This is a genomic window from Longimicrobium sp., from assembly GCF_048594345.1.
Lineage (GTDB): Bacteria > Gemmatimonadota > Gemmatimonadetes > Longimicrobiales > Longimicrobiaceae > Longimicrobium.
Genome location: NZ_JBMDXM010000065.1, coordinates 1 through 53,524, shown reverse-complemented (window position 1 = coordinate 53,524; position 53,524 = coordinate 1). Strand labels below are relative to the sequence as shown.

General features: G+C 70.0%; 43 protein-coding genes. 14 read left to right on the top strand and 29 right to left on the bottom strand.

The window, feature by feature from the left end:
- The 3 genes from ACOJUJ_RS07885 to thiL form a co-directional block, all read right to left on the bottom strand.
- On the bottom strand, positions 1-651 hold a 651-nt coding region (locus ACOJUJ_RS07885), incomplete at its 3' end, for a hypothetical protein (RefSeq protein WP_420126315.1).
- A 539-nt stretch (positions 652-1,190) separates the two neighbouring features.
- Positions 1,191-1,952, bottom strand: a complete 762-nt coding sequence (locus tag ACOJUJ_RS07880; protein WP_420126314.1) for a lysophospholipid acyltransferase family protein — start codon at positions 1,950-1,952, stop codon at positions 1,191-1,193.
- Positions 1,949-2,980 (bottom strand): thiamine-phosphate kinase, encoded by a 1,032-nt coding sequence (gene thiL, locus ACOJUJ_RS07875; RefSeq protein WP_420126313.1) that lies wholly within the window; start codon positions 2,978-2,980, stop codon positions 1,949-1,951. The genes ACOJUJ_RS07880 and thiL overlap by 4 nt, the downstream gene beginning before the upstream one ends.
- A 482-nt stretch (positions 2,981-3,462) precedes the next feature.
- On the opposite strand from thiL, the gene ACOJUJ_RS07870 reads away from it, so the two are divergent.
- From ACOJUJ_RS07870 to ACOJUJ_RS07860, 3 genes are read left to right on the top strand one after another with little or no spacing between them, the layout of a single operon-like run.
- Complete coding sequence (locus tag ACOJUJ_RS07870; protein ID WP_420126312.1) at positions 3,463-3,855, top strand: GntR family transcriptional regulator; 393 nt, start codon at positions 3,463-3,465, stop codon at positions 3,853-3,855.
- Positions 3,852-4,787 (top strand): ABC transporter ATP-binding protein, encoded by a 936-nt coding sequence (locus tag ACOJUJ_RS07865; RefSeq protein WP_420126311.1) that lies wholly within the window; start codon positions 3,852-3,854, stop codon positions 4,785-4,787. The genes ACOJUJ_RS07870 and ACOJUJ_RS07865 overlap by 4 nt, the downstream gene beginning before the upstream one ends.
- On the top strand, positions 4,784-6,214 hold the full coding sequence (locus ACOJUJ_RS07860; RefSeq protein ID WP_420126310.1) for a hypothetical protein: 1,431 nt from the start codon (positions 4,784-4,786) through the stop codon (positions 6,212-6,214). Before ACOJUJ_RS07865 ends, ACOJUJ_RS07860 begins: the two co-directional genes overlap by 4 nt.
- A gap of 266 nt (positions 6,215-6,480) precedes the next feature.
- Here the strand turns inward: ACOJUJ_RS07860 and acnA are convergent, their stop codons facing one another.
- Positions 6,481-9,411 (bottom strand): aconitate hydratase AcnA, encoded by a 2,931-nt coding sequence (acnA, locus tag ACOJUJ_RS07855; RefSeq protein ID WP_420126309.1) that lies wholly within the window; start codon positions 9,409-9,411, stop codon positions 6,481-6,483.
- Between the two features lie 333 nt (positions 9,412-9,744).
- On the opposite strand from acnA, the gene ACOJUJ_RS07850 reads away from it, so the two are divergent.
- The gene (locus tag ACOJUJ_RS07850) at positions 9,745-10,107 is read left to right on the top strand and encodes a co-chaperone GroES (protein ID WP_420126308.1); all 363 of its coding nucleotides are present in this window, start codon (positions 9,745-9,747) and stop codon (positions 10,105-10,107) included.
- An 84-nt stretch (positions 10,108-10,191) separates the two neighbouring features.
- On the opposite strand, the gene ACOJUJ_RS07845 is transcribed toward ACOJUJ_RS07850, so the two are convergent.
- The 6 genes from ACOJUJ_RS07845 to ACOJUJ_RS07820 all read right to left on the bottom strand — a co-directional run bounded on the left by ACOJUJ_RS07845 (position 10,192) and on the right by ACOJUJ_RS07820 (position 14,277).
- Positions 10,192-10,446: a YidH family protein gene (locus ACOJUJ_RS07845; protein WP_420126307.1), complete on the bottom strand. Its 255-nt coding sequence runs from the start codon at positions 10,444-10,446 to the stop codon at positions 10,192-10,194.
- A 372-nt stretch (positions 10,447-10,818) separates the two neighbouring features.
- Positions 10,819-11,349 (bottom strand): IS200/IS605 family transposase, encoded by a 531-nt coding sequence (gene tnpA / locus ACOJUJ_RS07840; protein ID WP_420126306.1) that lies wholly within the window; start codon positions 11,347-11,349, stop codon positions 10,819-10,821.
- Between the two features lie 207 nt (positions 11,350-11,556).
- Entirely contained in the window at positions 11,557-13,002 is a 1,446-nt protein-coding gene (locus tag ACOJUJ_RS07835) for an MBL fold metallo-hydrolase (RefSeq protein WP_420126305.1), read from the bottom strand.
- 88 nt (positions 13,003-13,090) lie between these two features.
- Positions 13,091-13,621: a hypothetical protein gene (locus ACOJUJ_RS07830; RefSeq protein WP_420126304.1), complete on the bottom strand. Its 531-nt coding sequence runs from the start codon at positions 13,619-13,621 to the stop codon at positions 13,091-13,093.
- A gap of 7 nt (positions 13,622-13,628) precedes the next feature.
- Entirely contained in the window at positions 13,629-14,045 is a 417-nt protein-coding gene (locus ACOJUJ_RS07825; protein ID WP_420126303.1) for a hypothetical protein, read from the bottom strand.
- A gap of 7 nt (positions 14,046-14,052) precedes the next feature.
- Entirely contained in the window at positions 14,053-14,277 is a 225-nt protein-coding gene (locus ACOJUJ_RS07820; RefSeq protein WP_420126302.1) for a hypothetical protein, read from the bottom strand.
- A 164-nt stretch (positions 14,278-14,441) separates the two neighbouring features.
- Here ACOJUJ_RS07820 and ACOJUJ_RS07815 point away from each other — a divergent pair, with 164 nt between their 5' ends.
- Positions 14,442-18,458: a non-ribosomal peptide synthetase gene (locus tag ACOJUJ_RS07815; protein ID WP_420126301.1), complete on the top strand. Its 4,017-nt coding sequence runs from the start codon at positions 14,442-14,444 to the stop codon at positions 18,456-18,458.
- A gap of 393 nt (positions 18,459-18,851) precedes the next feature.
- Here ACOJUJ_RS07815 and ACOJUJ_RS07810 read toward each other — a convergent pair whose 3' ends face one another.
- Entirely contained in the window at positions 18,852-20,966 is a 2,115-nt protein-coding gene (locus ACOJUJ_RS07810; protein ID WP_420126300.1) for an ATP-binding protein, read from the bottom strand.
- Positions 20,967-21,188: 222 nt separating this feature from the next.
- Here ACOJUJ_RS07810 and ACOJUJ_RS07805 point away from each other — a divergent pair, with 222 nt between their 5' ends.
- Together ACOJUJ_RS07805 and ACOJUJ_RS07800 are read left to right on the top strand one after the other, a co-directional pair.
- Positions 21,189-22,613, top strand: a complete 1,425-nt coding sequence (locus tag ACOJUJ_RS07805; RefSeq protein WP_420126299.1) for a hypothetical protein — start codon at positions 21,189-21,191, stop codon at positions 22,611-22,613.
- 490 nt (positions 22,614-23,103) lie between these two features.
- Positions 23,104-23,493: a hypothetical protein gene (locus ACOJUJ_RS07800; RefSeq protein WP_420126298.1), complete on the top strand. Its 390-nt coding sequence runs from the start codon at positions 23,104-23,106 to the stop codon at positions 23,491-23,493.
- 750 nt (positions 23,494-24,243) lie between these two features.
- On the opposite strand, the gene ACOJUJ_RS07795 is transcribed toward ACOJUJ_RS07800, so the two are convergent.
- The 4 genes from ACOJUJ_RS07795 to ACOJUJ_RS07780 all read right to left on the bottom strand — a co-directional run bounded on the left by ACOJUJ_RS07795 (position 24,244) and on the right by ACOJUJ_RS07780 (position 29,896).
- On the bottom strand, positions 24,244-24,933 hold the full coding sequence (locus tag ACOJUJ_RS07795) for a response regulator transcription factor (protein WP_420126297.1): 690 nt from the start codon (positions 24,931-24,933) through the stop codon (positions 24,244-24,246).
- Complete coding sequence (locus tag ACOJUJ_RS07790) at positions 24,930-26,657, bottom strand: sensor histidine kinase (protein ID WP_420126296.1); 1,728 nt, start codon at positions 26,655-26,657, stop codon at positions 24,930-24,932. The genes ACOJUJ_RS07795 and ACOJUJ_RS07790 overlap by 4 nt, the downstream gene beginning before the upstream one ends.
- Positions 26,658-27,453: 796 nt before the next feature.
- Positions 27,454-29,058, bottom strand: a complete 1,605-nt coding sequence (locus tag ACOJUJ_RS07785; RefSeq protein ID WP_420126295.1) for a serine hydrolase — start codon at positions 29,056-29,058, stop codon at positions 27,454-27,456.
- Positions 29,059-29,125: 67 nt separating this feature from the next.
- Positions 29,126-29,896: a dimethylarginine dimethylaminohydrolase family protein gene (locus tag ACOJUJ_RS07780; protein ID WP_420126294.1), complete on the bottom strand. Its 771-nt coding sequence runs from the start codon at positions 29,894-29,896 to the stop codon at positions 29,126-29,128.
- A 114-nt stretch (positions 29,897-30,010) separates the two neighbouring features.
- On the opposite strand from ACOJUJ_RS07780, the gene ACOJUJ_RS07775 reads away from it, so the two are divergent.
- Positions 30,011-30,934 (top strand): 50S ribosomal protein L11 methyltransferase, encoded by a 924-nt coding sequence (locus ACOJUJ_RS07775; RefSeq protein ID WP_420126293.1) that lies wholly within the window; start codon positions 30,011-30,013, stop codon positions 30,932-30,934.
- 126 nt (positions 30,935-31,060) lie between these two features.
- Here ACOJUJ_RS07775 and ACOJUJ_RS07770 read toward each other — a convergent pair whose 3' ends face one another.
- From ACOJUJ_RS07770 to ACOJUJ_RS07755, 4 genes are all read right to left on the bottom strand, one after another.
- Positions 31,061-32,482 (bottom strand): AAA family ATPase, encoded by a 1,422-nt coding sequence (locus tag ACOJUJ_RS07770; protein WP_420126292.1) that lies wholly within the window; start codon positions 32,480-32,482, stop codon positions 31,061-31,063.
- A 90-nt stretch (positions 32,483-32,572) separates the two neighbouring features.
- Entirely contained in the window at positions 32,573-33,451 is an 879-nt protein-coding gene (bla, locus tag ACOJUJ_RS07765) for a subclass B3 metallo-beta-lactamase (protein ID WP_420126291.1), read from the bottom strand.
- A gap of 3 nt (positions 33,452-33,454) precedes the next feature.
- Positions 33,455-33,952, bottom strand: a complete 498-nt coding sequence (locus ACOJUJ_RS07760; RefSeq protein WP_420126290.1) for a hypothetical protein — start codon at positions 33,950-33,952, stop codon at positions 33,455-33,457.
- Positions 33,953-34,451: 499 nt separating this feature from the next.
- A complete protein-coding gene (locus ACOJUJ_RS07755) occupies positions 34,452-35,582 on the bottom strand; it encodes an NAD(P)/FAD-dependent oxidoreductase (protein WP_420126289.1) in 1,131 nt (376 codons plus the stop codon).
- A gap of 293 nt (positions 35,583-35,875) precedes the next feature.
- Between ACOJUJ_RS07755 and ACOJUJ_RS07750 the strand changes: the two genes are divergently transcribed.
- Positions 35,876-36,589, top strand: coding sequence for a hypothetical protein (locus tag ACOJUJ_RS07750; RefSeq protein WP_420126288.1), 714 nt, complete (start codon positions 35,876-35,878; stop codon positions 36,587-36,589).
- A gap of 198 nt (positions 36,590-36,787) precedes the next feature.
- Here the strand turns inward: ACOJUJ_RS07750 and ACOJUJ_RS07745 are convergent, their stop codons facing one another.
- The 4 genes from ACOJUJ_RS07745 to ACOJUJ_RS07730 form a co-directional block, all read right to left on the bottom strand.
- A complete protein-coding gene (locus tag ACOJUJ_RS07745; RefSeq protein WP_420126287.1) occupies positions 36,788-37,408 on the bottom strand; it encodes a hypothetical protein in 621 nt (206 codons plus the stop codon).
- Between the two features lie 326 nt (positions 37,409-37,734).
- Positions 37,735-38,070, bottom strand: coding sequence for a Dabb family protein (locus ACOJUJ_RS07740; protein WP_420126286.1), 336 nt, complete (start codon positions 38,068-38,070; stop codon positions 37,735-37,737).
- Positions 38,071-38,209: 139 nt separating this feature from the next.
- Positions 38,210-38,827 carry a nucleotidyltransferase domain-containing protein gene (locus ACOJUJ_RS07735; RefSeq protein ID WP_420126285.1) on the bottom strand — a complete coding sequence of 206 codons (618 nt, stop codon included), beginning with the start codon at positions 38,825-38,827 and terminating at the stop codon, positions 38,210-38,212.
- Positions 38,809-39,498: an alpha/beta hydrolase gene (locus tag ACOJUJ_RS07730; protein ID WP_420126284.1), complete on the bottom strand. Its 690-nt coding sequence runs from the start codon at positions 39,496-39,498 to the stop codon at positions 38,809-38,811. The genes ACOJUJ_RS07735 and ACOJUJ_RS07730 overlap by 19 nt, the downstream gene beginning before the upstream one ends.
- Before the next feature lie 239 nt (positions 39,499-39,737).
- On the opposite strand from ACOJUJ_RS07730, the gene ACOJUJ_RS07725 reads away from it, so the two are divergent.
- Complete coding sequence (locus tag ACOJUJ_RS07725; protein WP_420126283.1) at positions 39,738-41,264, top strand: serine hydrolase domain-containing protein; 1,527 nt, start codon at positions 39,738-39,740, stop codon at positions 41,262-41,264.
- A gap of 136 nt (positions 41,265-41,400) precedes the next feature.
- Here ACOJUJ_RS07725 and ACOJUJ_RS07720 read toward each other — a convergent pair whose 3' ends face one another.
- The 5 genes from ACOJUJ_RS07720 to ACOJUJ_RS07700 form a co-directional block, all read right to left on the bottom strand.
- Positions 41,401-41,958: a YqhA family protein gene (locus tag ACOJUJ_RS07720; RefSeq protein ID WP_420126282.1), complete on the bottom strand. Its 558-nt coding sequence runs from the start codon at positions 41,956-41,958 to the stop codon at positions 41,401-41,403.
- 298 nt (positions 41,959-42,256) lie between these two features.
- Positions 42,257-42,655 (bottom strand): type II toxin-antitoxin system VapC family toxin, encoded by a 399-nt coding sequence (locus ACOJUJ_RS07715; protein ID WP_420126281.1) that lies wholly within the window; start codon positions 42,653-42,655, stop codon positions 42,257-42,259.
- The gene (locus ACOJUJ_RS07710; protein WP_420126280.1) at positions 42,655-42,888 is read right to left on the bottom strand and encodes an antitoxin; all 234 of its coding nucleotides are present in this window, start codon (positions 42,886-42,888) and stop codon (positions 42,655-42,657) included. Before ACOJUJ_RS07710 ends, ACOJUJ_RS07715 begins: the two co-directional genes overlap by 1 nt.
- A 187-nt stretch (positions 42,889-43,075) precedes the next feature.
- Complete coding sequence (locus tag ACOJUJ_RS07705) at positions 43,076-46,654, bottom strand: M1 family aminopeptidase (RefSeq protein ID WP_420126279.1); 3,579 nt, start codon at positions 46,652-46,654, stop codon at positions 43,076-43,078.
- A 9-nt stretch (positions 46,655-46,663) separates the two neighbouring features.
- Positions 46,664-47,542 carry an ABC transporter ATP-binding protein gene (locus tag ACOJUJ_RS07700; RefSeq protein WP_420126278.1) on the bottom strand — a complete coding sequence of 293 codons (879 nt, stop codon included), beginning with the start codon at positions 47,540-47,542 and terminating at the stop codon, positions 46,664-46,666.
- 213 nt (positions 47,543-47,755) lie between these two features.
- On the opposite strand from ACOJUJ_RS07700, the gene ACOJUJ_RS07695 reads away from it, so the two are divergent.
- Positions 47,756-48,742, top strand: coding sequence for a sensor histidine kinase (locus tag ACOJUJ_RS07695; RefSeq protein ID WP_420126277.1), 987 nt, complete (start codon positions 47,756-47,758; stop codon positions 48,740-48,742).
- Positions 48,739-49,476, top strand: a complete 738-nt coding sequence (locus ACOJUJ_RS07690) for a LytR/AlgR family response regulator transcription factor (RefSeq protein WP_420126276.1) — start codon at positions 48,739-48,741, stop codon at positions 49,474-49,476. The genes ACOJUJ_RS07695 and ACOJUJ_RS07690 overlap by 4 nt, the downstream gene beginning before the upstream one ends.
- 556 nt (positions 49,477-50,032) lie before the next feature.
- Here ACOJUJ_RS07690 and ACOJUJ_RS07685 read toward each other — a convergent pair.
- On the bottom strand, positions 50,033-50,809 hold the full coding sequence (locus tag ACOJUJ_RS07685; protein ID WP_420126275.1) for a nucleotidyltransferase domain-containing protein: 777 nt from the start codon (positions 50,807-50,809) through the stop codon (positions 50,033-50,035).
- A gap of 685 nt (positions 50,810-51,494) precedes the next feature.
- Between ACOJUJ_RS07685 and ACOJUJ_RS07680 the strand changes: the two genes are divergently transcribed.
- Together ACOJUJ_RS07680 and ACOJUJ_RS07675 are read left to right on the top strand one after the other, a co-directional pair.
- Positions 51,495-52,265, top strand: coding sequence for a rhomboid family intramembrane serine protease (locus ACOJUJ_RS07680; protein WP_420126274.1), 771 nt, complete (start codon positions 51,495-51,497; stop codon positions 52,263-52,265).
- Positions 52,266-52,747: 482 nt separating this feature from the next.
- Complete coding sequence (locus ACOJUJ_RS07675; protein WP_420126273.1) at positions 52,748-53,284, top strand: hypothetical protein; 537 nt, start codon at positions 52,748-52,750, stop codon at positions 53,282-53,284.
- Positions 53,285-53,524: the final 240 nt, after the last annotated feature.

Below are 53,524 nucleotides of genomic sequence, written 5' to 3'. Positions count from 1 at the left end.
CCCGCCCGCCACCGCGGTGTGGTCGCCCTGGTACGACCCGGGCGCGGTGTCCAGCCCCTCTTTCAACCCCGCCAGCGCAATCTCCTCCGCCGCCGTGCGCCCGCCGCGGCCGCTGTACGCCGTGGCCGCCGCCATCAGGCTGACGGACGCGGCGGCGCCGCGCAACCCCAGTAAAAACGCCAGCAGGTCCGCCTTGGCCCCCACGCCGAACCCCGCCCGCAGCCGCGGCAGCAGCGCGGGCCCGGCCGTCAGCCGCACCGGGCCCAGCGGGTTGCCGCGCACCGGCGCGCGCTCCTCCGCGGCCGGGCCGGCGTGCGCGCGCCAGCGGCGGTCCCCCGCCTCGGCCGCGAACTCGCCCAGCGCGTCGCGCGTGGCCTGCGGAAACGCCTCCGCCAGCGACGTCATCCGCTGCACGCTCAGCAGCGCGGAGCTGCGCCGCGCCCAGGCGAACACCAGGTCGTCCAGCCGCGCGTCGCGGCCGCGCAGGGACAGCGAAAGCAGCACCAGCGCCTCGGGGTCCACGATGGCCCTGGGCCGCCGCCCGCCGTCGGGCGCGGCGACGGACGTAAGCGCGCTCCACTGCGCCCACGCCACCTGCACGCCCGTGGTGCGCGCCCGCTCCCCGATGCTACGAACGAGCGCGGGAGGCATCCGGGATCGGCTTCAATTCAGGGTTGGTTGACGCGGGAAGGAAGATAATGTTCACGATCCGCAAACATAATGTTCCTCCGCCGCACGGTCCAGCGCTCCACGCGAATCAACCAGCAACACGTTTTCCATAGGGCAGCGGGTGCACAACGTGCATTGCCGCGGGGAGGCGCTGTCGGACCCAAGGGTTCGGGGCGAGTTCAGCCTGATGACGCTGGCGTACAACCTGAGGCGGGTTTTTGAGCCTGCTTGGGGTGGAGTGTCTCTTGGAAGCACTCAGGCCGGGAAAAATGCCCATCCCGCAGCCCGTGTGAGCCGTTTCGGCGCGTTTTGGCGGTCCTGAGGAGGCCTGTATCGGCTCTGAGGCGCTTTTCAGAGGCTCATCGGCTGAAAAGGCCGTCCTCCTCGCGCGCGCGAGGCGCGGCGGCCGGTCGTCGGAGACTCGGAATGGAGTTCTGAAACGGCCTCTTCCTCAGAGTCAGAATGACAGGTGTTTTCCCGGATTCGTAGAACTACGAGGTTTTACGGGCGATCGTCACGCCCTACCCCTCGCCCGCCGGAACCGCCGGGGCGGAATCCTCGGGCGGCAGCGAATCCGTCTCTTCCAGGCGCTCGACGAAGACCTGGCGCACGCGCTCCATCAGCTCGTCGCCCTTGAGGCCGGCGGGATCGACGGGCGGCTCGAAGTACACGTGGATGGTGGCCGGGCGCACGAGAAAGGTGTCCGGCCGCATGATGTCGTAGCTGCCGGTGACCACCGTGGGAAGGATGGGGATCCCCGTCTCCTGCGCCAGCACGAACGCGCCCTTCTTGAACGGCTGAAGCCGTCCCGTCCGCGAGCGCGTACCCTCGGCGAAGATGACGACCACGCTCTTCTGCGCGCGCATCTGCTCGCCCGCCTTGCGCAGCGACTGCACGGCGCGCTCGCGGTTGCTGCGGTCGATGGAGATGTGCCCCGCCGCCCGCCACGCCAGCCCGAAAATGGGGACGCGCTCCAGCTCCTTCTTGGCGACGAAATGAAAGTCCACCGGCAGCATCCCCGCGATGGCGAAGATGTCGAACCAGGACACGTGATTGGCGACGACGATCAGCGGCTGCCCGGGGACGATACGCTCCAGCCCATGCCCCACCGCGCGCGAGCCGCTTACCCACAGCGACGCCCGCGCCCACTGCCGCGACATCACGGGAAAGATGTGCCCCCGCACGCCGAACAGCGCCAGGATCACCGCCGATCCGCCGATGAACAGGGTGATCCAGAACATCCAGAAGATCATCCAGACCGCCCGCAGCAGGCCCAGGATCACGGTGTACCTCCGCCAAAGTGTTGCCACCCCACGATGCCCGTGGGCCGCCGGTGCCCCTCCGCATCCACAAACCACACGCCGTCGCCCCCGCCCGCCCGCCCCACGCACGACAGCCGCACCTGAAAGGCCTGCTCGAACGCCGTGTGGAACGGCCCCACCGCCCCCACCGCCGCGGCAAAGCAGAGCTCGTAGTCCTCTCCCCCGCCCAGCGCGCGGCGCAGTGACCGGACCTTTGAACGTTCGCGCGCCGCGGGATGGATGGGGATCAGCTCCGGCGCCAGCAGCATCGCCACCCCGCTGGCGGCGGACAGGTGCGCCGCATCGCCCGCCAGCCCGTCGGACAGGTCCACCAGGGCCGTGGGGATGTTGCGCGCATGCAGCCACTGCGCCTCGCGCACCCGCGGCCGCGGCCGGGCGAAGCGCTCGCGGGCCGCGGGGTTCGGCTCCCGCCCGGCCAGCAGCGCCTCCACCGCCGCCGCCGATCCCCCCAGCTCGCCCGTGACCCACAGCTCCTGCCCCGGCCGCGCGCCGGAGCGCAACGCCGGCCGCGGTGCCTCGCCCACCACGGTGACGTCGATCACCAGCGGCCCGGGCGAGCGCGTCAGGTCGCCGCCCAGCAGCGCCCCGCCCACCGACTCCACGGCCTCGCGGCACCCCGCCATCACCCGCGCCGCGTAGTCGCCCGCGTCGTCCGGCGGCGCGGCCAGCGACACCAGGATGCCGATGGGCCGCGCCGCCACCGCCGCCAGGTCGCTGAGCGCCGCCGCCGCCGCCCGCCAGCCAATCTCCTCCGCCGCCAGCCAGTCGCGGCGAAAATGCACCCCCTCCACGCTCATGTCAGTGGAGAGCGCGATGCCGTCGCCCGCCACCACCGCGCAGTCGTCGCCCGGCCCCACGCGCACGTCCGGACGCTCCGCCGGCGCCGGCCCCGCCAGAAAGCGGCGGATCAGGTCGAACTCGCCGCCGGGGGCCAGGCGCACCGGCGCCGGATCGTGCGGGCGGGGATGGATGGAAGGGTCAGTGCGCATGATGGGATGAACATAGTGCGAAAGCGCGAAAGTGCGAGGGGAAGTGCGTGAGTGCGTGAGTGCGTGAGTGCGTGAGTGCGTGAGTGCGGGAGTGAACGGGTGAACGGGTGAACGGGTGAACGGGTGAAGGGGTGACAAGTCACAGCGGGACAAGGGTGGGGATGGATACGCGGCATTGGCCGGCCACCACGGGCTGGAGCCCGCGGCTGGAAATGCCATAAGCCCCGCCCCGGGCTCGCGGGGCTTGCCCGGCGGGGCTTCACCTGCTCGCGTGGACGGGGTCTGCGCGCGTGAGGCTGTGAGGCTCGTCGACGGGCTGCACAACCGCGGAAACGCACCGCGGGTTTGTGCGACGTTTATACCCTCTCCCGCTTGCGGGAGAGGGTGCGAGCCTAAGCGAGCGGGTGAGGGTCCTTGACACCTGCCCCCTTCCACGCTTAGTGTACTGGTGTGACTAATACACCAGTACAGATGACACACTCGTGCTGATCCGCCTCGACGTCGCCGATGAACGGCCCCTGTACCAGCAGATCGTGGACGAGGTGCGCCGCGGGCTGGTGATGGGCACGCTCTCGCCCGAAGACCCGCTCCCCTCGGTGCGCGCGCTCGCCGCCGACCTGCGGGTGAACCCCAACACCGTCCAGCAGGCGTACCGCGAGCTGGAGCGGGCCGGGATCATCTACTCGCGACGGGGGCAGGGCACCTTCGTCGCCTCACCGGGCGGCGGCGAGCGCCAGGTGCTGCTGCGCGACGTGGCGGAGCGCGCCCTGAAGGACGCGCGGCGCTACGGCATCGAACCCGGCGAGCTGGCGGAGGCCATCCTCCGCGCGGCCGGCCTGCATCCCTCCACCCCTTCCATCGGATCCGAATCATGAGCTTCCCCGCCCTTCCCACGCGCCTGGACGGCGCCGAGCTGGCCGTCCAGACCCGCGGCGTCGCCAAGCGCTATCCGCCGGACGTCGTCGCGCTGGAAAGGCTGGACCTGCAGGTGCCCACGGGCGCCATCTACGTCCTGATCGGCCCCAACGGCGCGGGAAAGAGCACGACGGTGCGTGTGCTGCTGGACCTGGTGCGCGCCGACCGCGGCACGGCGTCGGTGCTGGGGATCGACACGGCCGCGCAGCCTGCGCTCGCGCGCGGCCAGATCGGCTACGTGCCGGAGACCGTCGACACGGCGTACGGCTGGCTGACCGTGGGCGGGCTGCTGAAGCACCACGCGGCGTTCTTTCACGCGTGGGACTGGGCGTACGCGGAGGCGCTGTGCAAGCGGCTGGGGCTGCGGACCGGCGAGCGGTTCCGCGCGCTCAGCAAGGGCGGCGCGCGGCGGGTGGCGCTGGTGACGGCGCTGGCCCACCGCCCGCCCGTGCTGCTGCTGGACGAGCCCACGGACGGGCTGGACCCGCTGGCCCGCGACGACTTTGGCGCGCTGCTGGTGGACCACATGGCCGACGCGCCGACCACGATCCTGTGGAGCACGCACCACGTGCACGAGGCGGAGCGGATGGCCGACCACGTGGGCGTGCTGCGCAACGGACGGCTGATCCTGCAGGCGCCGGTGGACGCCGTGCGCGGCGGGCTGCGCCGCTACCGCGCGGAGGTGCCCGAGGGCTGGGCCGGCGCGCCGGGGCTGAACGGCGACGTGCTGGTGCGCGCCCGCGCCGGCCGCGAGATTACCTGGACGGTGTGGGGCGACGAGCGGCAGGTGGCCGAGCGCCTCTCCGCCTCCGGCGCCACCGTGCGCGAGGCGGGCCGCCTGTCGCTGGAAGACGCCGCGCTGGCGCTGCTGCGCGCCGGGGAGGCCGCGTGACCGCCGCCGCCGTGCGCGCCCCCGCCCGCACCGCCCGGGTGGCGCGGGCGCACCTGGCCGCCAGCGCGCCAACCGCGCTCCTGGGCGTCGCCGTGATGATCGCGCTTACGTGGTCGACGAGCCGGGGCCTGCCCGCCGGCGGCTCATCCGCGTTCGTGCAGGTGAGCGGGATGACGACGTACCTTCTCTTTCTCCCCCTGCTGCACTGGCGCGGCCGGGGCGGCAGGCGAAGCCTGGACCAGGGACTGCCGATGGCGGACGCGCGGCAGGAGTGGATCCGCGCGGCATGCGGCGCGCTGTGGGCCGCGCTCACGATCGCCGCGGTGCTCGCCTTTCACGGCGTGGCGGCGGGCCGGATCCCCGCCGGCCGCGTGACGGTTCATCCCGGCCTGCCGCTCGCCGTGCTGGGCACCGGTCTGGGAATGTACCTGGTGGGCACGGCCGTGCTGATCCGCGCCGACCGTCCCGGCCGCGCCCTGCTGCTCACCCTGTTTCTGCTGGCCGTGCTGGGGCTGGCGGGCGCGCCGCTGGTGCGCGCACTGATCGTCTGGGATACGGTGATGGAGTTCGACGCGGCGGGGAACGCACGCGTGAGCGTTCCCGGGTGGCTGCGTGCGACGCTCTCTTCGCTCGCGACCGGCGTGGGGGCCGTCTGGATCTCCATTCTGCTGGGCCGCCACGGCGGCGTGCTTGCGAGCCTGAGCGGTCGGTGGATGGGCCGCCGCGCCCCCGCCGTGCCGCGGATGCCGGCCGCACGCGCGGTACCCGGGCCGCGCCGTACGGCCACCTTTGGGCGGGCGGTGGCGAGGCAGCTGTGGGTGCTGCGGCGGCGGCTGGGGTGGACCGCACTGGTGCTCGCGGCGTCGGTCACGATCGTGGAACTGCGCATCCCCCTGGCCACGCAGACGCTGGTGCCCTTCGCCGTGGGGATGGCGGCGACGTTCTGGCCCGCGCTGGTGTGGCTGGACCAGCGCCGCGGCGACTGGGATGAAGCGGGGCCCATCGGCCGCGCGCAGTTGCGCATCGCCCACGCGCTGGCGGGAGCCGCGTGGCTGCTGGCCGCCGCCGTGCCGGCCGCGCTGCTGTATCCGTCAGGGATCGCGCTGCCGCTTGCCGCGCTGGCCGTGTACCTGGCAGCTACCGGTGTCGTGGCGCTGCTGGACCGCCCCGTAATCGCGTGCTTCCTCTGCTCCCTCGGTGCGGAGATCGTGGCCTCCCAGGCCGCGCCGGAGCACCCGCTCTCGCTTACCCGCGCCTTTTCGCCGCTGCACGCGCAGGATGGAATCGCCTGGTCGGCCGGCGCGGCGCTCCTGTGGATTCCGCTGCTGGCCTTTGCCGCCGCCGCCGCCCTGCGCGCCCAGGCCAGCCGCGACGGCCACGGCGCCCCGCTGCTCCCCCGCCTGCGCCGCGCGACGCAACCAGCCTGATCCATCAACGGCAAAAGAAGGTCTCACGCAGAGTTACCAGAGTTAGCAGAGTGCCCGTTCCTCTGCTAACTCTGGTAACTCTGCGTGAGACCATTTTTTAGAAGCGTCGGACTTGCGCGGATCATCGGAGACACCGGGAGCAAACTCCGTTGACTCCGTTGACTCCGTGTGAGGCATTCTTTTCCTTCCGTATCTACAGAAAACGAAAGGTGCGAGAGCGCCACGTTCGCACTCTCGCACCTTCGCACTCTCGCACTTGCCGACCGTCAGTACGCCGGCGGATCGCTCGCCGGGAACGACTCGATCGAGCCCTCCACCACCTTGCTCTCGTCGTCGGCCTTGCGCTGCGTCACGGGCGCGGACGTGACCGCGGGCGACACCGCTTCCGGCTTTTCCTTGCCGCTGAGCAGCTGGCGCAGCACGTACTGCAGGATGCCGCCGTGACGGTAGTACAGCACCTCCTGCGGCGTGTCGATGCGGACGTGCGCGCGGAACTCCGTGGCCGCGCCGTCCTCGCCCGTGGCGCGCACCGTTACCTCGCGCGTGGCTAGGTTGCTGGAGATGACCTCCGTGACACCCTGGATGTCGAAGTGCTCGCGGCCCGTAAGCCCCAGCGACTCCACGTTCTCGCCGGGCATGAACTGCAGCGGCAGCACGCCCATCCCCACCAGGTTGGAGCGGTGGATGCGCTCGTAGCTTTCCGCGATCGCCGCCTTGATCCCCTGCAGGTACGGGCCCTTGGCCGCCCAGTCGCGCGACGAGCCGCTGCCGTACTCCTTGCCGGCCAGCACCACCAGCGGCGTGCCGTCGGCCTGGTAGCGCATGGCCGCGTCGTAGATCGAGGTGATCTCGTCGTCGGGAAAGTAGGTGGTAAAGCCGCCTTCCACCCCCGGGGCCAGCGCGTTGCGGATGCGCACGTTGGCAAAGGTGCCGCGGATCATCACCTCGTGGTTGCCGCGGCGGGCGCCATACGAGTTGAAGTCCGCCACGTCCACGCCGTGCTCGGTAAGGTACCGGCCGGCCGGCGAGTCCTTCTTGATGGAGCCCGCGGGGCTGATGTGGTCCGTGGTCACCGAATCACCCAGCAGCGCCACCGCCCGCGCGCCGGTGATGTCCGCCACCGTCTCCGGTGCCTCGCGCGACATGTTCTCGAAGTACGGCGGCTGGCGCACGTACGTGGAATCATCCGCCCACTCAAAGCGGTCGCCCGCGGGGATCGGCATGCTCTTCCACCGGTCGTCGCCCTCGAACACCTTGCCGTAGCTGCGGGCGTACATGGCGCTGTCGATGGACGACTGGATCGCCGACTGCACCTCGTTCGACGTGGGCCAGATGTCCTTGAGGAACACCGACCGCCCCTCCGCATCCTCGCCGATGGGCTCGTTGTACGGATCCCAGTCGATCCGGCCCGCGATGGCGTAGGCGACCACCAGCGGCGGCGACATCAGGAAGTTGGCCCGCACGTCGCTGTTGATGCGCCCCTCGAAGTTGCGGTTGCCGCTGAGCACCGAGCAGGCCACCAGCCCGCCCTTCTGGATCGCCTCGGAGATCTGCTGCGGCAGCGGGCCGCTGTTGCCGATGCACGTGGTGCAGCCGTAGCCCACGACGTTGAAGCCCAGCTGATCCAGATACGGCATCAGCCCGGCCTTTTCGTAGTACTCCGTCACCACCTTGGATCCGGGCGCCAGCGACGTCTTGACCCACGGCTTGCGCGTCAGCCCGTGCTCGCGCGCCTTTTTGGCCAGCAGCCCCGCGGCGATCATCACCGACGGGTTGGAGGTGTTGGTGCAGCTGGTGATGGCGGCGATGACGACGGAGCCGTGGTCCAGCACCGCCTCGGCGTCCTCGACCAGCACCTTTTGCGCGTCCGGCGAGGCGCCGGAGCCCTCGCCCCACACGCCCACCTTGTCCGCGCCCTCGCCCGTGTCGGCGTTGGCGGCGTCCTTGTGGCTGTCCGCCGTCCCCTTGTTGGGCTTGAGCGACGAAAGCGCGCTCTTGAACGCCTTCTTGGCCTTGCTGAGGGGGATGCGGTCCTGCGGGCGGCGCGGCCCGGCAATGCTGGGCTCCACCGTGTTCAGGTCCAGCGTCAGCGTGTCGCTGAAGACCGGCTCGGGCGTGTCGGCGCTGTGAAAGAGGCCCTGCTCCTTCATGTACGCCTCCACCAGCGCGATCCGCTCCTCCGGCCGGCCGGTAAAGCGCAGGTAGTCCAGCGTTACCTGGTCGGGCGGGAAGATGGCGCAGGTGGCGCCGTACTCCGGCGACATGTTGCCGATGGTGGAGCGGTCCGCCAGCGCCAGCGAGGCCACGCCGGGTCCGTAGAACTCCACGAACTTGCCCACCACGCCCTTCTTGCGCAGCATCTCGGTGACGGTGAGCACCAGGTCGGTCGCCGTAGCGCCCTCCGGCAGCTCGCCCTCCAGCCGGAAGCCGATCACCTCGGGGATGAGCATCGAAATCGGCTGGCCCAGCATGGCCGCCTCGGCCTCGATGCCGCCCACGCCCCAGGCCAGAACGCCCAGCCCGTTCACCATCGGCGTGTGGCTGTCCGTCCCCACGCAGGTGTCGGGATAGGCCACGGGAAGGCCGCTGCTCCCCTTGGGAAGGTTGGGGTTCTCGTCCGTGGAAAAGACGACGCGCGACAGGTACTCCAGGTTCACCTGGTGCACGATGCCGGTGTTGGGCGGCACCACCTGAAAGTTCTGGAACGCCTGCTGGCCCCAGCGCAGGAACGCGTAGCGCTCGGCGTTGCGCTGGTAGTCCAGCTCCACGTTCTGCTCGAACGCCTGCGGGGTGCCGAACGCGTCCACCTGGATGGAGTGGTCGATCACCAGTTCCACCGGCTGCAGCGGGTTGATGCGCGACGGGTCGCCGCCCAGCGCCGCCATGGCGTCGCGCATGGCCGCCAGGTCCACGACGCAGGGAACGCCGGTAAAGTCCTGCAGCACCACGCGGGCGGGCGAGTAGGCGATCTCGCGGTCGGGCGGATCCTTGGGATTCCACCGCGCCAGCGCCAGCACGTCGTCGCGCGTCACCGTAACGCCGTCCTCGGTGCGCAGCAGGTTCTCCAGCAGAATGCGCAGCGAGTAGGGCAGGCGGCTCACGTCCACGCCTTCGCCAGCCAGCGCGTTCAGCCGATAGATCTCGTACTCGCGGCCGCCCACGTTCAGCGTGGAGCGCGCCCCGAAGCTGTTGCTCATCAACGGTCTCCTGTGCCTGGAAACTGAAAAGAACGGCGCCCCGCCGCCGTCTCACGCCGTTATCCCGTCACCGGTGCGGCGGGGCTCCTGTCACTCGACAGTTTAGCCCCTTGCGCCGCCTCCCGAAAGTCGCCGTCGCTCCTGCATGCACCGCGCCGCCGAGCCACGGAAACCGCGGCGAATCCGGCGGCCTGAACTGCACGCGTTGCGGGGCTGCGGACCGGAACGTACCTGCGGAACCGCGCCGGAACCGTTATCCTTGGATCATGACGCACCCGGGGCCCCGCGCCCGGACCCGAACGCAAGCGAACATTGAGGCTGGACGATATCCGGATGAGCCGCGAAGTGATCCTGATCGGGGACAAGGTCCTCATCAAGCCCGAAGAGGAGAACAGCAAGACGCCGTCGGGGCTGTTTCTTCCGCAGGGGGTGCAGCACAAGGAAGAGGTGATGTGCGGCAACGTGGTGAACACCGGCCCCGGCTACCCGCTGGGCGAGGCCGCCACCGATGGCGAAGCGTGGAGCGGCCGCACCCGCACGGAGCTGCGCTACGTGCCGCTGCAGGCCCAGAAGGGTGATTACGCCATCTTTCTCAAGGCGCCCGCGGTGGAGGTGGAGATCGATGGCAACAAGTACCAGATCGTCCCCCACAACGCCATCCTTCTGCTGATCCGCGACCGCATCCCGCTCCCCTGAGCGCGGGGAAAGGCGCACGGAAACGGCGCGGCAGCCCCCGATGGCTGCCGCGCCGTCCGCGTCCGGACCCTGGAGGGCGAAGCCTCAGCCGGCCTGCCGGCCGTCGATGTGCCGCCGGATGGTGCGGAACCGCAGAATCCCGATCACCAGCCCCGCCCCGCCAGCCACGATCAGGAACCCGCCCGACAGCCGGGATCCCGTCGTCTGAAAGAAATGCAGGAGCCCCGCGCCGGCGCCTACCAGGGCCAGGGCGGTGCGGATGTAGGCCAGCAGCGTGCGCTCGTTGGCCAGGTGCGTGCGGTCGGCCGCCAGCTGGTCGCGAAGATCGGTTTCTCCCATTCGGGCAGAATGCGGTCTGCGGGCTGTGATGACAAGGGTGGGGCGCGAAACGGCCTGGCATTGGCCGAGGAGCCAAAAATGCGGAGTTCGTCGGCCGGCTGCGTCTGGGGCGGTTGAAACCGCGGCTGGAAAATCACGAAGTCCGCCTTCGCGGACTGCGCTTCGACGGACGACCGGGTTCTACCACATGCTCTTCTAACCCGTCGGCGATTGTGGAGTCGAACGCCGCCGTTGTCTCCGCCATCTCTGCAACGTATTCCGGGTCGTTCGCGGCAGCTTCGTACGCGGCGTACAACACAGCCCGCGGAGTACGAACAGAGATTCGAGATCGAACGGTTCGGAATCGCATCGCATCTCCCGATCAGCAACTCATCAGATTTCGGTCACGCGCTCGAGGGCGGGGCTCAGGCGGTTTTCGCGGTGGTGGCGTTCCTGGTTCTGAACGTAGGCGCGGATCATGGGGACGTGAGAGCGCGAGACGGTGAATGATCCGTAGCTCCCTTGCCACTTGAAGAACGTGCCCGGCCGTAGCACCTTGTTCACCATGTGCGAAGATCCGCCCTTCAATCCTTTCGCCAGATCCGCGATGGTGATCGTGGTGGGGATTTTCAGGAGCGCGTGGACGTGGTCCTCGATTCCCCCCACCGCAATCAACTCGCACCCGTTCCGCCTCGCCTGCTCGTGCAAACATTGGTACACGGGCAGACGGATCTCCGGTGTGATCAGCGGCAACCGATCCCACGTCCCCCACACGAGGTGCACGTAGAGCTTCGAATAATTATCCCGCATCGCTCCTTCCCCCATCGCACCGAACGTTGACGTACAGTCCGCGAAGGCGCCGCGAAGGCGGACTTCGTGATTTTCCAGCCGCGGTTTCAACCGCCATTCACGAACGCCGGCCACGACACACCTCCCTCGCCGCCTCGCTGCCGTTTCCCTCGTCGTCGTGGCGACATCTCCCCGCCTGCTTTGAAATCACACAGAGTGAACAAAACGTAAAGCCGCAATACGCGCGCATCAACCCCTCATCAACATCCCACAACCGGAGAGCCCCGCCACCGGTTACTCGGGCGGCGGGGCTCTATTTTATGATGTCCAACGGCAACGCCCTTACACCGGCACGGGCTCGCCCTTTTCTACGGGGCGGCCGGACTGGGCCCAGCCCGAGTAGTCGCCGGCCAGGTGGCGCAGGTCGGTAAAGCCGCGGGAGGCCAGCAGACCGATGGCCACACCCGCCCGCGCGCCCGACTGGCAGTGCACCACCAGCGGCCGGTCGCGCGGCAGCTCGTCCAGCCGCTCGGCCAGGCGGCCCAGCGGCAGGTTGGTGGCGCCCGCCAGGTGCCCCGCGGTGAACTCCGACGAGTTGCGCACGTCCACCAGCTCCGCGCCACCCGCAAGCACCGCCTCCAGCTCGTCCGGCTGCACGTCGGGGATCTGGCCAGCGCTTCCCTGCGCGCCGATGGCGGCGTCCAGGGCGGAAGCCGGGAACCAGCCGGCGGCGCGGTCCAGGCCGATCATCGCCAGGTCGCGCGCGGCCTGCGCCATCCGTGCCTCGTCCGCGCCCTCGGGGGCGACCAGATAGAAGTCCGCGTCGTACGGAAGCACGGAGCCGGCCCAGGTGGTGAAGCTCTTTCCCAGCGGCACGCTCAGCGTTCCCGGCACGTGGCGGCGGGCGTACTCCGGCGCCGGGCGCGCGTCCACCACGGGCGCGCCGGCGCGCAGCACGTCCGCCAGCTCCGCGTCCGCGCGGCGCGGCGGGCGCGGCAGGGCGCCCATCACGCGCGGACCCTCGCGGTTCATCCGCTTCATCTCGGCAAAGTACATCGGCGGCTCGGGCTGGCCGGCCAGCACGTCGGCCACGAACGCCTCCTCGTCCGTTTCCGCCAGGCCGCGGTTGAACAGCTTTTCGTAGCCCAGCGTGGTGGACGGCACCGCGCCCAGCGACTTGCCGCAGGCGGAGCCGGCGCCGTGGCCCGGCCACAGCTGCACCCAGTCCGGCAGCGCCGCCGCAAAGCGCCGCAGCGAGGCAAACAGCTGACGCGCGCCCTTCTCCATCGTCCCCGACTGCTGGACGGCGCGCTCCAGCAGGTCAGGCCGCCCCACCGCGCCCACGAACACAAAGTCGCCGGTGAACACGCCCATGGGCCGGTCGGCGGCGGCGGTGTCGGTGACCACGAAGCACAGGTGCTCGGGGGTGTGCCCGGGCGTGTGCATCACCTCGATGCGCACGTTGCCCACGCGGATCACGTCGCCGTCGCGCAGCAGCGTGGCGCCGTCCGCCTGCGCGTACGCGTACTGCCACTCCTCGCCACCCTCGGCGGAGAGCAGCAGTTGCGCGCCGGTCGCGGCCGCCAGCTCGCGCGCGCCGGAAACGAAGTCGGCGTGGATGTGCGTCTCGGTAACGTGGGTGACGCGCAGCCCTTCGCGCTTCGCGGTTTCCACGTACTGCGCCACGTCGCGGCTGGGGTCGATCACCAGCGACTCGCCGGTGGCGGCGCAGCCCAGCAGGTAGCTGGCCTGGGCAAGCTGGTCGTCGTAGAAGCGCTGCAGGAACATCGAAGCGGCTGGTGGTCGGGTAGCGTTTACCGTAGGAGGACGGCGCGAACGGTAGCGGGATCGGCGCGCGGAAGCAATCGCGGGCGCGTCAGCGGAGGGACGCGCTGCCCGGAAGCCAGCTCTCCACCTGGTAGTGCGCGGTGGAGCTGGAGCGCGCGTCGCCGGGGCCGTGGTACTCGATCTCCAGCGAGCGCAGCTGCTGCGGCGTGCGCTCCTGCACCAGCACCCGGCGGCGCCCCTGATCATCCGGCTGCAGCACGGCGGCCTCGGCGAAGCCGTTGGGGACAAAGGCGGCGTAGAGCAGCGTGGCGGCGCCGGTGGAGTTCATCGCGAGGACCGCCCAGCGATGTCCATCTTCCCAGAGCGCCACGCTGTCCGGCCGCACCTCCACGTCCGAGACGATGACCAGGCGCTCGGGCTGCCCGTCGCCGTCCAGGTCAGCGGAAAGCTCGCGCCGGTACGCCCAGCGCCCCGCGTCGCGCAGGGAAACGCGCGCGGAATCCACCGGCGGCGCCTCCAGCGGGTTCCGCTCCGCCGCCGGCCGGTCGGCGGGACGGCAGGCGGCGGCGGCGACCAGCGCCGCGGCGAGGATGCAAAGGGATGCGCGGCAGTGGATCATGCGCCAGTCAGTCGTTCGCCCGGGTGGGCGGAAAATCGATGTATTCCAGGCCGCCGGTCACAAGGCCGGAGATGCAGAGTTCGCAGGCGACGTCACCGTCGGGAGAGACGTAGCCGCTTTCCCAGATCAGGTCGATCCGGAAGCGGGAGTCCTCGGCGCAGCGGGTACAGGCGGCGGGATGCGGCAGCGGCGACACGCCAACGACGCGGGCGAAGCGGAAGAACTCCTCGAAAGGGATGGGGCCTCCTTCGAACCGCACCGGCACGCAGACGGCAACGGCTTGCCCGGCGAGCGCCAGAACCGCCTCCGGCGCCGGCGGATCGATCCAGGCGTTCGTGGTTATGCGCGGCGCGGACGGATCGTCCCAGGGATCCGGCGCGGCGGTCCGGCGCCGCGTTGGAAACCACTTCGCGAGCCACCCCACGCGCCCGTCAGGCCCGCGAGAGGATCGCCAGGGCCACGACGCACAGGGCGGACAGCACCGCCCAGTACGTGGTGCAGCGGCGCAGCTCCCCCAGCCGGCCGGCGTTGAGCTGCTTGGACGCGGCCGGCACGCGGTCCACCAGCAGGCACAGCCACGCGACCGCGATCGACGTGCCCACGACGCCCAGCCCCGCGAACACCAGGTACCCCAGCCAGCCGAGCAGATCGCGCATCGCTTTCTCCCGTGTATGGTCCACCCGTGAATCACCAAACGTAGAGCGGTTCGCGGCGCGCGCAAGCGATTGCATTGGAGATTCGGCCCGGACGACATATATCTTCCGGTTCCACGTCCGCGCTTTCCCTTCGCGCCACCGTTCGCATCGCCCAAACGCACCGCATGTCGGACGTACAGGACCGCATCGCCGGGTTGTCGCAGGCCAGGCGCACGCTGCTGGAGCGGCTGCACCTGGCCTCCGCGCGCGCGCCGGCGGGCGTTCCGCGGCGCGGCGGGGGCCCGGCGCCGCTCTCGTGGGAGCAGCGGCGGCTGTGGTTCATCCACCGCCTGGCGCCGGAGGGCGGCGCGTACACCATCCCCATCGCGCTGCGGCTGGCGGGCGCGCTGGACGGCGGCGCGCTGCGGGCGGCCATCCGGCGAGTGGCGGAGCGGCACGAGGCGCTGCGGCTGACCTTCCGCGAGACCGACGGCGAGCCAGTGCAGGAAGCGGGTCCGGCGGATCGCGTCCGTATCGACCACGAAGACCTGCGCACACGGCCGGGGGATGCGGACGAGGCGCTGGCGGACTTCTTTGCACGCGGCTTCGACCTTACGCGCGAGCCGCCGTTCCGCGCGCTGATCGTGCGCACGGCGGACGACGAGCACCTGCTGGCCCTCGCGCTGCACCACATCGCCTCCGACGGCGCGTCCACGCCCGTGCTGCTGCGCGACATCTCCGCGCTCCATTCGGCAGAGATCGACGGGCGCGATCCGCATCTGCCCGATCCGCCGCTGCAGATGCCGGACTTTGCGGCGTGGCAGCGCGGGCGCGAGGTGGATGCGAAGGCGCTGGACTGGTGGCGTGATGCGCTGGCCGGCGCGCCGCACGTGCTGGAGGTGCCGGCGGACCGCCCCCGCCCCGCGACGCAGTCGTTCGCGGGCAGCCGCGTCGCGTTTTCGCTCGGCGGCGATCTGTCGGAGCGGGTGCGGGCGCTGGCGGCGGGCGAGCAGGCCAGCGTGTTTTCCGTGCTGCTGGCCGCGCTGGCGGTGGTGCTGCGCCGTGCGACGGGGGAGGACGACCTGCTGATCGGCTCGGCGATGGCGAACCGCGAGGCGCCGGGGGCGGAGGCGGCGGTCGGCTTTTTCGTGAACACGGTCCCGCTGCGGATGCGGGTGGATGCGGACGGATCCGTGCGCGCTCTGATCGCCCAAGCACGGCGGACGGTGGCGGAGGCGCAGGACCACGCGGGCGTCCCCTTCGACCGCATTGTGGACGTGGCGGCGGTGCATCGCGACCCCGGCCGGCCGCCGCTGGTGCAGGTGATCGTCTCGCTGGATCCCGCGGAGGAGGACGGGATGGCGATCCCCGGCATCCACGCCGCGCGGCTGCCGGTGGATACGGGCGCCGCGCCGTTCGACCTGATGGTGAACCTGATCGACGGCCGCGGCGGCATCCGCGGCGAGCTGCAGTATCCCACCGCCCTGTTCGACACGGAGACGATCGGGAGGCTGGCGGACCGGTTCACCGCCGCGCTCGCGTCGTTCGTGGACGATCCAGCAGCGCTTGTCATCGACCTGCCGCTGGTGGCGGATGAGGAGAGGCGGAGGCTCGCGGCGTGGGCGCGCGGGGCCGATGCGCGGGCGGACGGATGCGTGCACCGCCTGTTCGAAGCGCAGGCCCGCGCCACGCCGGACGCGCCGGCGGTGGCGTGGGCGGACCAGGAGGTGTCGTACGCGGCGCTGGAGCGGCGCGCGAACCGCATCGCCCACCACCTGATCGGCGTGGAGATGGGGCCGGAGGCGCGGGTCGGCGTGCTGATGGAGCGCACGCCCGCGCTGGCCGCCGCGCTGCTGGGGGTGATGAAGACGGGCGCCGCGTACGTCGCGCTGGACCCGCGCAACCCGCCCGCACGGCTGGCGGCAATGGTGCGCGCCTCCGGCGCCCGCGCCGTCCTCGTCGACCGCGCGCACGCCGGCCGGCTGATGGATGCGGGCGTGACGGAGCTCGCCATCGACGCCATCCCCACGCTCCCCGGAACGACGCACGCGCCGGACGTGGACGTCGATCCGCGCGGCCTGGCGTACGTGATGTTCACCTCCGGATCCACCGGCGGACCCAAGGGCGTGGAGGTGACGCACGGCAGCGTGTTCGCGCTCCTGCAGACGGTGCGCGCGCTGCTCTCCCCCGCGGAGCGCGCGGTGTGGCTGGCGTGCAGCACGATCGGCTTCGACGTGTCGGTGCTGGACGTCTTCGGCCCGCTCAGCTGGGGCGGGGCGGTGGTGCTGGTGGATGGTCCGCTCGCCCATCCGCCGCCCTCGCGTCCCGTCCGCACCGCGTTCCTCGTCCCCACCCTGGCCGCGGAGCGCCTGGCCGCCGAGTCCATGCCGCCCGGGCTGCGCACGCTGCTGATCGGTGGCGAGGCGCTCTCCCCTGCCCTGGTGCGCGCCATCCACGCGCGGCACCCGGCGCTGCGCATCATCAACATCTACGGTCCCACCGAGGCCACCGTCTTCGCCACCTTCGCCGAGGTACCGCACGGAGCGGATCGGATCGGGATCGGCGGACCGGTGGATGGGGGTCGGGCGTACGTGCTGGACGCGCGGATGCGGCCGTGCGGGATCGGCGAGCCGGGCGAGCTGTGGCTGGCGGGATCGACGCTGGCGCGCGGATACGCGGGGCGGCCGGGACTCACGGCGGAACGCTTTGTCCCCGATCCCTTCGGCCCCGCGGGATCGCGGATGTATCGTACGCTGGACCGCGCGCGCGTCCGCGGCGACGGCACGCTGGAGTTCCTGGGCCGCGCGGACGTGCAGGTGAAGGTGCGCGGCGTCCGCATCGAGCCGGGCGAGGTGGAGGCCGCGCTGCGCACGCATCCGTCGATCCGCGAGGCGGCGGTGGATGCGCACGGTGACGGCAACCGCGCCGCGCTCGCCGCCTGGATCGTGGCGGAGGACGGGCATCATCCACCCCCCACCTCAGAGTTGCGTGCCTGGCTCCGCGAGCGGCTGCCGGAGGCGATGGTCCCCGCGCTCTTCGTCAAAGTGGATGCGCTGCCGCGGACGGGTGCCGGCAAGCTGGACCGCCGCGCCCTCCCCGCCCCGCCCTCCGCCGACGACGACGCGTATCTTCCCCCACGCACGCCGGCGGAGGAGACGATCGCGGCGGTCTGGGGCGAGGTGCTGGGCATCGACCGCGTGGGCGTGCGCGACGATTTTTTCGCGCTGGGCGGCAACTCGCTGGTCGCGCTGCGGCTGCTGGCGCGCGTGCACGAGGCAACGGGCGAAACCGTCCCCGTCGCGGCGCTGCTGCAGGGGCCCACGGTGGAGCAGATGGCGCGCGCCGTCACGGACCGGCGGCCGGACGTGCGGCTACCGGTGGTCGCGCTGCAGCCGGAGGGGACGGCGCGGCCGCTGTTTCTGGTGCACGCGGGCGGCGGCCACGTGGCGTGCTACGCCTCGCTGGCGCCGCTGCTGGCACCGGACCAGCCGCTGTACGCGTTCCAGGCGCGCGGCCTGGACGACGGGCTGCCGCCGCTGCAGGGCGTGGAGGCGATGGCGGCGTACTACGTGGAAGGGCTGCGGCGCGCGCAGCCGCGGGGGCCGTACCGGCTGGGCGGATGGTCGTACGGCGGGATCGCCGCGTTCGAGATGGCGCGTCAGATTGACGCGGCCGGCGAGACGGTGGAGCTGCTGGCGCTGCTGGACACCGGCCGCCCGGAATCGCGCAACGACGCGCGCTTTCCGCTGGACCACGCGGCGGTGCTGCGCCGCATCCTGACGGACCTGTACGGCTGGGGGGGCACGGCGGCGGTGACCATCGAGGCGCTGCGCGGGATGGAGCCGGAGGCGCAGCTGCAGTTTGCCGCGCGCAAGCTGGGGCCGGGGCTGCTGCCGGAGACGCGGCTGCCGGAGGTGGCGGCGCTCACCCGCGTGCGGATGGCCAACCACAACGCGATGGTGGATTTCGTGGGGAAGCCGTACGCGGGGCGCATTACCTACTTTCAGACGCGCGGGTCGGCGTACCTGGCCAACGCGCAGGATGCGCTGCGGTTCTGGGGCCGCCTGGCGGACCGCGGCTTTGGCGTGCACGAGGTGGCCGGCAACCACGGCACCCTGCTGCAGAAGCCCCACGTCGACTCCGTCGCGGCGGCGCTGCGGCGCGTGCTGGCGGAACTGGACGTGGGGGCGGGCGGTGGCTGAAGACGAGGCGCGTTCCCGCGGGCCCTCTCCCCCGCCGGGCCTTTCGCTCGTTCCTCGCGACGGCCGGCGACCCCTCCCCCACCCCCCCCAACCCCGGGGGAGGGGTGGGTGTGCGGCAGGCTTTTGAGAGCTTCGGAAACCCGGGCGCGGGATGGTAGGCGCCCCCCTCCCCGACCCTCCCCCGCAAACTGCGCGGGGGAGGGAGGTGCGACGCACCTTCCTGAGCAGGATCGAATCCAATCCTCCCCTCTCCGCGACGAACGAGCGGGGAGGAGTCAGGGGAGGGGCACCCCGGCGGGCGCGGTTCAACGCTTTCGCCGCGGCGCGCCACACCCCGTTCACCCGTTCACCCGTTCACCCGTTCACCCTCACACCCTCACACCCTCACACCGCCTACTCCCGCTGCCGGCTGTGCCGGTACCCGCGCAGGCTGACGACCTCCGCCTGCTGCAGCAGGCGCTCCAGCACGCCAAGCGCGACGTCCACGTCCACCTGCACTTCGGCGCGCTCCCGCACCTCGTCGCGCACCAGCGGCACCACGATGTCGCGCAGCACGCCGAACTCGCGCCGCAGCTCGTCCTCGCTCCACCCCAGGCGCGCGCGCTGCGAGCCGTGGCGCTCGCTGATCACCCGCTGGATCTCCGTACCGTCGCGCATGAGCGCGGGCTCGCCGCCGGCTTCGTCCAGCGTGATCATCGCCAGCCCGATCTCCACCAGGAACGTCGTCGTGTGGTCCTGCAGCTGCACGCGGTCCGTGCGGCTGGCGCTGGGAAGCGCGGGGTCGTCGGCCAGGCGGCGGCCCAGCTCCTCGGCCACCGGCTCCGCCACGCGGGTGAGCGCGCGCCCCACCTCGCCCAGCCCCGGCATCTCGTACGGCGCGCGGGGCCAGCGGCGCCGCGCCTGCCCCGGCTCCGCCTCCGGCGCGGCGGGAAGCCACAGCGTAAAGCACGATCCGCGGCCCAGCGTGCTGCGGACCGTAAGGTCGCCCTCCATCAGCCGCGCCAGCCGCCGGCTGATGGTCAGTCCCAGCCCCGTGCCCCCCGCCTGCCGCGTGTAGCTGGCGTCCACCTGCACGAACGGCTCAAAGATGGTGGACAGCCGCTCCGGCGGAATCCCCATCCCCGTGTCTTCCACGTCCATGCGCACCCAGGGACCGCGGCCGGGAAGCCGCGCGTCGCCATCCGGCTCGTCCGTCACACTGGCGCACACGCTCACCCGGCCGCCGGGGTCGGTGAACTTGACCGCGTTGGAAAGCAGGTTGGCCAGCACCTGCCGCACCCGGTCGCGGTCGCCCACCAGCGCGGCGTCGTGCGCGTCGGCCGTGCGATCCGACAGGCGCAGCCCGCGCCGCACCGACTGCGGCTGCACCAGCGCCAGGGCGTCGGCCAGCACGTCTGACACGGACACGGGCTCACGCTCGGCCGTCATCTGCCCCGATTCCACCTTGGCCAGGTCCAGCACCTCGTTCACCAGGGTGGTCAGGTGCTGGCTGCTGGAGCGGATGCGTTCCACCTGGTGCCGCTGCTGCGCGGTGAGCGACCCGCCGATCCCCAGCTCCAGCAGCTCCGCGTAACCGGTGATGGCGTTGATGGGGGTGCGCAGCTCGTGGCTCATGTTGGCCAGAAACTGGCTCTTGGCGCGGTTGGCGTCGTCCGCCGCCGTGCGGGCCTGCTCGGCGCCGCGGCGGGCGTGCACCTGGCCGGTGACCTCGCTCACCTGCAGGAGGATGCGCTCGGTGCGCCCGTCGTCCTCGGGCAACGGCTGAAAGGTGAAGTCGAACACGCGGTCCGCCACCTCGCCGTCGCGCCCCGCCAGCCGCACCTTGCGCTCGATCCCCACCTGCGCGCGCCCGGTGCGGTACGCGTCGTCCAGCAGCTCCACGATCCCCTGCCCGGCCAGTTCGGGGAACGCGTCCAGCAGCGCGCGGCCCACCACCTCGCGCTGCACCAGCCGCACGTACGCCGCGTTGGCCAGCTCAAACACCAGGTCCGGCCCGCGCACCAGCGTCATGGCCGCGGGCGAGTGGCGAAACACGCTCCACAGCCGCTCGCGCTCGCGCCGCGTTTCGTTCTCCGCGCGCGCCACCGCCTCCTGCGCCTCCAGGTGGGCGGTCAGGTCGCTGGACACGCCCACGATCCCCACCACACGCCGCGCCTCGTCCAGCACGGGCACGTCGGCCACCCAGGCGTGAAAGCGCGAGCCGTCGCGGCGGCGCACGGAAAACTCGCCCTGCCAGCGCTCGCCGGCCCGCAGCCGCTCCATGAGGTCCGCGGCCTGCTCGCGCGACATCTCCGACGGCACCACCTCTACCACGTCGCGCCCCAGCACCTCGTCCGCGCGCCAGCCGTACAGCCGCTCGGCGCAGCGGTTCCAGAAGACGATCACGCCCTGTGCGTTGGTGGCGATCACGGCCTGCTCCACCGCGTCCAGAAGCTGTGCCAGGTACGCGGCGGAATGCGGGCCGGCCTGGGCGGGCGCGGCGGAGTCGGGAACGTGGGGCTCGGGCATGGGCCGGGACAGGGTTTCCGGAAAACGACCGGCGCGGCCCGCTGCAAGACCAAGGCCCCGCACCCGTTTGCGGATTGTCCCCAGCGCGCTCTTGTACACGGAGCGCACGGCATCTACCTTCGGTCCGGCCGGGTTGGCGGACGTCCACGCCCCCGGCAGGTCCCCCCTTTTCGCGCCGCCCGCTCCGGGCTACGGCGCCCCCTGCTCCGCGAGGCATTCCCCATGAGGACCTTTGCGGGATCCGTTGCGCTTGTGCTGCTCACGGCCGCGTGCGCAGACCTCCCCACCGCCACCACGCCCACCCCGCCGTCCGGTCCGGGCGCGGAGGGATTCCAGGCACGGCTCAGCTGCACCGCCACCATCGCCACCGGCCGCGTCGCCTGCACGTCGGAGCAGACGGAGGGCTCGGAGTCGCGCCCCAGCCTGATCATCGGCGGGCAGGACGTGTACGTGCGGCTGGAGGCGACCGGCGCGAGCTACACCCCGGCGGACAGCATCTTCCAGATCGACGTCACCGTGCAGAACCTGATGACGCAGACGTTTGGCGCGTCGGACGATTCTACGGACACCGGGCTGACGGTCTTTTTCTACGCGGGGCCCACCACCACGGCGGGCCAGGGCTCCGTATCGGTGGACAACGAGGACGGCACCAGCGTCTTCCTGGTGGGCGCGACGGAGTACTTTACGTACGACGGCCTGCTGTTCACGGGCGAGATGACGGAGGGAAAGCCCTGGCGCTTCAAGACGGACCCGGAGGTGGCATCGTTCCACTTTCAGGTGTTCGTGCAGGGCCAGCTTCCGCACGAGCAAAGCCTGCTCCGCTTTCGCCCGTCGTACCTGGGCGAGGTGTACGTGAACGGCCTGTGGGGCGCGGCATCCAACGAAATCTTTGCGGTGGGCTCGTCCGGCGGGCTGCTGCGCCTGACCGGCGGCAGCTGGATCACGGACCCGGCTCTGAACGAGGAGGAGCTGTGGGACGTGTGGGGCTCGTCGGCGACCGACGTGTTCGCGGTGGGCGACTTTGGCACCATCGTCCACTGGAACGGCACCGCGTGGACGGAGATGGACAGCGGGTTGGGATGCGGATGCCAGACGCTGTGGGGCGTGTGGGGTTCCGCGCCCGACGACGTGTGGGCGGTGGGCGATGAGGGGCTGATCCTGCACTACGACGGCGTGGAGTGGGTGACGCACGATACCGTGCCGGCCACCTGGCTGACCGCCGTGTGGGGCTCGGGCCCCAACGACGTGTTCGCCGTGGGGACCGACGGCGCCATCTTTCACTACGACGGCACCGGCTGGACGGCGATGAACAGCGGCTTGGCGGAGGAAGACGGCCACATCGTGCTCTCGGTCTGGGGCACGTCATCGACGAACGTGTACGCCGGCTTTACCGGCGGCGTGCTGCACTACGACGGTACGGAGTGGAGCCCGCTTGAGGGCGCGCGCGAATGCCCGACCTTCGACGTGTGGGCCAGCGCGCCGGACGACGTGTTCGTCGCCAACATCTGCGGCATCGACCACTACGACGGCGCCAGCTGGGCCCACATGGACCCCGGCGAGGGCGGCATCGCCACCGACATCATCGGCTTTGGCCCGCACAACATCCTGGCCAACACCGACTACTACGTCTTCCGCGGCATCCGCTGAATCCGTCGACGGGCGGTCGTCGAGCAGGGAGAAGCCGAGGGGCATCGCCAGGACCAGATCTGGAAAAACCACGGGTGTACGCGGAAACGCGAAGGGCGCGGAGGCGCGGAGAATCTCTCTCCGCGTTCTCCGCGCCCTCCGCGTGACACCTGTTCTTCTTGCGGATCTGGTACCGGATGGCAAGCCGATTGCGCCCGCACCGCGGGAACGAGCCGTGGCGCGCGTCGCGCCGCGGCCGCAATGCATTCAGCCAGACGGTGAGGCCGTGTTGATTTCGAACCGCAGTCTGTTGTTGCGAGCGGGTACGCTGCTCCTCGCCGCCGGGTGCGCACCGGTGCCTCCGGCCGGTCCGGATCCCGTACCCCAGTCACCCCCGATCGCGACAAGCCCGCCGCCGCCCGCAACGACGACGCCACCCGCCCCGCCGGCACTCCCGGAGGCGCCGTGGGCCGGGGCGCGCCTGGCGCCGGGCCAGGTTCCGGCGGTGTTCGTGGCGGAGTGGCGAAAGGCGGCCAACCGTTCCACCTGCGCGCTTGTCGCACCCGCCAACCCTGGCGCGGTTGCGGGCGCGGTTCCGCGGGGTGCCTACTTTGCCGGCGGATGGGCCGTGGCGTACGACCAGACGGGACTGCGCAGCGCGTTCGGCGTGGCGGGCACCGGGAGCCGCGCGGCGGACCCGTCGTACGACGAGTGGCCGCACCGGCGCGTGTGGTCGGACGGCAGCGGCGCGGGGTACGGGCCGGAGGGCGGAAGCGGCCCCAACCAGCTGGCGTACCTGCGCATCCAGGGGCAGGACTGCCTGTACAACGTCTGGTCGCGCCTGGGCCGCGAACACCTGGAACTGCTGCTGGAGAGCCTGCGTTTCGTCGCGGTGCCGTAGCACCCCGTCGGCCCGCCGCTTACATTGCGAGGTGGACGATGCTGGCGGTGAGGTGCTTCGGACGACTCCGCGGCAGGCCCCCTCCGGGCTCGTAAACCTCGCCCACCTCCCCCGGAACTGCCGGGGGAGGTTGAGGTCGGGCTGAATTTGGGGTGGTTCGGAAAGGATGGTGCGGGATGGTGGGCCGCCCCCCTCCCCAGCCCTCCCCCGCAAACTGCGCGGGGGAGGGAGGTGCGACGCACCTTTGGAAACGCGATCGGTTCTCCCCTCTCCATGAGGAACGAACGGGGAGGGGCCGGGGAGGGGCACCCCGTCGGGCGCGGTCCGATCCCTAACGGCGCGATCACGGATAAGATTGATGCCGGCGTAATGCGTTTGTAAGGCTTTGGCGAGGAGGGAGGAAGAAGTGCGGGAGTGCGGGGGGGACAGATCGCACTGCGCCCGCGAGGGCCCTCACCCGCTCGCTTAGGCTCGCACCCTCTCCCGCAAGCGGGAGAGGGTATAAACTGCGCGAATGCCTGCGGTGCGTTGCCGCGGTTGCGAGCATTCATTCACGCCGCGGCCGGCTTGCCGCGCAGGCCCTGCCCCAACGCGAAGGTGAAGCCCCGTTCGGCGAGTGCAACGAGCCGAACGGGGCTTATCGCTTTCCCAGCAGCGGGTTTACCCGCTCATCACCGGGCGTCCATCACACCATCACACCATCACACCATCACACCATCACACCATCACACTATCACACCCGTCCACCCCCTACGGCGCCAGCCGGTACCCCGCCTTCCACACCGTCACGATGTGCCGCGGCTGGGCGGGGTCTTCCTCCAGCTTGCGGCGCAGCTGGGCCACGTGCATGTCGACCGTGCGCGTCATTACCGCGGCGCGGTGGCCCCACACCTCCGCCAGCAGCTCCAGCCGCGCCGCCACGCCACCGCGGCGCCGCAGCAGCGCCCACAGCAGGTCGAACTCCTTGGGCGTGAGCGGCACCTCCTCGCCCCGGCGGCGCACCAGGCGGCTGCCGGGGTGCACCTCCACCTCGCCAAAGCGCTCCACCTCCGGCGGCGCGGCGGCCTCCCCGCGCCCGCCCGTGCGCCGCAGCAGCGCGCCCACGCGGGCCAGCAGCTCCAGCAGCCCGAACGGCTTGGTCACGTAGTCGTCCGCACCCAGGCGAAAGCCCAGCACCTTGTCCGCCTCTTCGCCGCGCGCCGTCAGGATCAGCACCGGCAGGGTTTCGCCCTCCTCGCGCAGCGCCTTGAGCACGCGGTAGCCGTCCATCCCGGGGAGCATCAGGTCCAGGATCAGCAGGTCCGGCCGTTGGTCGCGGGCGGCCTGCAGCCCCGCCGCGCCGTCCTCCGCCAGCACCACCTGGTGCCCCTCCAGCTCCAGGCTGGTCATCAGCCCGTACGCCAGGTTGGCGTTGTCCTCCACCACCAGGATGCGGCTCATCGCGCCCCCACTTCCGCGGCGTGGTCAGACGCGACACCCTCCTCCTCGCCGGGCGGGCCGGCGTAGGTGGCGCCGGGCATCTCGACGATAAAGCGCGCGCCGCCGCCGGGCGCATCCTCCACCCAGGCGCGGCCGCCGTGCAGCTCCACCACGTCCTTCACCACCGCCAGCCCGATCCCGCTGCCGCCCACCGCCGCGTCGGCCTCGCGGTCCAGCCGGCGGTACGGCTCCCAGATGCGCGCGCGGTCCTCGCGCGGCACGCCGGGCCCGCCGTCCTTGACCCAGACGCGCACGTTGAAGCCCACCACCGCCATCCCCACCTGCACCACGCCGCCGCGCGGACCGTACTTGGCCGCGTTGTCCAGCAGGTTCAGCAGCACCTGGCGAAAGGTGTCTCGGTCGATGCGGGCCACCACGCCGGGCTCCACGCGCGTGGCGAACTCCACGTGGTGCGCCAGCGGCGCAAAGCCGTCCACCACCTCGCGCACCAGCGCGCCCATGTCCACCGGCGCGGGGGCAAGGCGGCTTGCGTTGCGCTGGCCGCGGGAAAAGTGGAGGATGTTCTCCACCAGGTAGGTGAGCCGGCGGGATTCTTCGTTGATGATGCGAACGGATTTCGCCCGCTGGGCCGGGTCGCCCAGGCGGCCGGACTCCAGCAGGTCCGCGAACAGGCAGATCTGCGCCAGCGGCGTGCGCAGCTCGTGCGACACGCCGCTGACGAAGTCGTCGCGCAGCCGCACCAGCTCCTGCTGCCGCCGCAGCTGCACCACCGCAATGCCGAAGAGTGCGAGGGTGAGCCCGAACACCGCCAGCAGCAGCGGCAGCCGCGACTCCGGCGCCCCGTCGCCCACGCTCCCCGCCGCCAGCTCCGGGCGCACCGAGAGGCGCGCCGTAAGCGCAGCCAGCGTGCCGTCCAGCGCTTCCACCACGGCGCCCGCCGGCAGCGCCTCGGGGGCGGAGCCCACCTTGGCGTCCACCCAGTGCGCGTCCCGCCCGCCCGCGGCCGGCGAGGGGTACACCACCTCTTCCCCCGTCGCCGTGGCGACCACCGCGATGGCGTCGCGGTTGGTCATCCCCGGCCGCAGCGTCTCCGGCAAGAGCGGCTCTCCCGCCAGCACTTCCGTAAGCACGGGTCCCGCCACCCGCCGCGGATCCACCGCGAAACCGTACGCCCGCGCCGAGCCGTCGTCCATCCGGCGGATGCGGTAGATGAGCAGGAGCGGCGCCCCCGCCACCCGCGCGTCGCGGATCCGCACCGAGTCGCCCGCGCCCCCGTCCACCGAAGGCGCCAGTGCGGTGACCGCCCCCCGCACCCCCGCCCGCATCCCCCGCGACGAGACCGTCCGCGCCTCGCCGTCGGCATCGATGCGGAACGTGCCCTGTATGGCGTCTGCGCACCCGCACCAGCGCATCTCGCGCCGCACCGCGGCCTCCATGTCGGCGAGCGCCTGGCCGGGGCGGCTGCGCGCGTCCGCCGCGTCCCATCCCGCCACGGCGGCCGTGGCCAGCCGCTCCGCCAGCAGCTCGTCGCCGCGGCGCGAAAGCTCCGAGTGCGCCAGCGCCGCGTACCCGCGCAGCGACCGCTCCGCCGACCGCGACTCCGAGCGCGCCGCGTCCAGCGCCTGGTACGCCAGCACGGACGAGAGCCCCAGCATCAGCAGCAGGAGCCCGATGAGCAGTGCGGAGCCGGGGGCCAGGCGCGACGAGCGGCGGGAAAGGCTCATGCGTGCGGGGAGGCGAGGCGGAAGGGGGCGATAACGTTCATCATCGCCCCCTTCAGGTTAAACACGAGAGGCCCGGTTGTGCCAGCGGCGGGTGTAATGAATTGGTAAATCTGCGGGATGTCGGACTGCGCGTCTCGCGCTCTCCCCTCGTCGTCTTCGAGAGGGTAGCACACAACCGTCCGACGCGTTGACTTTCTAAGCGTGTGTTCAAGAATCTACCATGAGCTTGATTTCCTGAGGCTGAGGGAGGCGCCGCTCCGAACCTGCTGCCACAGAGACACTTGGCGCCGACCGAAGGATCTCGCTGGCGGCACCCGGGGGCTGGATCTGTGCCGCCGGGCCAGCCCCGCGATCGCCGAGACGAGATCCTTCAGTCGCGCGTAAGCGGTTGCGTGAATACAAGTTGAGGAGGCGCGCTCCCTCAGGAAATCAATCTTCGAAGATTCTGAAAGAGCAGATTCTCAAACACACTCTCAGAGAGGCGTTGCTCCTAACTCTCCCGTTCGGCATACTCGGGCGCCGACCGAAGGACTTCGTCTGCCTGATCGAGGGAGTTAAACCGCTCCCGACGGCTGGGCCTTGCGCGACCCGACAAAGATCCTTCGGTCGCGCACAAGCATTTGTGGCCAGGCAAGTTATGGGTGTGCGCTCCCTCAGGATGACAGGTGGGCCAGGTGAGGTTTGGCAACACCCTCCCAGGAAGTCAACACCCGGCTGACGGCCGTGGTCAACGCGCCTCGTTCGCCCACGCGCCGCCACACAACTCCGTTAACTCCGTTGACTCCGTGTGAGGCCCCTACTGGGTCGCCACAGGCGATGCTTGGGGGACGCGCGAGAACTCGCGGCCCTCAGCGCGGGCCCAGGCCACGCGTCCCTCGGGGTCGATGGTGAAGGTGATGAAGCTGGTGCCCATCGACACCTGCGACCACCGCACGCGGAACACGTCGTAGTGCCAGTGCTCCATCTGGCCTGTGATGGCGCCGCCGGCGACGCGCGCGGCCAGCCGCCCGTTCTCCATCCGCACCTCGACGTCTCCCGCCAGGCTGTCCGGGTCCGCGTACGTCCCGGCGTAGGCGCTCAGTGGCAGCGAGGGACGCGTGCCCCGCACCCGACGCGACTCGCTCTCGCGGGTGGCCGCGCGGAAGCGCTCCTCCATCCCCTGGTACAGCGGCCGCAGTTCCGCGCTCCAGTCGCGCGCCGGCCCGCCCAGGTACCCGTCGATGATGCGGTACATCAGCGCGTGGCGCAGCTCCGCGTGGTCAAGGTTGATGAAGACGACCAGCCCCAGCCGCTCCTCGGGCACCAGCGCCACCAGCGCCGTCATTCCGTCGATGCTCCCCGTGTGCATCGCCAGCTTGCGCCCGCGGTAGTCCTGCATGAACCAGCCCAGCCCGTACGCGGTAAAGCTGGGGTCCGCCAGCCGCGCCGCGGGGTAGTACAGCGCCTGCGGAATCACGAACTGCGGCGCCAGCATCTCCCGGTGCTGCGCCACGCTCACCAGCCGCTCCCCGCCCCACTCTCCGCCCGCCAGCTGAAAGCGGATCCACCGCGCCACGTCGCTCACCGACGAGTTCATCGACCCCGCCGGGCCGATGTTGTCGAAGCTCAGGTACGGGATGGGCCGCACCGCGCCATCGACCTCCAGGTGCGGCGTGGCCACGTTGCCGCGCGCGTCCAGTCCGACAAAGCCGGTCAGCGTCTCCCGCATCCCCAGCGGCTGCAGGATGCGCGTGCGGACGAACTCGCTCCACGGCATCCCCGACGCCGACTGCACCACCTGCCCCGCCACCATGTACGCGTTGTTGTTGTACTGGTAGCGCGACCGCGGCGTGGCGAACGGCCGCAGAAAGCGCATGCGGCGCAGAATCTCGTCCGTGCTGCTTCCCGACGCGTACCAGAGGAAGTCCGAGTTGGGCAGCCCCGTGCGGTGCGTCAGCAGGTCGCGCACGGTCAGCTGGCCGCTCAGGCCGGGATCCGCCAGCTGAAAGGCGGGCACGTGCATGGAAACGGGGTCGTCCCAGTGCACCTTGCCTTCGTCCACCAGCATGGCGAGCGCCATGGCCGTGAACGCCTTGGTGGTGGACGCGATGGCGAAGGACGTGTGCTCGTCCACCGGCTCGTCGCGCCCCAGCGTCCGTGTGCCGAAGCCGCGGGCGAACACGACGGAATCGTCCTTCACCACCGCCAGCGCCAGCCCCGGGACGTTCCAGTCGCGCATCCCCTGCTCCACGTACGCCGCCAGCCCGTCCAGCGGCCCCTGCTGCGCCTCGATGCCGGTGGGGATGACGATCAGCGCCGCCGCGAGCGTCCGGAGCAGACGGCGGTGGATGGATGACGGCGGGATGCGATGCGGACGATGCATGTAGATGCGCGTGCGGGGGATGGATTCTGCGCGAAGCACGGTTCTCCGGAATCCGCGGATTGTAGGCGCGGCGATGCGCCCCGGCAATCCGGCCTTGCCGATCCCGCTACCAGGGGATGGACAGGCAGGTGAGCGACCCTTCGCCCTTCTCGAACTCCGAGATCTCCAGCGGCACGATCCGTACGCCGTGCCGCTCGCCGAACGCGCGCAGCCGCACCTCGGTGCGCGGATTTCCCGCGACCACCAGCAGGTCGCCGTTGATGCGCAGGCAGTTGCTGGCCACCGGCTCCGCCTCGTCCACCACGATCACCTCGTCCACGTCGAACGCGGAGACGCCGGCAAAGTCGCCCACGGCCACCAGCGTGCCGTTGCCCAGGTACGTGGCCGCCGTCTTAAGGTGCAGGTACTTGTCGACGGGGACGGCGACCACGCGGCGGCCCTCCGGCGCCAGAAAGTCGCGCAGCGCGTCCAGGCCACGCTGGTTGGTGCGCGCCGTCAGGCCGACGTACGTGGTGTCTTCCACGTGCAGCACGTCCCCACCTTCCAGCCGCGCGTCCGACGGAAGCTCCATCGTCTGGTGCCACTGCCGCAGCGCCTCGGCCACGGCGGGCGGCTCGCCCTGGCGGTGCTCCGTCAGCCGGCCGATCAGCGCCCGCGGCGGCAGAACGACCGCGGGATCTTCCACAAAAACGCAGTCCGGCCACGCCTCGTCGCCATCCAGCAGGTGCACCTGCAGCCCGGCGGCCCGCAGCGCGTCCGCGTACGCCGCGTGCTGCGCCCTCGCCCTCTGGTTGCTGATGGAGATTCCCCGCGCCGCGTAGAACGGGGCGTAGGAGTCCGGAACCCGCCGCATGACCGCCGTCGTCAGCTCGCGCACCTGTTGCACCTTGCTTGTGGGGGATAGCTTCGGCTCGCCGGCCAAGATGCGGCCCCGGCCGTGCGGCGGCAACGCCGTCGGCCACCTGTGTTACCCAGATCCACGCGCCACACCGTGACCACACTCGACGCGACCGTTGTGCAGCTCCACACGCGGATGCTGAACGACCAGCCGCGCACGCAGCGCTTTCTTTCCGCCATCGCCGAGGTGGTGCGCCCCGGCGACGTGGTCGTGGATATCGGCACCGGCACGGGCATCCTGGCCATGGCCGCGGCAAAGGCCGGCGCCCGGAAGGTCTACGCCATCGAGGCCGGCCCCGTGGGCCCCATCGCCCGCAAGCTGTTCGCCGCCAACGGCCTGGGCGACACGATCGAGCTGGTGGAAGGGTACTCCACCGACATCGACCTTCCCGAGCGCGCCGACGTGCTGGTGACCGAGACCTTTGGCAACAGCCCGCTTTCCGAAGAGGTGCTGGAGATCGTGGTGGATGCGCGCGAGCGGCTGCTGAAGCCCGGCGCGCGCGTGGTTCCCGGCTCGGTGCGCGTGTTCGGCACGCCGGTGATGGTGCCGCCCAGGGAGCTGGGCGAGTTCGTCTTTACCCCCGAGTGCCTGCGCCAGTGGCAGAGCTGGTACGGCGTGGACTTTACGCCCCTGGGATCGGTGGATCGCAACGCGCTGCTCACCCACTGGCTGGACCGCTCCAAGGTGGCGGACTGGCCGGCCCTGGCCCCCGCCGCGCCCCTGATCGACATCGACCTCACGGCGATCGGCAACGCCCGCGTGGAGGGCAGCGGTGACGTGCCGGTGGAGAAGAACGGGACGCTCAGCGGGATCGCCGTGCACTTTGACCTGCGGCTGAGCGCGTCCGTCTCGCACTCCACCGACGCGTGGCAGTCCGGCCCCGACAACCACTGGCTCGTCCCCATCTACTTCTTCGTCGAGCCCATGGAGGTGCGCCGCGGCGACGTGCTGCGCCTGAGCTACAGCTACGACCCCGCGGACAAGGAAGAGTGGATTGACGTGCGCCTGGCCGACTAGCGCGCTTCGTTGCTACACATACGAGGGAGCCGGTGCGCACGCCTGCCCGTGCCCACCGGCTCCATCGTCGTGTCTGGCAAGAATGCACCTACGCCGTCAGCAACGTCGCCCAACCAGGCTGCGGGCCTATGTACGGGAACGCTTGACGCGTGGCGTGGTGGCGCTTTGCCCCAGGGAGCTGGGGTCCACCCCCGTGGCGACCAGCACCGCACCGATCGGCCGGTAGTAGGTACTCCTTCCTTCGGCTCGCGTTTTGTTCAGAACTCGTTGCCGAAGCAGCCGCTCGATCAGCTGGCTGGCCGCGGACTGGCTGACCTTCAGAACCTGAGCCGCCTCCGTTACCCTGAATTCGGGGTCGCCGCCCCGGTGCGAATCCACGATGGTGCCCAGCGCGGTGAAGTCGTTGTCCCCGATCTGACGGCGCAGCAGAAGTGCATAGTCGGCCTGCACGGAACGCATGAGCGCGGCGGTGGACATCGGCTGCGGCCCATGCAGCCCCAGCGCCCGCTCCGCCGCATCGCCCAGCAGCCGCAGAAAGTTGCGCAGGTCCCCCTGGTACAGCGTGTAGATCTCAGCCGCGACGGACGGCTCGACCGGGGCGATGTACCTGTGCCCCTTGATCTGAAGGTGTTCGTATCGCCGTTCGAGAAGCCGCTGGATCTCGTCCGGAGCAAGCGGCTGTAGCGTTTCCGCCGCCGGAAAGATCCCGCTGACCTGCGTGTAGACCCGGAACACGTCATCTTCGACGCCCAGTGCTCCGACAAAGATCCAATGTGCCCCTTCGAGCAGGAGATAGTCACGAAGATCCTTGATCAGGACGGCGGCCGAAGCCGTGTCCTGCAGGTTCTCCATGTTGTTCACGTGAAGCAGTACGGGTGCAGCCAGTTCGGCCGTCAGGTGATGGATTGCCTCTCCCAGATGCTCGTACAGCGAGTCCGGCGGGGTCTGGGGAGCCACGTAGCTCCGCGTGATCCCGGCTCCCATGCCCAGAGCGCTGGCTGAGCCGCCGACGAGCGCTCCCCCTTCAAGAAGCCTGGCGGTCTGTTTCCAGAAGGTGGCGTTCTTGGCGGCAAGCCCCGACGCCGCCCTGATTCGGGCGAGTGTACGCAGAGTATCGGCGACAAAACTTGTGCGGGTCGTGTCGGCGTGGATGCGGATTGGATGCTCGTATGTGGCGATTCCCTGGGCGGTCAGCTGTGACTTGATCCAATTGACGAAGCTGCTTTTTCCAACCCCGGGGGCACCTTGAACGATGGTTCTTGTTGCCGGATCACTCATGACCCGGCGTTGAACCCTCGCCGATTCTTCTTCACGGCCGACGAACAGGGATACCGGGTGAGTGGGGTCTCCCGCCCTGAGCTCGTTCTGAAAGAATGGACTGCTCTGCAGGCCGTACGGCTGCCAGAGGTTGGGAACCGAGGGTTGGGTCATTGCTTCGGGCGTAATCATTGTCTTCTTTGCAGGACTACTTATGATAAGCACCACGCTTATCATAAGCGATTTGCTTATGATAAGCAATTCTGCCCATGTGGTGATGATTAATGCCATCGCTTGACCTGATGGTTGGCGGATCCGCCACATCCCTGCCCCGCCGCGGCTCACCGCATCCCTCGTCACACACCACCGGGAGCGCCGCCGCTACTGTACGTGGCCCCTGCGGAACCGCGCCTCGGCGGTGTCGACGTAGGCGCGGTAGCCGGCGGGGTCGATGAACGGGTCCGCCGGGCTCCTGGCGGTATCGCGCGCGACGAACTTGCGGTACCGGCCCCACAGCCGGGCGTGCGAACTCACCCAGACGTCCGCCGGAAGGCCGCGCAGCACGCGGAAGCTGCGCTCCAGGTCCGCCCCCTGCTCCGGATACCGCATCCCGCCCAGCACGATCAGGCTGCAGGCGCTCACCACGTTCAGCACGCGGCCGCCCTCGCGCACGGGGAACGTCCACGAGGTGCAGCCGCGCGTGTGGCCGCCCGTGACGTGCGCGGTGAGCGCGACGGGGCCCACGCGGACCGTGTCGCCGTCCTTGAACCGGTGGTCCACGCGCGCGGCGGGATAGCCGGCGATCCCGATCCAGACCAGGAACCGCAGCGGCAGGATGATGTCGGCATCGTCGCCGCCGGAGGCGATGACGCCGGCACTGGCTTCGCTGGCCCACAGCCGCGCGCCGGACGCCCGCTGCAACTCCGCCAGCCCGCCCGCATGATCGGCGTGCGGCTCCGAGTTCAGCAGCACCTTCACGTCCTTGATGTCGAAGCCCAGCTTGGCGATGCTGGCCATGATCATCGGCGCCGTGCCGGGATAGCCGCCGTCGATCAGCACGTGCCCCCGCGGCCCGGTGATCAGGAACGCCGCCACGTCGTTGGCGCCCACGTAGTAGAAGTTGCCGGCGATGCGAAACGGTTCGGCGTACTGTTGCCCGCCCCGCCTGGACGCCTCCCGCCACTTGCCGAAGAGGATCACGCCGGGGACGACGGCGAGCAGGACCAGCAGCACGCGCCGCCGGGTGAGGTGCCGCGGCACGCGTCAGCTCCTGCGTCCGATCAATTCCCGCGCCTTCCCACCACCACGTCCCGCTTCGGGCAGATCCACACCGGCGCCGGGCAGCGCTCCCTGCTCCGCCTTTCGGGCCAGCGCCAGCGAACCCGCGGCCGAGGCGGCGCTCAGCAGCGTAATGGAGCCGATCACGACCGTCGCCAGCAGCCACACCGGGCGATCGCTCGTCGGCTCTCCGATGGTAAACGGAATCGAGCCCACCAGCAGGCCCGCCGCCGCGCCCCAGAGGGCGACGCGTGGAATCGACAGCTCACCCAGCCTGCGGCGGCGCGCCGCGATCGCCAGCACGATGGAAAGGACCACGCCGCCCAGAAAACCAGGAAGGGCGCCGATCATCACCCACATCTCATCCATGGACCCGTCCGGATCCACGGCCAGCCCCATCAGCACGGCGATCGGCGCCCATACCAGGGCCCAGGTCACGCCCGTTCCGATCGCGCCGCGAAGGCGTCTCAGCCACTTCTTCATCGCCAGCTTCCTGTGCACGTGGACTTCTGCTGTCAGCTTGTCGTGAAGTACTTTACAACACAAAGACGGTTGCTGCAAGGGATCGTGTGCGTCCGCAATCTTGCCGCGAGTCCACAAAAGAACAGGCCTCACACAGAGTTAGCAGAGTCAACAGAGTTTTCACGTGCCGGTTCCTCTGCACTCATCGCGATCCACTCGGGGATGGCCTCACACGGAGTCAAAGGAGTCAACGGAGTTTTCTCGTGCCGTTTCCTCTGATTTCGCGGTCAAAGCAGGGTTCCCAGGTGTCGGGCGAAGGAAAGGCGGTCGACGAGGCAGGATCTTTTGTAGGGGTGTCGGGAACGCGGAAAAGATGGAATGCGGCAGGGGGCCATGAGAATTTTTTTCAGAGGCACGCGGATCGGCGGATGATCGCCGGAGCGCACCGGAGGCAATCGATCGCACCCACCTGATGCGCGATCCCTGAAACCATTCACCCGCTCCACGATCGAGGGGCGGATTACGCCTGGCGCGCGACGTCGGGGAACGATCCGCGGCCGAAGAACACGTTGTGCGCGACCGCCCGGAACGGCGGCAGGCGGAGCGCCGCGACGGCCAACTCGGCCGCGGCGGGCGAGCGCACCGCCGACAGCACGCGCCGGATCAGCAGCCGGGTGCGGAAGCGGGCGCGTAACGCCGACCCGTCGTACGACGCCAGCGCGGCCTCGCTGCCCGTCGCCAGGAACTCCGTGGTCACCTCCGCGGCCAGGGCGGAGAGGCGGATACAGGGGTCCAGACCGCCCGCCGTCAGCGGCGACACCGCGCCGGCCGCGTCGCCCGTCAGCAGCCCGCGCGCGCAGGCGATGCGCGGCAGCACCCCGCCCACCGGAATGCGTCCACCACGCCGCTCGCACGGCGCGACGCCCTGCAGCCCGAAGCGCGGCGCCACGCGCGCCTGAAAGCGGCGCAGCGCCTCCGCCGGCTTGAAGCGCGAGGCGTAGCCGCCCACGCCCACGTGCACCTCCTCGCCGTCGTCCACCACCCACGCAATGTAGCCGGGCGCCACCTCGGGGTCGATCCAGCAGTGGAACGCGGGCGCGTGCCCGGTGCGTACGCCGCGGAACACCTCCTCCACGCCCACGATCCATTCGCGGTTCTCATCCAGCCCCAGCGCGGGCGCCACCCGCGACACGGCCCCGTCCGCGCCGATCACGAAACGCGCGTGCAGCCGCTCCCGCCGCCCCGCGCGCTCCAGCGTCGCCGCGGAACCCGCCCCGTCAGGCTCCAGCGCGGCCAGGCTGGTGGACGGCGCCCACTGCACGCCGGCGCGCACGCACGCGTCCAGACCGCGGCAGTAGAGCGGGCCCATGCGGCCCACGCGATACTCATCGTGCGGGCTCTCCAGCGTAAGCGAACGCCCGCGCGGTGAGTACAGCGCCACGCGCCGCACCGGCGGCCCCAGGCAGTCGTCCGGAAGGCTGAAGCTCTCCAGCGTCCGGCGAACGAAGATGCCGGTGGTATGCACCGCGTGGTCCACGGTGGGCTTGCGGTCGGCCAGCATCACCCGCGCCCCCGCCTCGCCCAGCCGGCGGGCGCACTCCAGCCCCGCCAGCCCCGCGCCCACCACCAGCACGTCCACGCGCGCGCTCATCGGCGTGCTCCCGGTGCGGCGGGCGAGACGCCGTTCAGCGCGGGGGTGCCGACGGCATCGGTCTTCGACAGGTAGCGCATAAGTCGCATGGGTGGATTCAGGATTTCGAACCGACAGCTTTCTACAACGTGAAGTACTTTATAGTATAAAGTACAAAGACGCAAGCGATGCGGTCGTTGTATCGTGGAGGCGCGGAGCGAAGTTCTCTCCAGCCTGCTTCCGTTGCTCGTACGAAAGCCCTACTCTTCGCCCGTACTCACTTCCCTTCCCCGATAGACCGGACGATCGAACGCGTGCGCCTCATCCCTTTCCGCCTGCCCAGCCTTGTTTCGCCGGTATGGCGGGCGATGGCCGTGGCCGCGTTGCTGCTCGCGGCACCCGTGCAGGCGCAGCACGCGCCCGTGTGGCCCGACGCGTTGCTCCCCCGCACCCAGGCGCTGGCGCTGGTGCAGGGCCTGAACGCCGAGATCCTGGCCAGCCGCAGCGCCACCGCCACGCTGGAGAAGTGGTGCCGCGACCATGCCCTGGCCGTCGAGCCGCGGGTGGTGGCGGAGGTGCTGGACGGGGAGCCGGTCGCGCCGTCCGCGGAACAGCGCCAGCGGCTGCGGGCGGACTTGGGCGAAGTGGTGCGGTATCGGCGCGTGCGCCTTCGCTGCGGCGAGCACGTACTTTCCGAGGCGGAGAACTGGTACCTTCCCGGGCGGCTGACGGCGGAGATGAACCGCGCGCTGGAAACCGGCGGCACACCGTTCGGCCGCGTGGTGGCGCCGCTGGAGCCGGTTCGACAGACGTTCGCGGCCCGGCTGCTCTGGTCTCCGCTGCCGGAAGGGTGGGAGCGTACGTTCCAGTCCGTGCCGCCGTGCCTGAGCACCGGGCCGCTCGCCATTCCCGGCGCGCTGTTCGAGCACCGCGCCGTCCTGCTGGCCCGCGACAACCTCCCCATCGCCGAGGTCCACGAGGTGTATCAGGGCGCGCTGCTGGCGTTCGCTCCGCCCGGTCCCTGCTGATCCACGCCCGCCGCCGCGCGGGATCCCGCGCCGGCCCGCCCCCTGCGCCGGCTGGTCGGCGTGGGGTCAAGGTCCAGATCAGCAGCGTCTGCGAGACGGGCGTTCGTGGCGACCCATGTACGAGCCCGTTCGAACACCTCAGCGACGACTGGGGGCCGCTGAGATCAGACGCGTGCCCCCATCGCGGAGCCGGCCGCGTCAGCGGTAGTCCCAGTGCACCACGGCGAAAGACGCCTGCGTGATGCGCTGGTCGCCAAAGAGCAGCGCCGTGTGCAGCCACTCCGCCTGGGCGGCTCCCAGCTCCGATTTGGCCGTCGGCGCGCCGCGTTTCGTCTGCAGAAAGGCGAAATCGTCACCGCGCCAGGCGTACACGTCCCAGCACCCGGCGTAGCGCTTCTTGGCCCGCCGCGCCACGCCGGCCAGCACCACCCGCGGATCCTCGTCCTCGATCACGCGGTTGCGCTGCTCGGCGCGGGGCACGTTGTCCCAGCGGGTGAGGTACTTCCACACCTCGCCCTTGGCGCTGTACGTGTTCACCCATCGCCCGCTCCACCCGTCGCGCTCCAGCAGCCGCAGCACCGCCAGCTCGGCGAACGTGTGCTCGCCATCCAGCTGCACCATCCCCGCCGCCTTTTTGCCAAAGTCGTCCGCGAACGGCTCGCCCTCCCAGCGCGGAAGGCGCAGGTACACCCCCGCCACGTCGTGAATCATCCGCCCGCTGGGCATGTGGACGGGAACCTTGAGCGGAACCCGGAAGTCGCTGCGCTCGGCGTACGGCAGCAGCGCCTGCATCCAGGCGGGTGATTGGGCTTCCGGCATGGCCCGGGGTTCGAAGGGTGCGGGAGTGAGCGGCTGGCCGCGGCGAAGGGACGCAATCTGCGCTCCCCGGGCAAGCAGCGGAAGACGTTTGCGCCTCACCCACCCTTCCCGAAACCCTGCCACGGACGCCCACCGAGTCGGATCCGCTCCCCGCGGCCGTCCGCAGGCGGCGCCGCGCGCTCCCGTCACCGTCGCCACCACCCCCGAGGCCCTGGTCGCCGCGGCGGGCAGAGGGCCCAGCGAGCCCGCCGCGAAAGCCGTCGCGGCGGGCTGACCCTCTCGCCGCGTCTGCCGGGAGCCGGCGTACCGCCTCCGCGGTCGCCGGCTCAATCGTCCCGAGCGTCGATCGCGAGAGAAACCCGGTAGTCCGCTACGAAAACGTTGTCGAGAATGTGCAGGTCGGTGAGGAACTGCTGGAACTGCTTGTGCTCGGGGTGAGAAAGGTAGGTGTCGCGCGCGGCCGTGCTGTCGAAGGTGAACTGGTAGACGTGCGTAAAGCCCAGGCTCTTTCCTTCCGGGCTGTCGTTGATCCCGTGCTCGAAGGACCTGATCCCCGGGATCTTCCTCGTCAGGCTCGCGAGCGCATCCGTCACCTGCTGGATCTGTTCGGCGGGCGCCCCCGCCGCGTACGTAAAGAGCACGATGTGACGCACCTTCTTCATTGACGCCTCATGGATGGTGGTGGATCGAAAGCGCAGCTTGGGTCGTATCCCCGTCGCTTGGCGTGAGAACCAGGCCGTTCAGACTTCGTGCTCAGACACCCCGATGGTCGGAACCTAGGCGGTTGATCCAAACGATCCGTCAGGCACGCGGAGCCAGGGCCGCGGCCCAGGGGTGATCGGGCCGGGCACGCAGCAGTGCGGCGCGCAGCCACGTCCGGGCCTCCCTATCCAGAAGCGGCAGTGCCGTCAGGAAGTCCGCCTCGTCCGCGGGCCGCGGCACCTTCGACTTGTACAGCAGCACCACCTCCGGCGCCAGCACCCGCACGCCGCCGGGACCCGGCCGGATTGCCCGCGCGAGCGGCAGGCGCACGGCGGGGTCGCGGCGGTACACCCAGTCCGCCCCGTCGCGTTCGTTCAGCAGCAGTTCCAGTCCAAACGGCGGCGCGCCGGTGGGAGATCGCGCGTGCACCTCGTGCACCGGCGGTTCCAGGCGCGCGCCGCGCTCCCACGGTGTCATCCGCCCGCCGACGACCGCCGCGAAGTCCCACCCGGGGAGCGCGGCACGCAGTGCCTGCTGGTCCTCGCGGAACACCGCCACGTCGACATCCCCGTGCGCACGCGTGACGCGGCCCAGCGCCAGGTCGATCGCCCACCCGCCGGCGACGGCCCACGGCGCGTCGAGTTCCCGCAGCACGGCGCGGACGGCGTCGATCTCGGGCGGGAGCGCGACGGGCCGTTCTACCGAGTCCCGATCCATTGGAACAACGGATCGAGCCACTCGGCGCGCGGGCGGTAGAAGGCGCCGTGTCCGGCGCCGGTATCGATGCGGATTTCCCGGTGCTCGCCGGGCGCAGTCGCCTGCGCGAACAGGGGCTCGCACGAAGTCCCCAGCTCGTCCGAGGCCTCGTAGATCGAGAGAATGCGCCCGCGCACGTCCACGTCGCCGCGGCCCTTTACCCAGTCGCCGCAGGGGGCCAGAAACACGTACGTGACTCGCGCGTCCTGCAGCAGCGCCGAAGCGATCATCGCGACGGCCCCGCCCTTGGAGAACCCGACCACCGCGATCCGCTCCGGGGGCACGCCCGCCGCAAAAAGCCGGCGTACCTGCTCCGCGACGTGCGATCCGAACGCGCGAAAGTCCGTACCCCGCGGACGCTGTTCGGCGATGACCTCGACGCCCGAAGCCGCCAGGGTGTCCAGGATCTGCTGGTACTCGTAGACGCCAAAGCGCTCGTCCGTGGGACGAGGGCCCTGCTCTTCGATGATTCGTCCGTGCAGGTAGATCAGGTAGCGTGCATCGGGGCGTACCTGCGCCGGCACGTCGCCCAGGATTGCGCCCCTCTGCGCCAGGGCTGGTGTGGCGGACAGCAGAAGTCCGCCAGCGACGACGAGCGCGCGGAGCCAGCGGGAGCGGAGGCGGCGATGCATCAATGGAGTTTTGAACCAGGTGAGCAGTCGAGTGTTGCGCCAGGACGACGCCGCGTGTGATCGTACACCATACGTCGTCCTCGCGCCCGCCGCACGAGGCGTGGCGCTCCCGGATGTCGAGGGCGCGACGCCGCCCCTGGACGGCTGGGCGTAGACAGATCGTGGTATGATCGGTGCCGCATCGCCCCGGATCGACCGCGCCACCTTTCTTTCCTTCATCAACCGAAACCCGGATGCTCATGCGGCGACACCTCATCACCCTGCTGGGCGCGGGCACGCTGTTCGCCTTCACGGCCGGGGCGGGCGCGCAGCAACCGGCGGCGGCCGCCTCTCCCCGGGTGGAGCGCGCGCAGGAGCTGGCGCGGCTGGCGATCGCGGCAGACTCGGCGGCCATGCACCGCTTTGTGGAAGAACGCTTTGCCCCGGAGTTCATGCGCATTGCGCCCATGCCGCAGCACCTGGGCACGCTCTTTCAGATCGGCGGACGGCTGGCGGGGCGGGAGCTGCGCTCGGTGTCGGAACCGGCGCCGGGCGACGTGACGCTCGTGTATTACAGCCCGGCCACGGAGGAGTATTTTCGCTTCCGGGTTCTGGTTGATACGGCGGCCCCGTACCAGGTGCGCCAGGTGGGCCCGCCGCAGCCGGGCGGAGGACCGCCCAGCGCACCCGCGCCGGCCGCCGCGAGCGATGAAGAGGCGATGCGCCAGCTGCACGCCTATGCGGTCGGCCTGGCGGAGGCGAACCTGTACTCGGGCGCGCTGCTGGTGGCCCGGGGCGACCGCGTGCTCCACGAGGACGCATACGGGCTGGCCAGCCGGGAGTATCGCGTCCCCAACCGGCCTGACACCCGCTACAACCTGGGCTCCATCAACAAGATGTTCACCGCGGTGGCCATCCTGCGCCTGGTGGAAAGCGGCCGGCTGTCGCTGCAGGACCCGGTGGAGAAGCACCTTCCCGGCGTGCTGGACACGGCGATCGCCCGCAAAGTGCGGATCGAGCACCTGCTGACGCACACGTCGGGACTGGGCGACTTTCTGTTCACGCCCGAGATGGCGCCGCTGAACCGCGCCACGTTTCGCGGCGTCGCCGACTTTCTGCCCCACCTGGCCAACGACCGGCTGGACTTTGAGCCCGGCACCCGGTGGGGGTACAGCAACACCGGCTTTCTGGTGCTGGGCGCCATCCTGGAGCGGGTGACCGGCGAGGAGTACCACGCCCACGTGCGCCGGACTCTCTTTCAGCCGCTGGGGATGCCGGACACCGAGGCGTACGCGCGCGACGCCGTGGTCGAGGGGCTGGCCTCCAACTACGAGCTTACCGGCAGCGCCGCGGGCCGGGGGTGGCGCAACGTGACGTTCGACATGCCCGTGCGCGGCACGCCCGCCGGCGGCGGCTACTCCACCGCGCGCGACCTGTACACCTTCATGCGCGCGCTGGTGGGCAGCCAGCTGCTCAGCCCGCGGATGACGGAAGCCATGCTGACGCCCAAGCCCGCGCTGGGATCGCCGTCGTACGGGTACGGAATCCAGCTTCTCTCCCCCAGCGGCAACATCGCCGGGCACACGGGCGGCGGGCCGGGGGTTTCGGACTACGTGGCCGTGCACCGGCCCAGCGGGACCATCACCGTGGCGCTGGCCAACATGGCCGGCGAGACGGGTGCGCTGGTGCGCCGCGCCCAGACGCTGCTGGGGCACCGGGAGCTGCCGCCCGCGCCGGCCGCCGCTCCCGCCGCCGCGCCGCCGCAGGGGACGAGTCCGCGGCCCTGATCGCCGCGGAGTCGGAGGCAAAAAACAGGGTCTCACACAGAGTCAACAGGGTCAACAGAGTTTTTGCTCTGCTGACTCTGCTGACTCCGTGTGAGACTCATTCTTTGTGCGGATTCTGCGTCAGGCCGATGCTCGATTACCTGGTGGTTTCGTCCGCCGGCGTGTGCGGAGGATGGCCCTCCTTGCCGTGGCTCAGCCACAGCGCACCGGAAACGAGAAGCGTGCCGAGCCCCAGGTAAAGCAGGTCCAGCGCGGTGTTGATCTCGATCTGCAGGGCGTACTCGAAGAACTTTACCACCAGGATGAGCAGGACCACCTTGGCCAGGCGGCTCTTCAGGTCGTCCATGCTGCGGATGAGGAGCAGCCGCTCGGCGAACTCCGAACCCTCCGCCACCTCGATGCGGCTCACGAACAGCTCGTACAGCCCCAGGGCAAAGATCAGCATGATGGCGGCGAGCAGGTACCCGTCCACCACCTCCACCACGTGCGTCACCGTGGTCGAACGCAGCGCGGCGCGCGCTTCCGGGGCAAGGTGAAAGTCGGCGTAGGCGCCCAGGTGGCTCACCAGCTGGATGACGTCGATGGTGGCGACAAAGAACATCGCGCCCGCGACCACCAGGCTGGCCACCACGGCCACCAGCACGATAAGGCGGCTGTTCCAGAGAAGTCCTTCAAAGCGGCGTTCGATGCTCATTTGATCCGGTGGTCCGCATGAGGTCGTGTGTGCGTTCGCGGCCAGAAAGGTGGCGCTCGCACCCACGCTCGCAAGGGCGCGGAGCACGGAGAGATAAAAGATGGGGGCTCCGCGACCCGGAGCCCCCTCTCTTGTGGCCAGCACGCCGCGGTGGCGTGCTCCCCACTCGGTAGGGCTGATTACTTAGTCCTGCTGCTTCCCGGCCAGCGTGACCGCGGCGTTCCAGCAGCCGCCCCAGCACACCGCCGCCATCGGCTCTGAATCTCTTTCCAGTTAGCCCCCGGCGATGGCAGCCGCCTTATCTAAGCCAGTTCTCCACGGGCAGCTCCGCGATCCGCTTGAACTCCCGCTCATTGTCGGTGACCAGGGTATAGCTGAGGGCAACCGTCTGCGCGGCGATCAGCAGGTCATTGCCGCCGATCGGCTGACCCATACGTTCAAGGCGCGCGCGGAGGGCCCCGTACACCGCGTCCGCGGGGGCCTCGACGGGAAGGACATCGAGAACCCCAAGCACCGCTTCCACCTGCGCCGTGAGCCGCGCCGAACCCTTCTTCTCGGCGCCAAACCGGAGCTCAGCCGCCACGACGATACTCGTGCAAACGTTCGCCTCGCCGGTCTGGCGAATGCGCTGAGCAACAAGGCCCTGCGGTTGACGCACGAGATCCGAGAGGATGTTCGTGTCCAGCAGGTAGCGCATCAGAGATCCACCGAGTCTATCGATAGCTCCGGGATCGGCGGGAACGCCTCGTCGATCGGCTCCAGGGTCGCCAGCAACGCCAGCAGCGACCGGGGTGGCGCGGGTTCGATGACCAGCCGCTCGCCTTCTTTGCGCAAAATGGCTTCCTCGCCGGACAGCTCGAACTCGCGAGGGATGCGTACTGCCTGGTTCCGACCGTTCCTGAACAGCTTGACGCGACGTTGTGCGCTCACGAGTCACCTCCGGTTGACCTATGCTTAAGCATAGGCCAGCCTCTGGTAGACGTCAACCATCCCCTCGATGGTGCGCGCGCTCCGTGGTCCGAGTCGCTGCCCGCCCTCCAGGCTCCTCAACGACGCCGCGCCGGAGACAAACGCGCAGCAGGCGCGGCAGACTTCACCGCGGCTGTTGCACCGCCCTCTACTTCACCGCCAGCACGTTGTCGGTTGAGTTGCGGTCGATGTAGTAGTTGTAGGGGTCGATGCCGGCATGCGTCGGCCTCTTGTCCGTGACGAAACGCAGCACTTGGCGGCCGGAGCGGATGGGATGGCGCTCCAGCAGCACCACGTGCGATGGATCGAACGCGTCGCGGCCCGGCTCGGCGGTAAAGAGGCCGATCTCGATGCGCTCGGCCAGCGGCACCTCCGTCTCGGCACCCGCGGAATCGACGTAGAGCTTCTTCGCCTCCACCGGCACCGTCACGTCCCATCGGCCGTCCGCGCGGCGGACCGCCGTGGGCTGCGTGGTCTGCAGGTGGTAGAGGGTCAGGCGCTCGAACAGGTCGGTGATCAGCGCCTGCTCCTCCGGCGTGCGGGCCTCCGCGCGCAGGGCGGCGACCAGATCCAGCGAGCGGGGGTACGGCGCGCCCGCGAACCGGTAGCGGCCCAGGAGCGTCCGCAGCGCCCGGTTGACGGCGTCCTCGCCCATCCGCCGCTGCAGCAGGTACATGGCGAGCGCGCCTTTGCGGTAGGTGACGTGGTCCTGCCCGTCCACGCGGGTAAGCGTCGGCTCCGCCCCGGCCGCGTACTCGCGGCCCTCCAGGTAGCGGTCCAGCTCGTACCGCAGGTAGCGGCGCATGTAATCTTCCCCGCGCAGCTTCTTCACCACCATCTGCGCCGAATACTGGGCCAGCGTCTCGGAGAGCAGTTCGCGGCCCTCCATCTCGGCCCCGACCACCTGGTGTGCCCAGTACTGGTGCGCCAGCTCGTGCGCGGTAAGGTAGGTTACGTAGTCCATCGACTCCGGCGCGCTGAAATCGGAGGCGAAACCCACGTCTTCGGAGTAGGGGATGGTGCCGGGAAACGCCTGCGCAAAGTCCAGATACCCCGGAAACTCCACGATCCGGGCGTGGTCGAACGGGTACGGGCCAAAGTTCGCCTGGTAGTAGTCCAGCGCCGCCGCCATCGCGTCGAGCATGCGGTCCACGTTCCACGCGTGGGCGGGGTGGTAGTAGACGGCCAGGTCCACGCCGGCGTGCCGGCGGTGCTTTTCCGCGTAGCGGGCGGACTGGATGGAGAAGCGCGGGTGGATCGGCACGGCCGAGACGAAGCGCGCGGTGCGCCGGCCGCCCCGCACCACGTCCGAAACCCGGTTGCCGGGCGCCAGCGGCGTCTGGTCCGCCGACGTGGACACGGTGATGTCGGACTTCGCCCATCCCCGACCGTACGTGGTGTTCGCCGTGGCGGCCACGTCTTCCAGCTTCGGAACGCCGGGTGCCCGCGGCAGGGCGTACTTCCGTCGCGCCTCGGGGTCCTGCAGCGTAAAGGCGCGAGCCAGGCCGATCGCCGGCATCAGGTGGCTTTCGTTGAGGAACGTGCCGTTCTCCACCAGCCGGGTGAACGTAGGCTGGTTGCGAAAGCCGCGGATCTGGAGCCGCGTCTCCCAGGCCATCACCCGCTCCTCGCCGGGCTGCATGGGCCGGTCCAGGCGATAGATGCGGTAGCCGTGCTCCGCATCGTCGCGGATGAGCCGCGCGCCGGGGATCGTCGCGCCGGCAAGCTCCAGATCGTCGCCCAGAACGCGGACGTGGATGTCGGGGATCGCCCGCGCCGTCAGGTTGCGGAGCCGATAGCGGCCCTTCGTCACCGCCCGCCGCTCCTCCGGGTACAGGGCGACGTCCAGCGTCAGCTCCACGATCCTGGGCTGCGGCAGGTCGGCGTATCGTCCGTACTTCTTTTCGTACGCGGCCATGTGCGCCTCGCCGGCGCCCTGCGTCCGGTACTCGTTCAGCACGTCGGTGTTGTAGAAGCCGTACGCGCCCGTCTCCGTGAACGCGAGCAGCGCCGCGCCCGCCAGCCATCCCGGCGCACCCCTCAGGCGCCGCCGCGCGAACGCCAGCCGGGGCCGCAGCCGCACCTCGGTGCCGCGCCGCCACAGCAGGTGCGCGGCCACCAGCAGCAGCACGGCAAAGGCGCCCCAGTACACGCGAAACGTCCAGGCGCCCACCCAGAATGACCCGGCACCGTTCATGTCGCTCAGCGGCACGCCGGGCGTCCCGCCGTACCGCAGGAGGTTGTGGTCGACGGCCGTGTTCAGCTGCTGCCACGCCAGAAAGAGCACCATGATCCCCCAGCCGACCGCCTTGTGGGGGCTGATCGCCTGGACAAAGATCGCCAGCGCCGCCAGCAGCAGCATGTCCCACGTCGTCGGCAGCACGTGCCACAGCAGGTACTTGCCCAGTTCCAGCTCCGTGAATCCCAGGGACAGCTGCAGGGCGACGGACGCGGCGACGGACGCCAGCAGCATCGTCATCAGCACCAGCCCCATCGCCAGCGTCTTGGACACCACGTACACCCAGCTGGGCATGGGCGCCGCGTCCACCAACTCGTGCATCCGCCGGTCGCGCTCGCGCCAGACCAGCTCGCCCGCGTAGAAGATGGCCACGATCAGCGGCGTCATCCCCATCCCCTCCGCGATCTCCGGAATCATCGAGAGCGTCGTGGGATAGGTGGGGCGGCCGTCCGGGTCGCGCTGCGTGGTCAGGACCAGCAGGGTGATGTACATCCCCCACGCCGTCAACACCACGAACGCCGGGCTCAGGACCACCTGTTTGATCTCGAACCTCGTGCGCATCCACAGCAGCGCCCGCAGCGCCGCGGGACCGTGTTGCGGCCGGGGCAGCACCCCCGTCTCCGCCGCGCGCGGCGCTTCCGCGGACGCGCGCTCGGCGAGCTTCTGCCCGCGGCGCTCGCGCTTCGACATCCCCTGCCCCGCTACGCGCCAGGCGGCATGGGCGAGCGCCAGGCAAAGGAGGGCAATGCCGATCCAGAGCAGCCGGTTGTAGAGCAGCACGCCAGCGAGATCCGGCAGCGCCACGTTGCGCTCCGCTACCGTCCAGTACCGTGTGGCGTCCGTCAGCGCGCGCCCGCCAAACGGCTCCGCGATCGCGACGAGCGCATCCAGCTGAGGCCGGTCAGCGAACGCACCCTGCAGGACGAAGAAGCCCGAGATGAAGCCGATCACCCCCAGGTAGCTGGCCATCATGGAGCGCGTGACGGTCGCCAGGGCGAAAAAGACGGCGGAGTGGATGAGCAGGTTGGGCAGCGCGACCACAAGGTAGCCGTACAGGTGGTCCGCCAGCCGGACCGGCCCCAGCGCCGCGGGATCGGCCCACGGCATCCGCGAGCCCAGCCAGACGCCCAGCGGCACCAGCAGCAGGCACAGCGCCGTCACGGCGAACGCGCCCCCAAAGCGGCCGATCAGGTAGCCGGCCTTGCCGATGCGCGTGGAGCGGATGATGGGGCCAAAGCCGGTCTCGTCGTCGCGAAGGACGGCGTTGGCCACGAACGACGTCGTCACGAACATGAAGACGACGGAGACCATCAGGTACTTCTGCAGCGTGGCCCAGGCCGCGTTCTCCAGCAGCCCGCCCTCGGCGGCCAGCCCGAAGCCCATGCTGGTGGTGACGAGAAACAGCGCGAAGGTCGCCGCGGCGGTAATCCACAGCAGCGGGTTCCGCAGCAGGTAGCGAAACTCGAAGCGGGCGATGTCGATCAGCATTGTGATGCCTCAGGCCGCGCGGCGCGACTGCGCCAGCGTGGAGAAGTAGACGTCCTCCAGCCCGGCGTCCACCGGGGCAAAGCCGTCGCCGGGATCCTGGTCGGCGAGCACGTGGACGATGGTGCGGCCGGCGAACAGTCGGGTGGAAAGCACCTCGTACCGCTCGCGATGCGAAGACAGATCGCCGCGATGGACGTCCTTCATCCATATCCTGCCGCGGGTGCGGTGGATGAGTTCCTGCGGCGCGCCCTGCAGCTGCACACGGCCCGCCGCCAGCACCGCCATGCGCGGGCACAGGTCCGCCACGTCCTCGACGATGTGGGTGGAAAGGATCACCACCACGCTCTCGCCGATCTCCGCCAGCAGGTTCAGGAACCGGTTGCGCTCCTCCGGATCCAGCCCGGCGGTGGGCTCGTCGACAATGATCAGCCCCGGGTTGCCGATCAGCGCCTGCGCAATGCCGAAGCGCTGCCGCATGCCGCCGGAAAAGCCGGCCAGGGCCTTTTTGCGGACGCTCCAGAGGTTCACCTGGTGCAGCAGGGTTTCCACCGTAGCCTTGCGGTCGGCGCCGGACGCGACGCCCTTGAGCACGGCCATGTGGTCCAGCATCTCGTAGGCGGAGACGCGCGGATACACGCCAAAGTCCTGCGGCAGGTAGCCCAGCGTGCGCCGCAGCGCCTCAGGCTCGCGGATGACGTCGACGTCGCCAAAGCGGATCGCCCCCTCCGTGGGCGTCTGCAGCGTCGCGATCGTCCGCATCAGGGTGGACTTGCCGGCGCCGTTGGGGCCCAGCAGGCCGAACATGCCGCGCGGGATGGACAGCGTTACGTGATCGAGGGCGCGCGTGCCGTTGGCGTAGACGTGGCTGACGTCGTGAAGGTCCAGCATCGGGATTCTCGGAGAGGGATGGGGGTGGAACGGAAGGATCGACCGGTTCGCTGACGGAAGGTGGAAGGCCGCGCGAACTCCCGGAAGCCGCCCTTCGCCGAACGGCAGATCGGGCCGGTCGAATGGGGCGTCCGGAGGTCGCCGGCACCTCCTGGGGGCTGGTATCATCATGGGGAGCCACGCCCTCTACGCCTTCTGCCCGCGATCCATTCGATGCACCTGATCCTGACGACCTCCCTTCAGCAGACCGCGCCGGTGTGGCGGGAAGGGGAAAAGGCGGCCGCGGCGATCACGTTCGGCACCGGGGCCGTGGTCGCCTACCTGGTCTACCGCCTGGCTCGCCGAGTCCCGTGGCCGCGGCCGTTCCGCCCGCGGTTCGCGGCGCTTCACCTTGTCGCCGCGCCGGCCGCGGGCCTGCTGTGGATGGCGCTCGCGACCACGTTGGAGGCGATGCTCATTCCCGGATACGTATCCGACGTGGAGGGGGCGAGCCGGGTGGAGATGCACCTGATCCTGGGGATCATCTTCTACGCGATCGTGGCCGGGGTGGCCCATGCCGTGGAGGGAAGCGCGCGCGCCGCACGCGCCGAGGCGGTGGCGGCGCGCACGCAGCTGGCGGCGCTTCGGGCGCAGTTGCACCCGCACTTTCTGTTCAACGCGCTGCACACCATCGTGCAGCTGATCCCCGCCGATCCGGCGCGGGCCATGGAGGCGGCGGAGCTGGTCGCCGACCTGCTGCGCGCCACCCTGGAGGAGCAGCGCGACGAGGTGACGCTGGAGGATGAATGGGGCTTCGTGGACCGCTACCTGGCCGTGGAGCGGATCCGCTTTGGCGACCGGCTGATCGTGCGCGCCGACGTGCCCGAGAACTTGCTGGACGCGCGCGTCCCCGCCTTTGCGCTGCAGACGCTGGTGGAGAACGCCGTGCGCCACGGCGCCGCGCCGCGCGTGGCCGCGACGGAGATCGTGGTCACCGCCACGGGCAGCGGCTCCGCGCTGACGCTCTCGGTGCGGAACTCGGGGGATGAAGACCGGCCCGTGCCCGCGACGGCGACGGGCGCGGGAACGGGGCTGGCGCGGCTGCGCGAGCGGCTGGCGGTGCTGTACGGCGGCGCGGCGCGGCTGGAAGCCGGCCCCGCCGGGGACGGCGGATACCAGGCGGCCCTCGTGGTGCCGCGGACGCGTGGGAGGGAGCGGTGAAGGTCACCGCGTTCGTCGCGGACGACGAGCCGGTGGCGCGCGCGGGGCTGCGCGCCATGCTGGCGGCGTTCGACTGGGTGACCGTCGTGGGCGAGGCGGCCGACGGGGAGGGGGCGCTGCGGGAGATCGAGCGGCTGCGGCCGGAGCTGGTCTTTCTGGACGTGCAGATGCCGGGGCTGCTGGGGACGGACGTGCTGCGCCGGCTGGAGCGGCCGCCGTTCGTCATCTTTACCACGGCGTTCTCCGAGCACGCGGTGACCGCCTTTGAGCTGGGCGCGGTGGACTACCTGCTGAAGCCGTTTGGCCCCGGGCGGCTGGCGGCGGCGATGGAGCGCGTGCGCGCTGCCCTGGGCGGGCCCGCCCCGGCCGACACCTTCGAGCGGCTGAGCGGCGCGCTGGCGGGCGGGCCCATCAGTCGCCTGTTCGTGCGGAGCGGCGGAACGCTCGTGCCCATCCCGGTGGAGCGCGTGTCGTGGTTCCAGGCGGACGGCGACTACGTGACCGCGCACGCCGGGAATGCCCGGCACCTGCTGCACCTTTCGCTCAGCCGTCTTGAGGCCCGCCTGGACCCGCGCCGGTTTGTGCGCGTGCACCGCACCCACATCGTGAACCTGGACCAGGTGCGCGCGTTTCGCCGTGACGCCCGCGGCAACCTGGAAGCGGAGCTGCTCGATGGCGCCCGCGTCCCCGTGAGCCGCGCGCGCGCCCAGGAGCTGCGGAGCCTGGGACGGTAGCCGGCCTCGGCTGTGCGACGCCTCCTCTCGGAATGTGCACCCGATCCCAGATCATGGAAAAAGGACTTGTCTCACACGGGCACGGGGTCAACGGTTTTGTTCTTTACCGTTGACCCCGTGTGATGCGATACAAGATTCGACAAAACTGTCATTCTGAGGGAGGCGCCGAGCAACGCTCTCCGCTCGCGCAGGAGCATGGCGCCGACCGAAGAATCTCTATGCTGAAACGCGCGGTTCTTTCCGTCACGACGGGGTTCCCGGGCGTTGCCCGGAAAGGGGTTCCGCGCGAGGGGAAGGAGATTCTTCGGTCGCGCCACTGGCTTCGTGGCGTTCCCGAGAGCCCGACGGGGGCGCTCGCTCAGAATGACAGGTGTTTCCCGGATTCCGTGTGAGATGAGGAGATATCCGGTTCTGGAGGTAGCTGGTGTACCCGGATTCGCTACGAGTGCACAACGAACCGTGACAGTTTGCCGGATGGGATATCAACAGTAGAAGCAACCAGCCCCCGAGGCGCGGGCGCGCATCGGGGGCTGGTGCGAAAATGGACCGCCGGCGTTTACACGGGTTCGGGGTCCGTGGAGAACACGTACAGGCGGCCGCCTGCCTGCTCCAGCACCGCATCCGTAAACGCGATGGCGTGAGCGGGCGAGGACGAGGCGTAGAAGCTCTCGATTTTCGCGGCAAGCGAGGGGTCGCGGCCCTGCAGGCGGCGCAGCATGACGGACGGCTTGCGGTGCGGCCAGATCAGCTGATTCGCGCCCCAGAAGTTCAGCGCCTCCAACACCATGACACCGGCCAGCATGCGTGCCTCCACGCTGTCCTCGGACATGTCCTCCAGGTCACGCACCGAGTTCGTGATCATGTAGCGCTGCCGCTCGAAGTACTCGGGGGCGGGCTCCCTCGGCCCTCTGTGATAGCGCTCCTCCGCGTCACGCTTGAGCACCGTGGCCTCGCCCGTCCGGTCAAACAGCAGTTCGCCCGTGGCGAACGCGTCGATCAGGACGGGGTGCCCCTTTTCAATCTGCACGCGCCAGAACTGCAGCGGCCCCACCTGCAGCTGCACCTCCACGCCGTTGATCATGCGGCTCTGCCTCCAGTACTCGGTGCCGTGGATAACGGCAAAGACGTCCAGGTCGGAGTTGGGCTTGGCCTCGCCACGCGGCGCCGAGCCAAAGCAGAGAAGCGCGATCGCATCCTGGCGGGCAAGCATCTCGTCGTACACCGCCGCCAGCGCCGGCCTGAAGCGCGCCTCCATGGCCGGCGGAAAGGCGATCCGGCCGTCGTCGTCGGGAGCGATCGCGTACACCTGTGCGGACTCAGTGGCAACACTCATCGGCTCGACCGTTTCTGGCTGGAGGGGTACGGCGGGGCTCCCCGCGAGCGGGGATGGACGTTACGGAGGCGTGCCCGCGCGGATTGCGACAGGATCCCTGGCCCGCGGCGCGTCCGGCGGGACGAACGGGTCACGGCCCACACATGGATAGCCTGCCCCACCATTCCCGTCAAGTATCATAGGAACAGATGACGCCATCGTTCGAACAGCTCTGCCGCCCCTCCCAGCCACGCGCCATGTTGGCGATTTTCGACCGGGTAACCGTCGCGGGCGAGCGGCCCGCTGTGGTCGGCGGTCACGGCCGTCCAGACGCTGCGGCCGGAGCTGGTGTATCTGACGTGCAGATAGCGGAGTGCCGGCACCGACCTGCTGCCCCCGCTGAAGCGGCCGCCGTTCGTCCCCGTGAGCCGCGAGCGCCGAGGCGCTACGGAGCCTGGGACGGTAGCACGTTCCGCGATTCCATTTCCACGCGCTCCAAAGGCGGACGCGGACCCACCGCGAGCGTGCGGCGCATCCAGCGCCCGATCACGGGCAGCCAGGCCGTGAGCAGCACGCCCCAGACGATCCACACCTTCGCCAGGAACGGCCGCCGCACGGGCAATTGTCGCCGCAGCCTACCGCCGCGGCGCGCCACCGGGCTATCTTCCCTGCCGAAGCCAGAACCCATGCCCCGGAAGCCACCTCCGTGACACCTGTCGTCCGCGCACTGCTCATCGCCAACGTGGCCGCGTTCTTCCTGCAGCAGTCGCTGCAGGGCCTGGCGGACGCCTTTGTCTTCGTGCCGGCGCTGGCGCTGGTGCGTCCGTGGTCCGTCGTGACGTACATGTTCCTGCACGGCGACCTGATGCACCTGCTGTTCAACATGCTGTCGCTCTTCTTCTTCGGACCGCGCGTGGAGGACCGCATCGGCTCGCGCCCGTTCGCCATCCTGTACTTTCTGAGCGGCATTACCGGCGCGCTGCTGTCGGTACTCTTTTCGCCCCACTCGGCCATCGTCGGCGCCTCGGGCGGCGTGTTTGGCGTAATGCTGGCGTTCGCCTGGTTCTGGCCGGACGAAAGGATCTTCATCTGGGGTGTCCTGCCGGTGCCGGCGCGCGTCCTGGTTGCCGTCACCACGCTGTTCGCGCTGTGGAGCGGCTTTGGCGGTGTGGGCGGCGGCGTGGCGCATTTCGCGCACCTGGGCGGCTACCTGGGCGCGTTTTTGTACCTGCGCTGGCTGGACCACAAGCGCACCGCGTTCAAGCGCATGGCCACCGCCGCCCCGCCCGACGCCGTGCGGCGCGTGGCCGGCTACCGGGCCATCGACCTCACCAAGGTGCACGAGGTGAACCGCGAGGAGATCAACCGCATCCTCGAAAAGATTACCGCGCACGGACTGGGATCGCTCACGGCGCGGGAAACCACCTTCCTCTCCAGCTTTGTCCCCCCCGACGATCCGGCGCCGCCAAAGACGTGATACCATTTCTCGCACTTCGGCGTGCAATCAGAGGAACGACGGAAAGCATCACGCGGAGGCGCGGAGGAACGGATGAGGCGCGGAGGCGTTTTTGGCGTTCCCTCCGCGCCTCTTCTGTTTTCTCCGCGCCTCCGCGTGAAAATCGTTCCCCTCACTGCACATCGAAATCCGGGAGATGGTATGAGACTGTTCCTGGATCGGCGCAATGAAGGAAAACCGGCTTCCGAGGTTCTTCGGAGGCCGGTCCTTTGTATCTCCCGGAGAGCCGCACCCAATCCTCACGTTCAGTACTCGATCTCCACCTCCTCCACCGCTTCAACCACTCCAGGCCAATCAGCACGACGCCGGGACGCTTTTTTTCGTTGACAGCACGGATTGCCCGGACCTACACTCGTGGCGCTCGGCATCACACCCGAGCGGACGATTGTGTCGCGCCGTGCAGGCGCATGGCGCGCGTTCATTACTCATCGAGGAGGACCATCATGAGATCCCGTTTCATCGCCCTGGCGGCCAGCGTCCTTGCCCTCGCCAGCTGTGCCGACCACCCGCAGCTGCCCGCCACTCCCGCGGAAATGCGCGTGTCCGCTGCTTCCGCGTCGAACGGCGTCGTGCAGTCGATCAACGGAAACGCCGACATCCAGGCCCCGGAGGGACTTCGCAGGATGGAGATTCACGCCCGCAAGTCGGCGGACGGAACCGTCAGCGGCAGGTTCTTCCTCAAACAGCGGTGGGGCGATGAAGACACGTACGAAGCCGACGTCGTCTGCTTCACCATCGTCGGCAACCGGGCTTACGTGGGCGGCGTGCTCACGAAGGTGAACGGCGTGCCGTACGAGGAGTACGCTTCGTTCCGCCTGGTGATGGTCGACAACGGCGAGGGGGCGAGTGCGGCGCCTGACCAGTCCAGCCAGGCCTTCAGCTTTCAGCAGCCGGGACAGCCGCAGCTCTTCTGCAGCAACGCCTCCCTCGTGCTGCCGATGTACGACCTGGTACGGGGAAACCTGCAGATCCGGCCGTAATCGCAATACGGAAAACAACATCGGAAGGTACAGAGGGACCGAGAACAGCCAGAGGAACAGAGGTGATCCGCATTCCGTCCTCTGTTCCTCTGGCTGTTGCCTGTTCCTTATAGTTATTCCGGAGTTATCCACGGGCTGCGAGGAGAGTGCCCCCACGCGTTGCTCCCCGCAGCAGGTTGTGGATAACTCCGCCGGAAGCTTGTTTTTCGCACACACGCACCGCCGCGCTACGGATAACTG

Coding starts and splice junctions, on each gene's coding strand:
- ACOJUJ_RS07865 (WP_420126311.1), top strand. CDS start 3,852: ATGAGCTTCCCCGCCCTTCCCACGCGCCTGGACGGCGCCGAGCTGGCC.
- ACOJUJ_RS07725 (WP_420126283.1), top strand. CDS start 39,738: ATGCGGCGACACCTCATCACCCTGCTGGGCGCGGGCACGCTGTTCGCC.
- ACOJUJ_RS07790 (WP_420126296.1), bottom strand. CDS start 26,657: ATGAGCCTTTCCCGCCGCTCGTCGCGCCTGGCCCCCGGCTCCGCACTG.
- ACOJUJ_RS07705 (WP_420126279.1), bottom strand. CDS start 46,654: ATGCTGATCGACATCGCCCGCTTCGAGTTTCGCTACCTGCTGCGGAAC.
- ACOJUJ_RS07835 (WP_420126305.1), bottom strand. CDS start 13,002: ATGTTCCTGCAGCGCTTCTACGACGACCAGCTTGCCCAGGCCAGCTAC.
- ACOJUJ_RS07730 (WP_420126284.1), bottom strand. CDS start 39,498: ATGCATCGCCGCCTCCGCTCCCGCTGGCTCCGCGCGCTCGTCGTCGCT.
- ACOJUJ_RS07720 (WP_420126282.1), bottom strand. CDS start 41,958: ATGAGCATCGAACGCCGCTTTGAAGGACTTCTCTGGAACAGCCGCCTT.
- ACOJUJ_RS07675 (WP_420126273.1), top strand. CDS start 52,748: ATGAGATCCCGTTTCATCGCCCTGGCGGCCAGCGTCCTTGCCCTCGCC.
- ACOJUJ_RS07850 (WP_420126308.1), top strand. CDS start 9,745: ATGAGCCGCGAAGTGATCCTGATCGGGGACAAGGTCCTCATCAAGCCC.
- ACOJUJ_RS07845 (WP_420126307.1), bottom strand. CDS start 10,446: ATGGGAGAAACCGATCTTCGCGACCAGCTGGCGGCCGACCGCACGCAC.
- ACOJUJ_RS07735 (WP_420126285.1), bottom strand. CDS start 38,827: ATGGATCGGGACTCGGTAGAACGGCCCGTCGCGCTCCCGCCCGAGATC.
- ACOJUJ_RS07815 (WP_420126301.1), top strand. CDS start 14,442: ATGTCGGACGTACAGGACCGCATCGCCGGGTTGTCGCAGGCCAGGCGC.
- ACOJUJ_RS07740 (WP_420126286.1), bottom strand. CDS start 38,070: ATGAAGAAGGTGCGTCACATCGTGCTCTTTACGTACGCGGCGGGGGCG.
- ACOJUJ_RS07820 (WP_420126302.1), bottom strand. CDS start 14,277: ATGCGCGATCTGCTCGGCTGGCTGGGGTACCTGGTGTTCGCGGGGCTG.
- ACOJUJ_RS07745 (WP_420126287.1), bottom strand. CDS start 37,408: ATGCCGGAAGCCCAATCACCCGCCTGGATGCAGGCGCTGCTGCCGTAC.
- ACOJUJ_RS07695 (WP_420126277.1), top strand. CDS start 47,756: ATGCACCTGATCCTGACGACCTCCCTTCAGCAGACCGCGCCGGTGTGG.
- ACOJUJ_RS07805 (WP_420126299.1), top strand. CDS start 21,189: ATGAGGACCTTTGCGGGATCCGTTGCGCTTGTGCTGCTCACGGCCGCG.
- ACOJUJ_RS07795 (WP_420126297.1), bottom strand. CDS start 24,933: ATGAGCCGCATCCTGGTGGTGGAGGACAACGCCAACCTGGCGTACGGG.
- ACOJUJ_RS07700 (WP_420126278.1), bottom strand. CDS start 47,542: ATGCTGGACCTTCACGACGTCAGCCACGTCTACGCCAACGGCACGCGC.
- ACOJUJ_RS07830 (WP_420126304.1), bottom strand. CDS start 13,621: ATGATCCACTGCCGCGCATCCCTTTGCATCCTCGCCGCGGCGCTGGTC.
- thiL (WP_420126313.1), bottom strand. CDS start 2,980: ATGCGCACTGACCCTTCCATCCATCCCCGCCCGCACGATCCGGCGCCG.
- ACOJUJ_RS07715 (WP_420126281.1), bottom strand. CDS start 42,655: ATGCGCTACCTGCTGGACACGAACATCCTCTCGGATCTCGTGCGTCAA.
- ACOJUJ_RS07760 (WP_420126290.1), bottom strand. CDS start 33,952: ATGAAGAAGTGGCTGAGACGCCTTCGCGGCGCGATCGGAACGGGCGTG.
- ACOJUJ_RS07685 (WP_420126275.1), bottom strand. CDS start 50,809: ATGAGTGTTGCCACTGAGTCCGCACAGGTGTACGCGATCGCTCCCGAC.
- acnA (WP_420126309.1), bottom strand. CDS start 9,411: ATGAGCAACAGCTTCGGGGCGCGCTCCACGCTGAACGTGGGCGGCCGC.
- ACOJUJ_RS07810 (WP_420126300.1), bottom strand. CDS start 20,966: ATGCCCGAGCCCCACGTTCCCGACTCCGCCGCGCCCGCCCAGGCCGGC.
- ACOJUJ_RS07755 (WP_420126289.1), bottom strand. CDS start 35,582: ATGAGCGCGCGCGTGGACGTGCTGGTGGTGGGCGCGGGGCTGGCGGGG.
- ACOJUJ_RS07770 (WP_420126292.1), bottom strand. CDS start 32,482: ATGGCATTAATCATCACCACATGGGCAGAATTGCTTATCATAAGCAAA.